Raw genomic sequence first — 52657 nt, forward strand, 5'->3', positions numbered from 1 at the left:
CCAGGACATCACTGTAACCGTAAACACATGACAGGACTATCTTAAAAACCTGTAAACTTTTTTTAGGACGAGACAGTTTTTTTTCAGACTTACGAAGTTTTTAAAACTTCGTAAGTCTTTCTTCGATTTGAGGACGAGCCATTTTAGGCGCTTTTAAAAAACTGTCATGCTGAGGTACGACGCATCTATTAGCAGACTTGCATAGCGAAGAAGATCCTTCATTTCATTCAGGATGACGGGTAAGGAAGGTTGAAAGACCTACCAATAATCTACCCAAACATTACCTTCCGTTCCGGGAAGCGGGTGGCATAGCTGGCTACGATGTTGCGTACATAATCGTTGCCCGGGTATGGGGTAAGGTGGGTTTTCAACTGCTGTACATCGTCGGCATTAAAATAGTGCGATATGTAGCCCATGCCGTAAAAACGGCCTTTTTCTATCAGAATACAGCTATGCTCATCATCGGTACGGCCTTCATCGCGAATAGCGAAGGTGGGCAGGGCGGTGTTCAGCTCATCAATGGCGGCATTTACACGCTGGTTATAACTATCGGCACTTTCGAGGCCTTCGCAGGCGCATTCACTGCTGTTGATGCCGGTACATGTTGCCGCGTTCTTTTGTATAAAGCACAGCTTAGGGCAAAGCTCAAACTTTTCTATCAGGTAATTAAGCAGGGTATAACCTTCTGTTAAGGTATTACAGGTATACAATGGCGACTGGTACTTGCGGTGCTTATCCATCGCCAGACGAACATAGCCACGTTGATCTATATAATCGTACAGGGCATAAGCATGTTCAAAGCGTTTTAACGAGCGGTTATATTTAGGCCACAGGCGTTTTATCTCCACGGCTTCCAGCACAAAAGCGATCAGTTCGGTACCGCATAGCTGGTAGGTAATGCTATGAATGTTGCGTAAAAACTCCTGCCTTTGCAGGCCGGGATTATTACCGGTAAAGTGACTGCATACCCGCTTTTTAAGGCTCTTGGCCTTGCCAACGTAAATAACCTTCCCCTTTTGATCGTGAAAATAGTACACACCGGGACTGTTAGGCAGTTGATCTATCTCCTTTTTATACAGATTAGGTGGTAATACCTGTTCTTTTGAACCTTGCTTAAGGGCTTTGCCAATGTGATTTTCCTCGTCTTTTTGCAGCAACATGGTAAATAGCTGCGCGGTGGCTTCGGCATCGCCGGCCGCACGGTGGCGGCTCTCGTTGGCTATGCCCAGCTGCGCGCAAAGCTTACCCAGGCTGTACGACATATAGCCCGGCAAAATTTTACGGCCCAAGCGTACGGTACACAATTTATTACACTGCAAATCGTACCCGGCTTGTGCCAAATGGAAACGAACGAAAGAATAATCGAAATTTACGTTGTGGGCTACAAAGATCTGCCCGTTAAGTAGTTGGAATATCTCGTGCGATACATCTTTAAATAATGGCGCTTTACGCACCATTTCGCCGGTTATACCGGTTAAGGCGCTTATGTAAATGGGGATCTCGCGCTGCGGATTAATGAGGGTTTGGTAGCGTTTTACTACCTTTTGACCATCGTGTATACAAATGGCAATTTCTGTAATGCCATTCGCATTGGCATGGCCCCCCGTAGTCTCAATATCCACAATCGCGTACATATCTCAAAATTAGCATTAATTACTAATAATTTTAGGAAATAAAAAGTAATTATCGAAATTTAATAAGCGGTGTAGTCAGTCTTACTATATAATCAAAAAGATGATGAGCAACATCGTCAATACTTGGAACATATATATACAAGCAGAAAATATTAACGCTGCTGTATGGCTTTTGATGGCAGGTTTAATCAAATACAATAAAAGGCATATAAATGCCGATATAAAAATGATTACTTCAATAAAACGCTTGGTTGGATTTTGCGAAAAAACATGGTTGAAAATAAAGAGCACAAAACACGCAGCCCAATATAGCCAAAAGCTAATATCATTAATGCTAACCATTCGGGCAGTAGGATGCGAGGACGTTTCTTCTTCCATACCCAAATTTATGATTTTTTACAGTGCCTCTGTACCTCTCGATACAGTATGAATATCCGGATTTTGGTAATCCTTCTCTATCAATCCATCGCGCATACGCACTATGCGGTGGGCATGCTGGGCAATATCTTCTTCGTGCGTTACCAGTATAATGGTGTTGCCTTTAGCGTGAATATCTTCCATCAAACCCATAATTTCTATAGAGGTTTTGGTATCGAGGTTACCGGTAGGCTCATCGGCCAGTATAATAGAGGGGTTGTTGATGAGGGCACGGGCTACGGCCACACGCTGGCGCTGGCCACCCGATAGTTCATTCGGTTTATGATCAACACGGTTACCTAAACCTACATTTTCCAACGCTTTACGGGCACGTGCCGATCTGTCGGTTTTGCTGATACCGGCATAAACCAGCGGCAGGGCCACATTATCTAACGATGTATTGCGGGGTAGCAGGTTGAATGTTTGAAAAACGAAACCAATTTCGGCATTGCGTACCTCTGCCAGCTCGTCATCGCTCATGTGGCTTACGTTAATGCCATTGAGAATGTACTCGCCTTTGGTGGGGGTATCCAAACAACCTAAAATATTCATCAGGGTCGATTTTCCCGAACCTGAAGGCCCCATCAAAGCCACAAATTCGCCCTTATTTATAGTTAAAGATACATCCTTAAGCGCGTGGATCACCTCGGCACCTATAACGTATTTACGGCCTACATTTTTAATGGAAATAAGCGCTTGCTCTTTATTGGTATTGATGGCGTGCATTCGTTTTTGTTGGTTTGACTGCAAGAGGTAGGGAAATGTTACAGTCTTAAATTCAAAAGTTAAAATTCAAAAGTCAAAAAACTGAACGGGGGCATAACACGCTTGATGTTTTGAATTTTAACTTTTGAATTTTGACTTACAATTACCCGATTACTTTCGCTACCAAAAAGTGGCTGCCATCGCTTTTTGGGGCGTTTAGCAGGCCTTCTTCGGTGGTTATTTCCTGGCGTACTACATCTTCGCGCAGTATGTTAGCATCGTTGGTCATGTATATTAATGGTTCAACGCCGGTTGTATTTACCTCGTTAAGTTTGGCCATAAAATCGAGGATACCGCTCATATCCTTTATCATTTCCTGCTTTTCATCTTCGGCCAGTTCCAAACGTGCCAGGTGGGCTATCTTATCAACGGTTTCTTTATCAATGGTCATGCTTGCTCCAGTTTTTGTTTGATAATGCTGTGTACCTCGTCGCGCAGGGCATCGGCATCATCAACGGTTAAATGCGCTGTTTCAACAGGCTTGTGTACAAATATATTACAAACACCCGGTTTGCTGCCAAATTTAGCGGCATCATCCCACAAAATTTTCCAGGTGTTTAACGAGGTTACGGGTATAATGGGTATTTTATGTTCAATAGCCAGGCGAAATGGCCCGTTTTTAAACGGGTATAATTCGGGCGGAAAGGTATCGGGAATTGTACCCTCGGGGAAGATCACCATGGTAACACCTTCCTGCAATCTTTCCGATGCTTTTTTGAATGCCCGGAACGCCGACATTTTACTGTCCCGGTTCACCGGAATGTCAATTGTACGAAAGAACAAGCCGGTAACCATGCCATCCAGCAGTTCATCTTTCCCCATAAAACAGATATTGTTTTTTATGGCTACGCTGATAGAGGATACATCCAGATTGGAGGTATGGTTGGGGCATATAATATAGGTACGTTTCCAGTCGATGGGTTGCTCATAATCAATATTATAGAAAATGCCTGCTACCGCCGAACTGATGAAACCCCACACACGCCTGAACTTGTTCATGGTGGGGTAACGCGATGGTTTGCGCGAAAAAAAATATAAAAACGGCCAGAAAATGAAATAAAAAAAGCCAACAGAATAACGGTAAAAGTTGGAATGGAGCTTTCGCAATATCATTTTCATCGGTACCAAAAATATAAAAAATACTTACTTTCGCCCCTATGGAAACTGTTGTTAGTGGAATCCGGTCGACCGGGAACCTGCATTTGGGAAATTACTACGGAGCTATACAGAACTTCGTAAAAATGCAGCATGAGTATAATTGCTATTTTTTTATTGCCGATTTGCATTCGCTTACCACGCATCCAACCCCTGCCAACCTGTACAACAGCGTAAAACAGGTGCTAATTGAATACCTGGCCGCCGGTATCGACCCGGAAAAGGCTACCATATATATACAGAGTGATGTTCCCGAAATATCGGAGCTGTACCTGTACCTCAACATGAACGCCTATTTGGGCGAACTGGAACGCAGTACCTCCTTTAAAGATAAAGTGCGCGCCAACCCCGATAACGTGAACGCGGGCCTGTTAACCTACCCGGTTTTAATGGCTGCCGATATCATCATTCATAAAGCCACAAAAGTACCCGTAGGTAAAGACCAGGAGCAACACCTGGAAATGGCCCGCACCTTTGGTAACCGCTTTAACCGTTTATATAATAACGATTACTTCCCCGAGCCTTACGCGTTTAGCTATGGCTCGAACCTGGTGAAAATACCGGGACTGGATGGTAAGGGTAAAATGGGCAAATCGGAAGGGGAAGCAAATGCCGTATACCTTGCTGACGCGCCCGAAGTGATACGCAAAAAAGTAATGCGCGCGGTAACCGATGGCGGCCCTACTGTTGAAAACCAGGAGAAACCTTCGGAGATCCAAAACCTGTTCGATTTGATGAAGGTAGTATCATCACAAGATACTTACGACCATTTTAACGGCTTATATAACAGCATGCAAATACGTTACGGCGATCTTAAAAAGCAGCTGGCCGAGGATATGGTGATAGCCACTGCGCCCATCCGTGAAAAAATAAATGATATAGCTAACGATGCCGATTATTTAGGCCGCGTATCGCGCCTGGGAGCCGAAAAAGCACGCGAAAGCGCCTCAAAAACTATTAGAGAAGTAAGGGAAATTATAGGTTTCCGGAGCTTTTAGTTAAGTATATAGTTTGATAGTTCATGGTGCTTAATGTATATTAGGCGTCAATAGATGGTGGTTATAGCTAATAGTTGTAATACTGAATGCCGAACAAATTTATTAGCCGCGGAACTCAAATTGTCTATTAAAAACGGATTGTCAACTGCAAACTAATTACTATGCACATTGCTATTGTAGGGAACATAGGCGCAGGTAAAACCACACTTACCGAGCTGCTTGCAAAAAATTATGGCTGGGAGCCGCTATACGAAGCGGTTGACAATAACCCTTACCTGGAAGATTTTTACAGCGACATGAAGCGCTGGAGCTTTAACCTTCAAATTTATTTCCTGAACAGCCGTTACAGGCAAATCATCGAGATACAACAAAGCGGGCGCAACATTATACAAGACCGTACCATATACGAGGATGCCTACATTTTTGCAGAGAACCTGCACGATATGGGCCTCATGACCACCCGCGATTACGAAAATTACAAGTCGATATTTGATAATATTACATCGTTCATCAAACCGCCCGATCTGCTGGTATATCTTAAGGCATCGGTACCAACATTGGTGAACAACATACAGCGCCGCGGCCGCGAATATGAAAGCGGTATCAGGCTCGATTACCTATCGAAACTGAACGAAAAATACCAGAAATGGATTGACGGCTACAAGCTGGGCAAACTGCTGATACTGGATAAGGACAACCTTGATTTCGCGGGCAATACCGAAGATTTGGGTACCATAGTGCAGTTGATAGAACGGGAACTTAACGGCTTGTTTTAATAGTAAATAATAAATAAACGATTGTCATTGCGAGTTTTAAAATATGGGCAATATGAGGTAAGATGACATGTGAAACTGAGATAAAGGTTGGCCTGTCACCCTGAGCTTGTCGAAGGGTGTGTGGGTGATGGCCTCTACGCACAATCCTTCGACAAGCTCAGGATGACCCATTATAAGTACTTTAAAAAATATCAAGGGTAAGTATCCCGTAATAAAACATTATTAATATAATTACCAGGTGATCAATTACACAGGCAGATACTTTTATACGTTCAATATGAACAGGTTATCAATTTTGCTGATGGCATTGCTGTTCGCAGGGTGTTCAAGTCATAAAACGTTAGATCTTAAAACCTTCAGCATGGAAATGCCCAAACAGTGGCATTATAAAAGCCTGCCCGGGTTTGATGATCTGTCGGGAATAATTGTGAAGGGAAAATCGCAGGATAGCGTAGTACTTACCTTCGATTACAGCGCCAAGGGCTATGCCAATAATTTAAAACACATAACCGATTCTAATGCAAAAGCTTATAACATACGTATAGATAGTACAGATAGATATGTTGTAAGAATCGTTTGGCCAAAAGTTGCCGGTAAAGGCACTACAGGCATACACTATAAAGGGCGTACCTCACGGTTTGCTTTTAGCGTTGCCGGATACAATCTCATAAAAAAAGACCAGGAACTGGCTTTGGCGGCATTTAAAACCATCGTTATTAAATAATGAAAACTTTAGGCATCATCCCGTCCCGCTACGCGTCGAGCCGTTTTCCCGGTAAACCATTGGTTGATATTGCCGGTAAAAGCATGATACAGCGGGTGTATGAGCAGGCTAAAAAGTGTGTAAGCCTGTCGGAAGTGATTGTCGCTACTGATGATGCCCGCATTTACGACCACGTAACCGCCTTTGGCGGCCTGGCGATGTACACGGCCGACTATCACCAAAGCGGTACCGACCGTTGCGCCGAAGTAGCCCTTAAATATCCCGAATACGATATTGTAATTAACATACAGGGTGATGAACCTTACATCGACCCGGAACAGATCACCAAACTGGTAACCTGCTTTACCGATGCCGATACGCAGATTGCCACCCTCGTAAAACGTGTAAAAACCACCGAAGAACTGTTCAATACCAACTCGCCCAAAGTAGTACTGAATAACAGGCTGGAGGCTATCTACTTTTCGCGCTCGCCATTGCCGCACATTCGTGGCGAACAGGGCGAACATTGGATAGACCATTACACCTATTTTAAGCACATAGGCATTTACGGTTACCGTGCCGATGTATTACATAGCGTAACAAAACTACCCGTTTCATCGTTAGAACAGGCTGAAAAGCTTGAACAGCTGCGCTGGATACAAAACGGGTACCGCATAAAAGTTGCCGAAACCGAACTGGAAACTTACGCCATAGATACCCCCGAAGATCTGCGCCTGCTGTTTTAATTATTGTTTGCAATTAACAGCCAATAATTAGGTAGCTTTAGTATTATAAACCGCTATTAATAACATCAATAAAATGAGAGTTAACCAGCTTCATTTTGCCAATAACCGTTGGACGGATTATGCCACACACCCTGCTTTTGATGCAGCGAAATGCCGCCTTGTGCTGGCCTTTGGTTCACCCGATCTGATAGCCGATCCGGAGGTTTATCCTTACCTGCGCTCGCTTTTTCCGGCAGCCGAGATCATCTTTTCATCCACCTCCGGCGAAATTATCGATGATAACGTTTTTGACGATACCATCGCCGTTACAGCCATTGAGTTTGAAAGATCAAATATTACATCGGCCAGTACGCATGTAAGCAAGCACGAAAACAGTTTTGAAGCCGGCGCGCACCTGATGCAGCAATTGGATAAGAATGGTTTGAAAGCCGTTTTCATTATATCTGATGGTACCTACATCAACGGCAGCGAACTGGTGGCTGGATTCAACTCCATCAATCCGTCGCAGGTACCGGTAACGGGTGGCCTGGCCGGTGACGCCGACAGGTTTAAAAGCACTTTTACAGGTATTAACAGCGTACCAACCGAAGGTAATGTTATAGCCATTGGTTTTTATGGCGATAGCCTAACCGTAGCCCATGGCTCGTGCGGCGGCTGGGACGAATTTGGCCCGGAACGCACCATTACCAAAGCCGATAAGAATGTATTGTACGAGATAGACGGTAAAAACGCGCTCGATCTGTACAAGCAATACCTTGGCGATTATGTGAACGAACTGCCGGGTTCGGCCCTGTTGTTCCCGCTATCGTTAAAAATAAATGGTTCGGAAGAAAATTTGGTGCGCACCATATTGACTATTGATGAGGACGAAAAGACCATGACCTTTGCCGGTAACCTGCCCGAAGGCAGTAAGGTAAGACTGATGAAAGCCAATTTTGATAAGTTGATCCGTGCATCGTCAGAAGCGGCCGCCGGTGCCGTAGCCGACTTTAGCGGGCAGGCCGAACTGGCTATTATGGTGAGCTGCGTAGGCCGTAAACTGGTATTGAACGATTTAACAGACGAAGAACTTACCGCGGCAAAAGAAATTTTAGGCGCTAACACCAGTATTACAGGCTTCTATTCGTATGGTGAATTGTCGCCGTTCAATCAGCATTCTAAATGCGAGCTGCACAACCAAACCATGACAATTACCACTTTTACCGAACAATAATTGCTGTAAAGCGTATAAACGTAATGCCATATCATAATTTATTAAACAAGCAGATCAGGAAATATCTTCCGCAACAATATATTGAGGATGAGGGTTTGCAGTTATTCTTAAACAGTATTAATAACTCGTTTAATAATTTTGAAAAGGCTATTAACCTCGCCGATCATGCCTTTAATGTAAGCGAAAACGAATACCAGCACGTAACGGCCGATCTGCGCCAGCAAAACGAAATAAAACAAACCTCGATATCGCAACTTAAACAAGCCATCAAATCGTTAGACCCCGAAGCAGAGCTGAATATTTCAGATACCGATTCGGATGATGACCTGATCCATATCATCGCCTTTTTGCAGGAACGCATAGCCAAAGCCAAGGAACTGGAAACGGAGCTGATCCTCTCTAAAGATATTGCGGTAAAAGCGGCCATGGCCAAATCGCAGTTCCTGTCAGTAATGAGCCATGAGATCCGCACGCCGATGAACGCGGTAATCGGCTTTACGCACTTGCTGCTGCACCAGGATCCTAAGCCCGAACAAATGGAGTTTTTAAACCTCCTGAAGTTCTCTGCCGAAAACCTGCTGGTGCTGATTAACGATATACTCGATTTTAATAAGATAGAGGCCGGTAAAATAGAGTTTGAAAGCGTTGATTTCAGCGTAAAGGAACTGATCTCGAACATCCGCTTGGCCCTGTTGCAAAAAGCCAACGAAAAGAATATCAGCATAAAACTGATGCTCGATCATGACCTGCCAAATGCCGTTATAGGCGACCCGGTCCGTTTAGGGCAGATACTGACCAACCTCATCAGCAACGCGGTTAAATTCACCACGGCGGGCAAGGTTACCGTTACGGCATCATTGGCCGGTCAGCAGGATGGTACTTCGTCTATCGACTTTGAGGTGTCTGACACAGGTATAGGTATCCCGGCCGAAAAGTTGGAATACATTTTTGAAAGCTTTAGCCAGGCCAGTTCTGATACCACGCGCAAATACGGCGGCAGCGGCTTAGGGCTTACCATTACCAAACGCCTGCTGCAATTACAGGGCAGCGATATTTATGTAGACAGTACACCGGGCAAGGGTTCTACCTTTTATTTTACGCTAACTTTTAAAGATAGCGATAAGGTAATATCCAGCCAGGCAGCCAGCGACGAATTTTATAAGCTGAAAAGCCTTAAAGGTACCAAGCTGCTTATAGCCGAAGATAACCAGATCAACATTACCCTCGCCAAACAGTTTATGGCCCAGTGGGATGTGGAATGCGATATTGCCGAAAACGGTAAAATTGCCCTGATGCTGGTACAAACCAACAATTACGATATGGTGCTGATGGACTTGCAAATGCCCGAAATGGACGGCTACCAAACCACCACCGCCATCCGCGAACTACCCGACGACAAGTACCGCAGGCTCCCCATCATCGCCCTCACCGCATCGGCCATGCTTGATATCCAGGACCGTGCCTTCACCGTAGGTATGGACGATTACCTGAGCAAACCCTTCAACCCTAACGATCTGCATAAAAAGATAGCTCATTACAGCCTTAAAAAAGAGAGAGTATAGTAGTGAGTTGTTAGTGGTGAGTAGTGAGGGAATCTGGCCGACCATAGGCCGTTATTGGTTTTTGGTAATTACCTTACGCTGTCATGCTGAGGAACGAAGCATCTATTCTCCGATTAGTATGACAAAGAAGATTCTTCACGATGTTCAGCATGCCAGGTCATGAAATACATCATGGTGAGCATGTCGAACCATGTGGGAAGGTCTCTGCGCACGCAGTCTTCGACATGTTTAACCTATAGGCTATCCTCAAAAATCGAAGGAAGACTTACGAAGTTTTAAAAACTTCGTAAGTCTGAACCGCCCCTCCTATCTAATTAAAAAATTTTCAATAAAGTTAAATTCAACCAACACAATATTAAAGGCCAATGGTTATTCTTATATCATTTACCTATTATAAATATTGTTATGGATAGCATTAATAAACAACAACCCGAAGATAATTTTGAGAATCTGGAGGGTAACAAAGCCTGGAAAAAGCTGAAAGAGCTGGCCGAAAAAGCCGAAAGCTGCTTTTTTTGCAGTAATATAAAAACCGGTTTGCCATTTTCAACACGACCTATGTCGCCGCAAAAAATTGATGATAACGGCGACCTGTGGTTCCTGAGCGCGAACGACAGCCATAAAAATGAGGAGCTGGCGGCAGATCCGTTTGTGCAGCTGCTGTTTCAGGGATCGAGCTATTCGGGCTTTTTAAACATTTATGGCGTAGCCGAAGTAAGTGAGGACAAAGCCAAAATTGAAGAGCTATGGGAACCTACGCTAAAAACCTGGTTCACCGAAGGTAAAGATGATCCGCGCATCAGCGTGATCAAAGTATCACCTACCCAAGGTTACTATTGGGACAACAAGCATGGTAACGCGGTAGCCTTTATCAAACAAATTGCAGGTTCAATCATCGGCAAAACACTCGATGATTCAATAGAAGGCAAACTGGAACCTGTGGAAGGAAACAGCGTAAGAAATTAAATAACAAGGCCTCCTGTCATTCTATTAAACAGAATGACAGGAGGCCTTTTATATAAGATGATATTTATGTTGTACTACACTGAACCCCAAACCTGAATCCAGAAGCCTCCTCTCCCCTACAACTCACAACACACAACTTGCAACACTAAATAACTCCCGCCTTCTCTAACTCCACCTGCATTTGCTGCTGTAATTTCAACGCTTCGGCACGGGCAGCATCGGCAAAGTCTTCGCCATTGCTTGCATATATAATACCGCGCGACGAATTAACGAGCAAACCGCAATCTTTAGTCATACCATATTGGCATACATCTTCAAGACTACCGCCCTGCGCGCCTACACCGGGAACTAATAAGAAATTATCGGGGGCGTGTTTGCGTATATTGGTAAACTCGGTGCTTTTGGTGGCACCTACTACAAACATCAGTTTATCGGCACCGGCCCATGTATTGGCTTTTTTGATAACGGTTTCGTACAGGTGGCCGTCTTCGGTTTCGAGGTATTGAAAATCTTTACTGCCTACCGATGAGGTTAAGGCCAGCAGTATGATCCACTTACCATCATATTTAAGGTATGGCGTTACGCTGTCATTACCCATATAAGGTGTAATAGTGATGGCATCAAAGCTCATTCCGGATGCTTCTTCGTCAAAAAAAGCTTTGGCATACATGTCAGATGTGTTACCAATATCACCCCTTTTGGCATCTATTATATTTAAGGTGTCCTTTGGTAAATACTGCCAGGTTGAAATAAGGCTTTGCAGGCCTTTTACACCACGGCTTTCGTAAAAAGCGGCATTGGGTTTATAGGATACGCAAAGATCTTGAGTGGCATCAATTATACGTTTATTAAACTCGAATATCGGGTCGGGGTAACTCTTTAAAAACTCGGGTATCCTGGTTATATCGGTATCTAAACCAACACATAAGAACGATTTTTTTTGTTTGATCTGGCCGATCAGCTGGCTGCGCGAAATCATTGCTAATATTAATTTAGTGTCAAAAAAACTAAAATTTACCTTAAGTGTTAGCCTAATTGAGATATTTATTTTTAATAATTTGTTTTTTAAATTTAATTGAGTAGAATTGCATCGTTTTCCTTTTTGAATTTTTCTTGCACTAAAGAAACGATTTAAAACTCCACGTTATATTTATTAAAATTTACATGGTTTTGGTTGCATAGCAAGTGCAGGAGAACATTCTGTCAAATAAAATAATTCTTTTTGAACTATAATCCATATCAATGTCTGATACCACTGAATTGAACGACAAGCTCGTATCTGAGTTGCGCGAGATTGCCAAGAGTTTAGGTATTGCCGAAGCCGATGAATTACGCAAAGCACCGCTTATCGGCCGTATTGTTGAGCAGCAGCAGTTAATTGAAGCTGCACGTGTACAACAAAGCATAACTGAACAAAACTACACCGAAAATAAAGCCGAAGCAGAAAGTGCCGAAGCTACCGACGATAAACCACGCAAACGCACCCGTACTATAAAACCCAAGATCACTACACCGGCTACACGCCAGGAAGTGCCGCTTGACGATACTAAACAATTCGATTTACAGGACGATGAACCAATTCAGGACGAACCTGAAGAAGTTACCGCGGCGCCTGTAGCAGAAGAAAAACCACAGGAAGAACAGCCTGCACCGGCACCACGTGCTGAAGCACCTGCCGCACCTGAGGCACGCCCTCAAAAGTTTGAACGCAGGGTTAATCAAAACCAGCAAAAGAACCAGGAAGCGGCTATAAATCTTGATTTTGATAACGTTATTATAAATGAAGGCGTACTGGAAATTATGCCCGATGGCTATGGTTTCCTTCGCTCGTCAGATTATAACTACCTTACCTCTCCCGATGATATTTACGTATCGCAATCGCAAATAAAACTGTTCGGCTTAAAAACCGGCGATACGGTACGTGGCAGCATCAGGCCGCCAAAAGAAGGTGAAAAATACTTCCCGCTGGTACGTGTTGAGGCCATCAATGGCCGCGGGCCTGCCGAAGTGCGCGACCGTGTTCCGTTTGATCACTTAACGCCGCTTTTCCCGTCAGAAAAACTGAGCTTGTTTACTGATGCCAACAATTACTCTACCCGTATCATGGATTTGTTCTCGCCTATTGGTAAAGGACAGCGCGGTTTAATTGTAGCCCAGCCAAAAACAGGTAAAACCATGTTGTTAAAGGATGTGGCCAACGCCATAGCTAAAAACCACCCGGAAGTTTACCTTATTATATTACTTATTGACGAGCGCCCTGAAGAGGTAACCGATATGGCCCGCAGCGTACGCGCCGAGGTAGTATCATCAACCTTTGATGAACCAGCCGAAAGACACGTAAAAATTGCCAACATTGTGCTTGAAAAAGCAAAACGTATGGTAGAGTGCGGTCATGATGTGGTGATATTGCTCGATTCAATTACCCGTTTGGCACGCGCCTATAATACAGTGGCGCCTGCATCTGGTAAAATATTATCGGGTGGTGTTGATGCCAACGCGTTACACAAACCAAAACGCTTTTTTGGCGCGGCCCGTAACATTGAGGATGGCGGTTCATTAACCATCATCGCTACGGCGTTAACCGAAACCGGCTCAAAAATGGATGAGGTGATCTTTGAAGAGTTTAAAGGTACCGGTAACATGGAGTTACAGTTAGATCGTAAACTATCTAACAAACGTATCTTCCCTGCTATCGATATCACTGCTTCAAGTACCCGCCGTGATGATCTGTTGCTTGACCGCGACACCTTGCAACGTATCTGGATACTGCGTAACCACCTGGCTGACATGAACTCACAAGAGTCAATGGAGTTTCTGCAAAGCCAGATCAGGGGAACAAAAACTAACGAAGAATTCCTGATCTCAATGAATTCATAATAAAATTAAGTTTGTAAAGTTATAAGTTAGCACAAAGTTAACTTGTAACTTTACCATACTTACTATACCTTCATGCCGAAATGAAGAAACGCGTTAGAAAACACCTTCCAAATTTTATCACTTGCGCCAACCTGTTTAGCGGCTGTATAGGTATCGTATTTACTTTTACCGATAACCTGATATTCGCTTCTTACGCTATTTTTTTGGCGGCCATATTTGATTTTTTTGACGGACTGGCCTCACGTGTACTTCAATCCTACTCAGGCATAGGTAAAGACCTCGATTCGCTGGCCGATATGGTGAGCTTCGGCGTACTGCCATCAGCCATATTATACGAACTATTTTTACAGGCGCCACAAATACACGGGATAAGCGAATACCTTAATTTTGTAGCTTTCCTGATACCGGTATTTTCGGCATTAAGGCTGGCCAAGTTTAATGTAGATACCCGCCAGGCCGAAAATTTTATAGGCTTGCCAACACCGGCAAACGCCATCCTGATCGCTTCTTTCCCACTGATGCTGCAACAGCACACCGCGTTTTCGCAATACATTCTGAACCCGTACGGTTTAACTGTATTTGTACTGATTATGTGTGCTTTACTGGTGGCAGAAATGCCGCTGATGTCGCTAAAGTTCAAAAACCGCGATTTTAACAAGAATATCTTCCGCTACCTGCTATTGCTGTTTTCGGCAATACTGATCCTCTTCTTCAAATTCGCGGCGGTACCGGTGGTTATCTTATTCTACATTACCCTCTCTATCATCCAGTTTAAGTTTACCGGCGAGAAGATTGCAGGGTAAATGAAACAAAGCGCCATCGTGAAAAAGCGTCGCAGACGCTAACCCAGTTTAAGCACTCGTTGAAAACCACTGTTGGGAAGATCATAAATGTCATGCTGAGGTACGAAGCATCTGCCTGCAATTAGTTCTTCGTTAGGAATGGTTCTGCTATAATTGAACGTTAGTGGATGTAACTTTCTTTTTTCTCTCAAAAAAGAAAGTCACCAAAGAAAAAAGTCGCGGCTGCGCAAGGAACTATGTTTGGGTTGTGCTTAGGCAGGGCTTGTGCTATCCGTTCCTTACGATGCCGCATTTTTGTGGGTATGTGAAGGTTGTGCTTTTGCATTGGCACCCCTTATCCCGCAGCCGCTTGGCTCCGGCCAAGTGGCAACTATTACGCGGCCTCCGGCCGCTGTACCATCGCTTCAATTAGTAAGCTGAAAGCTTACGCCATGCGTGCGTCACGAGTTACGCTATGCTAAACTCGCGACAGCAACCAGTCGTCAGCAAACAGCTTCAGGCGAAAGCGGGCAGAACTGTGGTGTGCCATGAGCGCAAAGGCGGGCATAGCGAACTTGTTGTATGAGGGTGGGGAAATGAGCGGTGGGGCAAAAGTTCCAGCCCCAAGTTCTGCACGGTTTGCAGGGAAGGCCTCGTGCGAAAGAAGCCTTTTGCTGGACAAGCCTTTTTGTTACCTTTTGTGGCTACAAAAGTAATAGCCCCTGCGGCAATGAGCAGACTAACGTTAATCCCAGCACAAACAAAACATAAGTAGAGATTACTTCGTTCCTATCCATGACGTGTTAAAAAAAACTGTCATTCTGAACGCAGTGAAGAATCTTCTTCGCTATGCTTATCTGCGATAGATGCTTCGTTCCTCAGCATGACAGTGGAAAGTGGGTGTGAGCCACCGTCATTTTACTTTCAAAGTCCAAGAGAATTAAAATTCTCAATGACGCGGTTTTTTATAAAGCTTCCAAGCTTATTATCTACAAACCCGCTTCTTTTTCTTGTTTAATTTGCTCCAGTGTAATGAGGTTTTCGGCGAGTAATTGCTGTACCTGTTCAAACTTTTCTACTACTTCCGCGGGGTTTTGCGCGCCGCCTTTACTTAGTATTTCCACATCCTGTAAAAGTGCCTGGCTGTTGGGCATCCCGAAAAATCCAAGGTTGGGTTTCAGTTTGTGCGCGGCGGCGGCGGTAGCCTGCCAGTCTTTAGCGTCAATAGCAGTACTTATTGATTCCAGTAATTCAGGTGTTTGTTGCAGGAACATGGCTATCGACTCCACTATAAACTCATCGCTGCCATCAGCAATTTCGTACAAAAAGGAAAGGTCCAGGTCCTGGTTAGGTGAAATACTTGACATATAAAAGGTTTCAAAACTCAAATCTATAATTTTTTTACTATCAATGTATCTTTCAAAGCATTTTTGATACTTAATACATTGTTATTCAGTACCGGATGAATTAACTCCGGCGCTATTTCGGCCAGTGGTTCCAGCGTAAACCGCCTTTCGTGCAAGCGGGGATGCGGTACCTGCAATTGCGGTTCGTTAATTACCTGGTCGCCATAAAATAGCACATCAATATCAATAACCCGTGCTCCCCACCGCTCTTTTCGTACCCTGCCCAGTATACTTTCAATATGCAATACCCGCGTTAGTAACGCCAAAGGCGGTAGTTCTGTTTGCAGTAAAATCACCTGGTTAAGATAATCCGGCTCATCTGTTTTACCCCACGATTGCGTTTCATATACCGACGACACCTTTATTACCGGCCCAACTTCCTGCACTATATGCTCAACAGCCTGCTGCAAATACATTTCGCGCTCACCTAAATTGGTACCCAACAGCAAAAAAACGTCTATCATGTTGTAACAAATATTATTACCGTGGCTCTTAACATTATACGGCATCGAATTACTAAGTTTGCATATATAACGATTTATAATATTTAATGAAACAATTCTTCAAATTTGTACTGGCTACCATTGTAGGGTTTATATTGATAGGTGTGCTGGGCGTTGTGTTAATCATCGCTATCGTATCATCGGCCGGCGATCAAAAACCACAGGTTGAAAATAATTCGATATTAACACTTGAATTTAAAAATCCCATCACCGAACGTACCCCCAACAATCCGCTTGCTGATTTGGGTATTTTGGGTTTCGATAAAGATAAACCCATCGGTCTTAACGATATCCTCACCAACATTAAAAAAGCTAAAACCGACAGTAATATAAAAGGTATTTACCTTAACGAAAGCTATATGCAATCGGGCCAGGCCACTACCGAAGAGATCCGCAACGCGCTGATCGACTTTAAAAAATCGGGTAAATTTATTATCGCTTACAGCGAAGTATACACACAGGGCTTTTACTACCTGGCATCGGTAGCTGATAAGGTTTATGTAAACCCTAACGGTTATTTTGAATTTGGCGGCTTTAGTTCTGAAGTTACCTTCTATAAAGGCGCGCTTGATAAACTGGGCATTGAGGCACAAATTATAAAAGTGGGCACCTTTAAAAGCGCTGTTGAGCCATTGGTACTTACCAAAATGAGCGATGCCAACCGTTTACAGGTAAGTTCATATTTGGGTTCGTTGTATGATCATTTCCTTGCCGGTGTAAGCAAATCGCGTAACGTAAGCAAAGATTCTTTGTTTAACTATGCCAACAGAATGAGCATACAATATCCGCAGGACGCGTTGAAATATAAACTGGTTGACGGCCTTAAATATAAAGACGAGGTATTAAACGACCTGAAAAAACGTACCGGGGTTGATTTGGATGACGATCTTAAAACTATAGAAATTTCGGAATACACCAACTCAACATCTGAAACCAAGGATGAAGAGAGCGGCAGTTCAAGTTCGCGCATTGCCATGATATACGCCTCGGGCGAAATTTCGGGCGGTGATGGCGACGATAACAGTATCGGCTCTGAAAAATTATCAAAAGCCCTGCGTACCGCGCGTTTAGATAAAAAGGTAAAAGCGATAGTATTGCGTGTAAATTCACCGGGGGGCAGTTCGCTGGCGTCTGATGTGATCTGGCGTGAGGTTGCCCTTACCAAAAAGGTGAAACCGGTGATAGTTTCTATGGGCGATGTAGCTGCGTCAGGCGGTTATTATATCTCATGTGCGGCCGATTCTATCTTTGCCGAACCAAATACTATTACAGGTTCTATAGGTATTTTCGCGGTATTGCCCAACATGCAGAAGTTTTTTAACGATAAGCTGGGCGTAACTTTCGATGGTGTAAAAACCGGTCAGTATGCCGATTTGGGTGATATCAGCCGCCCCCTTACCCCTGCCGAACGCGCCATATTACAAAACCAGGTGAACCACGGTTATGATGTATTTACCAAAGTAGTGGCCGATGGTCGCCATAAAACGCAGGATTATATTAACAGTATTGGCCAGGGCCGTGTATGGACAGGGTCGCAGGCGTTAAAGATTGGCTTGGTTGACCGCCTGGGCAATATCCACGACGCGGTTAAATCAGCAGCGAAAATGGCCAAGCTAAAAAACTATAAAATTGTAAACTATCCGGAGCAGGAAAGCAAGTTGAAACAATTAGGTTCGGGCTTTACCGCAGAGGTAAAAACCCGCATTTTACAATCAGAACTGGGCGATAATTACCAGTATTACGATCAAATTAAAAAGGTAACCAAAATGATGCGCATACCGCAGGCGCGTTTGCCATATAACATCAGCATAAAATAATTATACATTATTATATACCAAAAAGCCGCCCATTAAAGGCGGCTTTTTGTATTTATACACCACTTGTTATCACGAGCTTTCCCGGTATTTTACGCCCATTAACTTGTTCGGCTTTAGGTAGAGGTTATCATTTTTAAAATCGAAGATGACGTTAAAACGTTTCAAAAAGTCGTTGCCAAAATAGTTGATCTCGAAACCTACCGGGTTTTTATTGCTCAATACATAAGCAGGGACATTAGTCAAATTGAAACCACTAAAGCTTAACAGTGGTATCTCTACCAGTTTGATCTCGTATTTTACGCCCCGCGGATCGGTAAGCATGGATGATTTGATCACCTTCATATCAGCCGGGACACCCTGGCCTTTCATCCAGTTACCATCCAAAATCAGTGCCTGATCGGAACCGTTATCAAACAAAAACTTGCCCGCATACTGCTTATCCCCTACTTTTAAAGTTGCTGCCGCGCTTACAAACGACCGTATAAACTCCAGTTTCGATTTAACATAGCCCTTGGTTTCGGGCAATTTTGAGTGGATGATCATCAAGTTTTTGTCGTAATCGAGTTCTACCTGCTTACCTTCAAACAAATTCCAGCCAAAGCGGCCATCCATCTCATGAGCCGTGAAAGTAGTAGGCACAATTTCCTGATCGGTCCACACCATAGTGCCCATTTGCAGCTTGCCTACCTTTTTCAGGTTATTGTAATCGGGCTTTGCTTTACCGGCTGATACATCGGCCTGGTTAGTTAGCAAGTTTGTTTTTTTAAGGATAGCATCGCGCGTTAAGCGGAAATCAAAAGAACTTGCATCAAAATGGAAGTTTAAGGTATCGGTGTTGTTGAATACCGTTTTCACCTGTATGGTATTGTACGCGGTAAGCGTAAACGGAATAGTATCGTGCCGAACAATGCTTTTTTGCTGTTTATTTTCGGCAGGTATGGCGCTGGTAATTTGGGTGTAGCAGGAATCTTTCCCGTTTAACAATACTACAAAGTTGAACTTAGTGCCCGGTTTCACCTTAACCCTTATCGAATCAATATTGGTATAAAATGTAACCCATTTTGCTTTGCGTGTACGGTCGGCTGTATAAACATCGGGCCGTATCTTAGGCGAAAGCGACCACGCGTTTTTATCGAGGAAGCCGCCGTCATTTATGGCAACAGATTTGGAAGTCGCCTTTATAACAGGCAGTTTAGTTTGCGCCATGGCCGGTTGAACCAGTAGCAGCGCGGCAAAAAGATGCAGATATTTCATTGATATTTTTAGAGGGTAAATAATTACCTTTTGGTATTCCCTTTAAAATTACATGCAATTATTAAATATAAACAAGCCCGCCATAACTATTAACACATTTAATTGTTAACAAAAGCCGCCCATTACATGCGGCTTTTGTATTTTTGCACCCTTGATTCTATATGGAAAATAAACCTATATCCCGTACGCTGCGTTTACTTTCGCAACTGATGGAACTGCACGATGTTAACCAGTTTAAGATCCGCTCGATTGCCAACGCGGCTTTCAAGGTGGATAAACTGCCTTTTCAGGTTGCAGGCAAATCTTTTGAAGAGCTTGAAAAAGTTGATGGTATAGGTAAAAGCATAGCCGCCAAAATAATAGAGTTGCAGGAAACAGGCACCCTCGCCGAACTACAGGAGATACTGGCCGTTACGCCCGAAGGTGTGGTGGAAATGATGGGGATTAAAGGTATCGGCCCTAAAAAAGTAGCCATTATTTGGAAAGACCTCGGCATTGAAAATACCGGCGAACTATACTACGCCTGCAACGAAAACCGCCTTATTGAGGCCAAAGGTTTCGGCCTTAAAACCCAGGAAGAGATCCGCAAGGCAATAGAATTCAGGATGGCGAATAACGGCAAGTTCCTGTACGCGCAGGTTGAGCCCGAAGCCAAAGAATTAATGGATGAAATTAAAGCGACCTTCCCGGAGGCTTTAAAGCATTTTTCGGGTGAGTTTCGCCGTTACAGCGAGATTATTACCGAACTTAATATTGTGCTGGGTACTAATGATAAGCAACTGGCTATTACTACCCTGTTGCAATCGGAAATATTAAAGAACACTGCCGTGGTTGACCATCACGTTACCGGCGAATTAAGCAATGGTTTATTGGTTGATATTACCTGTATTGAAAAACAGGAGTATTACCTGCAATTGTTTTTAAGCACCGGTGATGATGAGCATGTGCAAGCCGTTTTAGACAGGATACCCGAAAAACTGGATCAGCCTGAAAGCGAGGAGATGATCTATAAAAAGGCAGGCCTTAGCTGGATTCCGCCGGAACTGCGCGAGGGAACTGCTTATATTGAGAAAGCCGCGAAAGATGAACTGCCCGATCTGATAGATTACGCCGATTTGAAAGGCACACTGCATAACCACAGTACCTGGAGCGACGGTGTAAACACGCTGGAAGAAATGGCCATCTATTGTCGCGATAGCCTGAAACTGGAATATTTAGGCATTTGCGATCACAGTAAAACCGCGGTATACGCCAAGGGCTTAAGTATAGAACGTGTATTGCAACAACACGAAGAAGTAGAGCATCTGAATAAAAAGCTTGATGGTTTCCGTATTTTTAAAGGGATTGAATCGGATATTTTGAGCGATGGATCATTGGATTACCCGGACGAGATCCTTAAAAAGTTTGATTTTATTGTGGCATCGGTACACTCCAACCTAAAAATGGACGACGAAAAAGCGACCATCCGCCTGATAAAAGCAATTGAAAATCCATATACTACCATATTGGGGCATCCTACCGGCAGGCTGTTATTGAGCCGCAAAGGTTACAGCTTTGATCATAAAAAGGTGATAGATGCCTGCGCCGCCAATAATGTGGTTATTGAAATAAACGCCAATCCGCTAAGGCTCGACCTCGACTGGCGCTGGCACAAATACGCTTTAGATAAGGGCGTTTGGCTATCCGTTAACCCCGATGCGCACCGTAACGAAGGCTTTTTAGATATGCATTATGGTATACATGTTGCCCGTAAAGGCGGCTTGTATAAAGAAAAGTGTTTAAATGCGTTATCATTGCAACAAATTACAGATTTTTTCGATCGTAAAAGGTCGGCTAATAGCTAATATAAATTAAGAATGCTTAAACAAAAAGCACAGGAAATACAATTAAAAGGCACGCAACCCAATATACTGGTAATTGGCGACCTGATGATAGATCACTATATTACAGGCAGTGCCAGCAGGCTGTCGCCGGAGGCGCCCGTACCTATAGTAAATGTAAAAAATGAAACTACCACCCTTGGCGGTGCCGGTAACGTAGTACAAAATCTGGTAGCGTTAGGTGCCAGTGTACAGGTAGCGGGTGTAGTTGGCAATGATATTTACGGCACCCGGTTAAAAGAAATTTTAGCAGAAGATGGTGTCTCAACAGATGCTGTTGTTGAAGATAATAGCAGACCCACTACCGTAAAAACACGTGTGCTGGTAGGCAGCCATCAAATGATAAGGGTTGACCGCGAGGTAACCAATAGCCTTGATGCTTCTTTAGAAGATGAACTGCTGGATAAACTTTCGCCATCTATCAGCGAGGCGGATATCATTATCCTGTCCGATTATAACAAAGGATTATTTAGTCCGCAGCTTACTCAGCGTATTATTAAAGCCGCAAACGCGCAGCAAAAAAAAGTAATTATCGACCCAAAAGGACTTGATTATTCAAAATATAAAGGCGCTTATTTGATAAAGCCTAATCGTAAAGAGCTTTCTGAAGCTGCAAAAACTGCAAATATCAATACCATTGATGACTTGCAACAAGCGGCAAAAGTGATATTTTCAGAAACCAATACCGAATACCTGGTGGTTACTTTATCTGAAGAGGGCATGGTAATATTGAGTGAGCTTACTTATAAATTACTTCCTGTTAAGGCTACATCGGTATTTGACGTAACCGGTGCCGGTGACACCGTTTTGGCCACTATCGCTTATTTTATGGCATCGGGTTTGGCTATTGATGAAGCCTGCGAACTGGCCAACCATGCGGCGGCTATTGTTATTAAACAAATAGGCAGCGCCACCACCACAATCAACGAAATTATTGACCATATAACCACACAACAATAAATTATGGTTATCCAGGAACTTATTGAACACCAAAAAACGATACAAAAGGTAATTGATTCGCTTACACCTGCAATTGAACAGGCCTGCGAAATGATGACATCTACTTTAAGTAAAGGCAACAAGGTGCTGATAGCCGGGAACGGCGGAAGCGCGTCTGACGCGCAACATATAGCGGCCGAGCTTACCGGGAGGTTCGTTAAAGAGCGAAAATCATTACCCGGTATAGCGTTAACTGTTGATACTTCGGCTATTACAGCTATTGCTAATGACTACGGTTACGACCGTGTTTTTGCCCGCCAGGTAGAGGGTTTTGCCCGACCCGGCGACCTTTTTATAGGTATATCAACCAGCGGCAACAGCCAGGGGATACTGAACGCATTTGATACCGCAAGGGAATACGGCTGCCAAACACTGGGGTTATCCGGTCGTGATGGTGGTAAAATGAACGGCTTGTGCGATCTTAATATCGTAGTGCCATCTGACGTTACCGCGCGCATACAGGAAATGCATATTTTAATAGGCCATATTATGTGTAAGGCTGTTGATGATTTATTTTAAGCGATGAGAACCGACCTTGAAAATACCCTGCTCACCAAAATACGCGATCAGGAAAGCGGAAAAGCCATCATAGATAACTGGAAAAACGAAGGCAAAAAGGTTGTTTTTACTAACGGCGTGTTCGATTTGCTGCACATCGGCCATATTACTTACCTGGCTAAAGCCGCCGAAGAAGGTGATAAACTGGTGATCGGGCTGAATGCAGATAGCTCGGTAAAACGTATAAAAGGCGAAAGCCGCCCGGTGAATGATCAAAGCAGTCGTGCGGCTATACTGGCCGCCCTATTTTTTGTGGACGCGGTGATCGTATTTGAGGAAGATACTCCTTTAAACCTGATTACCAACCTAATGCCCAATGTATTAATAAAGGGTGCTGATTATACCGTTGACAATATTGTTGGTGCCAAAGAAGTGATAGCAGCAGGCGGCGAAGTAAAAACCATTACTTTTGTAGAAGGATATTCGTCGACAAAGATCATCGAACGCATAAAAAAACAGATCTGATACTGAGGGTTATAAAATGAAGATATTGGTAATCCGCTTTAGCTCCATGGGCGACATCATTTATACAACCCCGGTTGTACGATGCCTCAAAAAGCAATTACCTAATGCCGAAGTCCATTTTTTAACCAAACCCGCCTTCAAATATATATACGATAACAATCCTTATGTTGATAAACTGCTGCTGTTGCAGGATACCTTATCGGCAACAATAGAGCAGATAAAGACAGAACGATACGACCTCATTATCGATCTTCATAATAATCTGCGTACGGCTATTATTAAATTTCGTACCGGTATCAGATCGTCTACCTATAAAAAGCAGACGATACGTAAATGGCTCAGTCTTAAGTTTCATGTAAAGCTGGTGCCCCCAACTCACCTGGTAGATCGTTACCTCGAAACCGTGAAATTTTTAGGCGTAAGTAATGATCTGGCACCTATTGATTATTATATTAAGGAAGAACACCAGTTGAAAGACCTCCTTCCCCCTGCTTTCGCCAAGGGTTATGTAGCCTTTGTGATAGGCGCAACGCACTTCACCAAGCGGTTACCAAACCAAAAGATCATCAATATTTGCCGCGAAATTGATGGCCCGGTGCTGTTATTAGGTGGTAATGATGTTAAAGAAAATGGGGATATTATAGCTACAGCCTTAGGTAAAAAGGTACACAATGCCTGCGGAATTACCAGTTTAGATCAATCTGTTTTCCTGGTTTCGAAAGCGAAAAGCGTGGTTGGTTTTGATACCGGCCTCACCCACATTGCCGAAGCATTTAACAAACCGATAGCCTCTATATGGGGTGGTACAGTACCCGAATTATTGGGTGTACAACCCTATATGGTACACGATGCCATGGTAGCCGGTGTTGATATTTCCTGCCGCCCATGCTCAAAATTTGGTTTGGCCCAATGCCCGCTTGGCCATTTTAAATGTATGAATGATATGCCCGAAGAGCCTATCGTGGGCTTTATCAATTCCGCAAAGTAAGCCCGTGTAAATAATCGCGCTATTTTCTTATTAAGCTTATGTTATAATTACTCAACAGCCTTTCTATAAAGCGTTGAATTAATTATCTTTAGGCACACAAAGCGTTATCACATACATGAAAAAAACTTTACTTACTATTTGCCTCGCGGCAGCTTCTTTTACAACGTTCGCTCAGGTTTATGAAGATGAAACACCTACTACCTTTGGCATAAAAGCCGGTTTAAACCAGGCGAGTATCAAAACAGATCTTAGTGGTTTTTCGGTTCCGGGCCAGGTATCAAGCTCAACTAAGTCCTTAACATCTTTCCATATCGGTTTTTTTGCCGATATAAAATTCACCAAAGAGTTATCCTTACAACCCGCCTTATTGTATACCGGTAAAGGTGGTTCTTTTGCTTACGCCGTTAATATTGAAGCAGAAGGTTTCAATTTAGCTACAGTTGCCACCGAAAAATTATCGCTATACTATCTGCAACTCCCTGTTAATTTGGTTTATACCATGCCTGTAGGCGATAACCACTTATTTTTTGGTGCAGGTCCTTACATCGCTGTTGGTCTTTCGGGCAGGCAAAAAGGCTCTGCTACAATTATCGCGGAAGGAATGTCTGAAACTACCAGTTTCGATCAAAAAGTAATATTTGGCAATAATCCAGAGGAAAGTACCGTACGATCAACCGATTACGGAGCGACTGCCTTAGTGGGCTTTAAATTCTGGACGGGCTTCTCTGTAAACGCGAGTTATGATCTCGGTTTATGCAATATTCAGCCTTATAACAGCAGCCAGGCTCAACAACCAGATGCCGATATAAATATCAGTCCTAAAACACGTACGCTGAGTTTATCGGTAGGTTATACTTTCTAAAATGATCAAAACAAAACAATATTATTAAAGTTAAATGGAGAGGAGCGATCTTCTCCTTTTTTTTGCCTCATCCCATGAAAAAATTATTACTAATACGCCATGCTAAAGCCACGCACGAGAGTGGTTTTGAGGATTATGAAAGACCATTAACGCATTCCGGTGTGCGTGATGCCGCTGTAATGGCAGCCCGTATTGACAGCCTCTCGCTTGTACCACAGGTAATTGTATCGAGCCCGGCGCTGCGAACCCTTTCAACAGCCAATATTTTTTCAGAACATTTATCACGACCGGAACCTATTACCGACAAAGCAATTTACGACGCTTCGGAAAAAACGCTGTTAAAAGTGATCAACGAACTGCCCGATCAGTATGAATTTGTCGCTTTAGTGGGTCATAATCCCGGTATCAGCCAGATACTATATTACCTGAGCGGCGAACCGAGAGAAATGGATACATGTGGTATAGCGCTGCTTGTTTTTCAGGATGATAGCTGGGCTACCATTACCGAAAACGTGGGCAAACTGGTACATTTTGATTCGCCAAAGCTTTAACCAATACGGTAAACCTTACCCGGTAACGAGGTAATATAACCCTGCATTTCCATATTTAGCAGGTTCATGGCCAGCAGGCTTACGGGCATATTTGTCTTCAGGGTAAGCTCGTCAATGGCTAAGGGGCCATTGTTTTGCTGTAAAATATCGAATATGCTGCGTTCATCCTTCGTCATATCTAAAGGCAGCGTCCATTGTTCTTTAGCCGGTTTGGCATTGGCATCCCTCTCCCAACCCAGGCTATAAGCCAAATCGGCCACACAGGTAAGCAGGGCGGCTTTATTATTACGGATCAGGAAGTTACAACCTTCCGAATACTCATCGCCCAACCTGCCGGGAAAAGCGTAAACATCACGGTTATATGAATTAGCGATTTCGGCCGTGATCAGCGCGCCGCCTTTCAGGCTGGCTTCAATCACCACAGTAGCATCGGCCATGCCTGCAACAATACGGTTCCGCGCCGGGAAATTCTCCCGATCAGGCTTTGTACCCGAAGTATATTCGCTGAGTAAACCACCATTCTCCAGCATCTTATCTGCTGTAGCACGGTTTTGGTGTGGGTATAACCTGTCTAACCCATGCCCAAGCACACCAACTGTGGGCATGTCAAATTTCAGTGCTTCGCGATGAGCGCAAACATCAATCCCTAAAGCTAAACCGCTTACTATTAAAACATTGTGCTGCTGCAACTCTTCAATTAGCTGGTGGCATAATTGTTTACCATAATCGGTAGCGTTGCGGGTACCCACAATACTGATCACACGGCGGCTGTTAAGGTCGGCATTGCCCCTGCTATATAACAATATCGGCGAATCGTTACAGTTTTTAAGACGGTTTGGGTAGCGAGCATCGTTATAAAATATCACGTCGATATTGTTCTTCTCCACGTACTTCAACTCCTCTTCGGCCTTGCGCAAGGCATCGTCGAGGCTTTGTCTTATCGCCCTTTTATCGATAAGTCCGGGTATGGACAGGAATTTTTCTTCGGGAGTTTGAAATATTTTTTGAGCATCGCCAAAGCGCACGAGCATCAATTTAGCCCTTGCCGGGCCTATATTTTTTACGAGTGATAAAGCTATTTGGTGTAGTAACGACATATTTTAATCAGTGCGACTAAAGTATACAAAATCCTAATATTATTAGCAATAAATAAAAAACTATAAAAATAGTTTGCAAACTATAAAAATAGTTGTACGTTTGTTTAACTATAAAAATAGTTTACTATGAATATCAAGGAACTTACCAAAGCCGAAGAGCAAATAATGCAGATACTGTGGCAGTTAAACGAAGCCATTGTAAAAGAGATATTAGAAAGAATGCCCGATCCGCGCCCTGCTTATAATACCGTATCAACCGTGGTGCGGGTGCTGGAAGGAAAAGGATTTATAGATCATAAAGCTTACGGTAACTCGCACGTATATTTTCCGCTCATCAGCGAAGAAGAATATAAGAAGTTCACTTTCAACAAAATGATGAGCAATTACTTTGATAACTCCTACAAAAGCCTGGTATCTTTTATTGCCGATAACCGCAAAATAGGCATCAATGAACTGGATGAATTATCGGCCCTGATTGAAAAACTTAAAAACGAAAAGAAATGAGCTGGCTGCACTACCTGTTAGAAGCAAACCTGTACCTGAGCGTATTTTACCTTGGTTACTTATTGTTTTTGAGTAAAGATACGCACTACAGTCTTAACCGCGCTTATCTTTTAGGCGCTTGCGTACTGGCTTTTATTATCCCTTTTTTACAGGTAGGCTATCTGAAACCGGTAGTATTAATGAATAATATCAGCCCGGTTATGCAGGGTACTTATACCACTATAGCATTAACTCCTGTTACCGCACAAGCAGCAAACGCCGACAGTTTTTTCACCTGGCAAAACAGCGTTATCATCATCTATATGGCGGGACTCACTACTTCCCTCCTGCTATTTAGCATCAAACTAATAAAAATACGCAAGCTGATATTACAGCAAAAACCTGTTAAAAAGACTGATCATCAACTTGTATATATAGGCGACACCAACACCGCTTTTTCGTTTTTCAATTACCTTTTCATTAATAAAAATGATGCAGAAACAGCCGCTATTATAAGGCACGAACTGGTGCACATCAGGCAAAAACACTCGATAGATATTGTTATTTCAGAAATAATAAAGGCTATAAACTGGTTTAACCCTTTGATCTATTTGCTGCAAAACAGCCTGAAATCCCAGCACGAATACATTGCCGATGAGCAAACTATTGCCGCCGAAACCGATACTATTTCGTATTCATCTTTCCTGCTGAATAACGCTTACGGCATCAGCGGCAACTCGTTAACGCACTCCATATTTAATTATAAACTGTTAAAAAAGAGGATCACTATGCTACATCAAGAGCGTTCGGGAAAGCTGGCTAAGCTAAAATATTTGTTGGTTTTGCCTTTGTGTGCAGGCATGCTTTGCTCATCAACCATGGCTTTCAGTAAAAATTACGGCTACGTCAATTTGATGGCGCAGGATACCATCCGGCTGCAAAACAGTAAACTTAAGGACGTTTCGCCCACCCGGGTTGTAAAATACATTAGCCCTTCTACAGCAACTAATCAACCCAATAAAAGAAACCCTGTACTTAAAAACAAGAAACGGAATACCGCCGTTGCACCTGTAAAAATCACTGCTAACAAGCCTGTTGCTATAGAAAATGAGCCAAAACCCCTTCCGAATAACGTGGCACCAAAGCCGAAATATGGCTCAACGTCTGTATCGCCAGCGCTATTTTCCGAATCAATTACACCCACTTCTGTGTCTGCAAAAAGATCGATATCCAATGTTTCATCGGTGGCGGCTTATTCAAATAACAGTGCAGATGACGGTTTTAATGAACTATATAAGCAAGTTTCATCTGCCGTAAAATACACGCCCGAGGCACTTGGCAACAAAACAACCGGATATGTAACGGTAAAAATAAGCCTGAATAGCAATAACCAAATCGCTCAAGTATCGTTAGTTAAGGGACTTGGCTATGGGCTTGACGAAGAAGTAATTAAAGCAGTAAAACAATATAAATGGCAATTACCTAAGGCAGATCATTACCTGCTGCCGGTGCTATTTAATATTAATGGTGTAAAAGATATATCGGTATTGGATAGCGAAATCAAAAACGATCCGGCCTGTATCAAACCATTATTTATAGCAAGATACTTGTAAATACCTAAACCCTATCACCCGCTTTTTACAAACCAATTAAACAAATAAACCTATGAATTGGCTGCATTATCTGTTAGAAGCTAACCTTTACCTGAGCATATTTTATGTGGGCTACTTCCTGTTTTTAAGTAAGGATACTCATTATAACCTTAACCGGGCCTACCTGCTCACCACCTGCATACTCGCTTTTGTTATCCCATTTTTACAACTGGGATACCTGAAACCGGTAGAAACGGTAGAGCAAATAGTGCTGATCATTCCCTCGGGCAACACCCCAAAAGTAGCTATCAAGGCCAGTGCCTTCACCTGGCAGCAGGCACTTTTTTACCTGTATATAGCAGGCGCGGCGGTGTGTTTTTGCCTGTTCAGCTTTAAAGTTTACAAGCTTTTCAGGCTGATAAAAAGCAAAACTTATACAGTTGAGGGCAACTATAAAGTGGTTTATGTGGATGATGATAACACGGCTTTTTCGTTTTTCAGCTACCTTTTTATAGGCAAAAACACGCCCGAAATTGATACCATTATCCGGCACGAACTGGCGCATATCGGTCAAAAACACTCCTGGGATATCCTGTTTGTGGAGATATTGAAGGCTTTAAACTGGTTCAACCCATTGCTGTATGTACTGCAAAACAGCCTGAAATCGGTACACGAATACATTGCCGATGAGAAAGCGGCCGCGTATAATGGCGATGCCCTCGCCTACTCGTCCTTCCTGCTCAATAATGCTTACGGACTGAGCGGCTCATCGGTAACACATTCATTTTTCAATTATAACTTACTAAAAAAGAGGATCATTATGTTAAACCAAAAACGTTCGGGAAAATTAGCCAGGCTAAAGTTCCTGATAGCTGTGCCGCTTGGTGCAGGCATGCTGTGCGCATCAACACTGGCGTTCAGCAAAACCTACGGATGGGTTGATGTGTTGCCTGCAAAAGCAGCGCCCTCGGTATCACAAGCGCGCATGCCGGCCGATACTGTACCGTTGGCACCTAAAGTAGTGGATATCAAAATCAAACCTACCCCGCCGCCACCTGTAGTGAAGGTGGTAAAGTTTCCGCCGCCTATTGTAAAAGCCGATGATAAAAAAGGTACACCGCCAAAAGTACAGGTGGTGAAATTTCCACCGCCAATTGTAAAGGCCGACGCTAAAACCGGTACGCCGCAGCAAGTAAAAGTGGTAAAATTTCCTCCGCCTAAAGTATTGAACATCAAGCTTGATCCGGTGAAAGCTAACGCAAAATCAGCAAAAGCACTTAAGAATGTTGAGATCAGGATAGATGAGCCAATAGTATCAGACAAGGCCGTATCGCAACAAAAAATGATCGCGCAAAATGCTTCAGTCGCTCAAAAAGGCACTTTTCAGGCTATAAGAATATCTGATACTGTGCAAGTTGTAAAATCACCAATACAACAGTTTTACAGCTATATAGGCAAAAATGTACGTTATCCGGCAGAAGCCCGCAATAAAGATATAGCCGGCAGGGTTATAGTAAGTATTACTGTAAATAACGATAACCAAATAAGCGGCGTAAGCCTTGTAAAAGGTGCAAGCGGCGGCTTGGGTAATGAGGTGGTTAGGTGTGTAAAAGCCTATACAGACAAGTTCCCTAATGGGCCGGGCACTTATCAATTACCTGTATCATTCGCATTATCATACGCTGATGGAAAATACAAACAAGACGGTCCGCTGGAAAATAAATCGGCCTATCTGGATGAAGTAGTGATAGTTGCCTATGCAAAATAAGCTTAAGCTTTTACATAGATAACCTGCTTGGTGTCAAAAAACTCCTCATCAAAAAATTGATTGAGGTGGTATTGCTGAACGGCTAAACCCGATTCGGCAATTTCCTGTTCAAGATCTCCCCCCTTTAAATATAGTATCCCGTTAGCTAAAGCATTGTTTGATTGCTTGCTGAATTTGCCCTTTACCCACGGATAAAACTCCTTTAAACGGGTAACTGCGCGCGATACTACAAAGTCGAATTTATCGTCAACTTCTTCGGCACGCGAGTGCGATGCCTTCAGGTTTTGGAGGCCAATTGCCTTGGCTACTTCAGTTACTACCTTGATTTTTTTACCGATAGAATCAACCAGATGAAACTGTGTTTCGGGGAATAATATGGCCAAAGGGATGCCCGGGAAGCCGCCGCCGGTGCCTACATCCAGCACTTTTTCGCCGGGTTTAAAGGCCATAACTTTGGCTATACCTAACGAATGGAGTACATGCCGCTCGTATAATTGATCAATATCTTTGCGCGAAATTACGTTGATCTGGCTGTTCCAGTGTGTATAAAGTGCGGGCAATTGCTCAAATTGTTGCAGTTGCTTCGCTGTCAGATCCGGAAAATACTTAGTTATAATATCAGATGTCATCCCTGTTAAAACGGTTAATGATGTTACCAAGAAGGTACCTCGCCCTAAACAATTGCGCCTTCACTGTCCCCAAAGGCAGGTCGAGCTGGGTGGCTATTTCTTCGTATGATAACTCATCAAAATAACGCAGCGTAATGAGGTTGCGGTAGCGTAAAGGCAGGCCTTCTATCAGTGTTTTTAACTCTTTTGTTTGTTGTTTTTTGATAGATGTTTCTTCCGGGTTAAGTACATCTGCCTTAATTTGCAGCGGAATTTCGTCGCCGTCCTCATCCGTCATACCATGGATTGACATGGTATTTAGCTTCTTTTTGCGGATAAAATCGATACAATTATTGGTAGCTACCCTGAATAACCAGGTGCTAAACGCATAATCGGGCTGGTATTTATCCAGCTTTTCAAAAGCTTTGGCAAAGGTTTCAACCATTAAATCCATGGCATCTTCCTTGTTATTCACCATTTTCAGGATCATAAAATAGATAGAATCCTTGTACCTTACCATCAGGTCAGCATACGCTTTTTGGTCGCCTTGCCTTGCTTTAACCACAAGGTGGAAGTCGTTCTTCGCGTTTTCGGTAAAATTAGTATTTACTTCCATTGGGTTGTTTTAATAAAGGTTCCAACCAATCCAAAAACATTCAGATAAACATAATATATCACATCAAACACCGGCAAATAGAATAACAAATCTTTTGCGTTAAGAGTTTTAAAAATTTTACTATAGATTAAAATTTGCGTCATAAGTCTAAACAAATACAAACCTAATGCCAGTAATGGTTCAAACTTAAACACAAAACACAATATTAATAAGGTATAAAAAAGAAAGCCGCTTACCGCATCCCAGCTTAGCATACGGCGGTGCTTACTTTTATACAGCTTACCTACGCCCATGTGGCGTTTCTTTTGCCTGAACCAGCCGCCTAAACTCGTTTTGGCATCGGTAAACACAAAAGCATCAGGATGTATTTCAATAGTGGTGTTATCAGGGGTCGCGTTTTCGTTAACAAACAGGTCATCATCTCCGGGCAATACATGCATGTGCGAGGCAAAGCCTTTATTGCTGAAAAACAATGTTTTAGTGTAAGCCAAATTACGACCAACACCCATATACGGGTCAGCTTTCAACGCTGATGACAAGTAGCTTATGGCTGTCTTCACCGTTTCAAACCTTATAAACGGATTTAAAAAGTTTCCGGTTTTATTATATGGCGAAAATCCTAAAATAATTTGTGTGCTGCCGGTAAAGTTAGCCATCATGCGGGCTATCCAATTGTCGGTAGCGGGGGTGCAATCAGCATCGGTAAATATTAAATGTTCGTTTTTTGCCGCTTTTATCCCCAATGTAAGGGCAAATTTTTTCCCGGTTTTATAGCGCTGATGCTCGGTAATGGTTACCACTTTAAGGTTAGGATAGGTGGCCTGCATCTCTAAAAGCAGCATATCGGAGCCATCGGTAGAGCAATCGTTCACTACTACTACCTCAAAATCAGGATAATTTTGCGTTAATATTTGTACCAGATTGTACCGCAAATTGGCCACTTCATTGCGGGCTGCAATAATTACCGATACGGGGATGTTTACGGGTAAAAGATCGGGTAGCGGTTTGTAGCTTGCCAGCTTGCTGTGAATGCCAACCAGGTAATAAAGCTGACTTATAAAACATACCTGAAAAAGAAGAAATAGAGCCTGTTGTATATATGTTTCCAAACAAAAATAATATAGCTGCAAAATTGTTAAAAATCAGCGATAATTATACTTAATGTACCTTAAAAATAAACAAATAATTAGTATGTAGTTATTTGTTAATTTTGCCCACTTATAATGAAATTCAATTTAACAGCACAGGATAAATTATCCAAGGCACGTGCGGGTGAAATTACCACCGACCACGGCACCATACAAACCCCTATTTTTATGCCTGTAGGCACTGCCGGCACAGTAAAAGCAGTTCATCAGCATGAATTAAAGGACGATATTAAGGCAGAAATTATATTAGGTAATACCTACCATTTATACCTGCGCCCGGGCTTAAACACCATTGAGCAGGCAGGTGGTTTGCATAAATTTAACGGTTGGGAAGGCCCTATATTGACCGATAGCGGCGGCTACCAGGTGTATTCGCTTACCGAAGTGCGTAAAATAAAGGAGGAAGGCGTTACTTTTCGGTCGCATATTGATGGCTCAAAACACCTGTTTACGCCCGAAAATGTGATGGATATTCAGCGCGTTATTGGCGCCGATATTATTATGGCCTTTGATGAGTGCACGCCCTACCCCTGCGATTATCGTTACGCGAAAAATTCTATCGAGATGACGCACCGCTGGTTGAAGCGCTGCTGCGACAGATTTGACACCACCGAGCCTAAATATGGCTACAGCCAAACCCTTTTCCCGATAGTACAGGGCTCTGTATATAAAGATTTGCGGGTGCGGTCGGCAGAGGTAATCGCTTCTTTTGAGCGTGAGGGTAACGCTATTGGCGGTCTTTCGGTAGGTGAACCGGCCGAAGAAATGTATGCCATGACAGAAATTGTGTGTAATATATTACCGGAGCAAAAACCACGTTATTTAATGGGTGTAGGCACACCGGTTAACATATTGGAAAATATAGCTTTAGGCATTGATATGTTTGATTGCGTAATGCCTACACGTAACGCGCGCAACGGTATGCTTTTTACAAAAGATGGTATTATCAACATCAAAAACGAAAAATGGAAGAACGATTTTTCGCCGATTGAGGCCGATAGTGACCTGTTTGCCGATAAAGTGTATACAAAAGCCTATTTACGCCACCTCATCCATTCGGGTGAGATATTGGGGGCGCAGATAGCTACGCTGCATAACCTGCATTTCTATTTATGGCTGGTAAAACAGGCCCGTGAAAAGATAATTGCAGGCGATTTTTACGACTGGAAGAACACCATGGTTAAGCGCCTTGGGCAAAAAATATAAATGAAAAAACTATATCACAGTTACTTTAAGGTAATTGACCGCTATATAATGGGTAAATACCTGGGCACCTTTGTGTTCACGCTCATGATATTTGTGGTGATTACCGTTGTGTTCGATATATCCGAGCACATTGATAACTTCCTGCAATCGGGCCGGTCGGTAAGTGAAATAGCGGTAGAATATTATGGCGGATTTATCCCCTTTTATATGAATATGCTATCGCCGCTGATCAACTTTTTGGCGGTAATTTTCTTCACCGCCAAGATGGCTAACCAAACCGAGATAGTACCTATACTGAGTAGCAAGGCCAGTTTTAACCGCTTTTTAAGGCCTTATTTTATATCGGCCACGCTGATATTTATGGTTTCGTTATACGCCAACGTGTACCTTATACCGTATACAAACAGGATAAAAATCACCTTTGAAAACGAAAACGGCTTCAACGGAAACGACGATCCGACCAAAAGCGAGGTGCACATGCAGATAGATAAACACACTTTTGTGTACCTCCAAAACTACGATAAGGTGGTAAAAACGGGCTATAAATTCATCCTCGAAAAATACGACGGCGATGTGCTGAGGGAGAAATTAACGGCCGACCAGATCGTGTTTGATACCGTAAAAAAGGTATGGTCTATCATGTATCCGAAGATAAAATATGTGGACGGATTGAAGGAAAAATGGGTGGAAAGAAACTCCAAAATGGACACAGTTTTAGACATGCACCCGTCGGATTTTGTGAAGATAGATAACGAATATACGGCCATGCCGCTCTCCGAAATTAACCAAAATATTGAGAAAGAAAAGCTGCGCCGCCCCGAAGTTTTAACCGAAATTTTATTCGAAAAATACCGCCGTTTTATCTATCCGTTATCCACCTACGTACTCACTTTAATGGGCGTTTCCATCTCCTCCAGGAAGGTACGCGGGGGTATAGGATTGCCGCTGGGGATAGGAATTTTCTTGTGTTTTACATACATCGTAGTAGATAAATTTGCCTGGGTTTTTGCCGTAAAAGGGGGCATGTCGCCGCTCATTGCGGTGTCAATACCTAACGTTACTTTCGGTATTGTGGGCTATTATTTACTACTAAAAGCGCCTAAATAAATGGCTGAAAAAAGCACCGAAGCAACGCTGAATAAGAACCTGCTGATACTGCATTTTACCGTGTTCATCTGGGGCTTTACAGGCATCCTTGGGGCGTTAATTTCCATATCGGCTATACCGCTTGTTTGGTACCGTGTACTCATCGCTGCGGCCTCGTTATTCCTGTATTTCAAGTTTAACAAAACGGCTTTCAGGGTTGATAAAAAGACGCTGTTAACGCTGCTTTTTACGGGTGCTTTAGTGGGCGGACACTGGATATTATTCTTTGCTTCCATCAAGTTTTCTACCGTTTCTATCACGCTGGTTTGCCTTTCATCCATCACTTTATTTACCGCGATACTGGAGCCCATTATCAATAAAAAGGCCATCTCAAAACTGGAGATAGTAGCCGGCTTGCTCATCATTACCGGGATACTACTGATATTTAAATTTGAAAGTCATTACACTAAGGGTATCATCACCGGGCTTGTGAGCGCGCTTTTTGCCAGCCTTTTTTCTATTATCAACTCGCGCCAGGTGCAAAAGAATACGCCTCCCGTTATCGCTTTTTATGAGCTTTCGGGAGCCTTTGTATGGATCAGTATCTACATGCTTTGTACATCAGGCTTCAATAAAAGCATGTACCTAAACACCGCCGACATGGGCTATTTGTTCATCCTTGGCACCATCTGCACATCGCTCGCGTACGTTGCCGGCGTATCTGTTATGCGCGAACTTTCGGCATTCAAGGTAGCACTCATCACCAACCTTGAGCCGGTTTACGGCATCGTTATGGCCTTTGTTTTTTTCGGCGATATGAAGAAAATGACGCCAGGTTTTTGGGCCGGAGCCATCCTAATACTGTCTACCATCTTCCTGTTTCCGCTCGTACAGAAGGAAATTTCACGCCGTAAAGCTGCGCGTTAATTCGTTATTTTTCTTACCGGTTTCCTGATAATATCCATACAGTATTCATGCTCATCCCCGGATAGGGGATGAGATTTCCCCTTCTCGTTTAAGGCCATTTTAAGCCCTTTTAAGCCACCCTTGTTTTCAGGCATACTTTATACCGTTTCGCGCACCTCCGTCGCAACCAGCGAATTTTCATAAAATTACTTAGTGTACTATAGCAAACAAACATAGCCACACCTCAATTACCTGTTATTTAAGAATAAAACAGAAAATAAAAATAAAATATCAATTTATATGATGTAAATATATTTTTAAAAATCAGACACTTATAAAATTTACGTAAATAAAGAATTTAACAAATTGAATTTATCTAAAACATCAAAATGCTAATAATATTAGCATTGTATATTTTTAACTTAAAATAAACAATTTATAAAACTTAATATGAAAACTTTATGAAGATTAAATGCAGTAAAAATACACACAATATAAATCTGTTACCATGGAAGTAATAGTGTAATGAAGTATTACTTCAGGAATTTTCAAAAATTGAACCAGTGCCGCTGTCTGTATACAGCTACACGAAATTTTTGAATTTTCGCACCGTTACGGGCGCAGGATTTTTGATCAGTGGCAGCAAAATCTCAGGCATTAAAAACGACTTGCTTCTATCCTTGAAACTTCTGAACAGGACCAGAACATCAAATCAACATACCCAAATATTGAACCTTAAAAACAGCGGCAAAAAATCCGGGTGGCAGCATTGAAATTTTGGCGGGACATTTTTCAGGTCGACAAATTGCGGGGAGATATGAGGAGACACAAATAACCCCTGTCGCCAATCGCATTTTTTATAAACACATAAATTGCGGATATTGGTTACTTACATAAACTAAACACATCATGAGTTTTAAAACCATCGTCGCTATCGTGATCACCGTGCTGCTTACCGTGGTGATCATGCAAAACAATAATGAGGTTCCGTTCACCATTCTTTTCACCACCACCTACATTTCAAAACTGGTTGTGCTGAGCGGCGTGGCCGTGGTGGCCTTTATATTAGGAGTAATAGTTGGCAGGCCTAAAAAAGCCAAGTACGATATTGAGGCCTATCACGACAACGCACTCAACAAAGACAAATCCGATACACTAAGTGACGAAGACAGAGACTACATCAATTAATATTTATGGAAAATAAAATTGGCTTTATTGGCCTTGGCAACATGGGCCTACCCATGGCCAAAAATTTAATAGAGGCAGGCTACCACCTGCAAGTGTATAACCGTACGGCCGACAAAGCCTCCGCCCTTGATCAATCAAAAATCACCGTTTGCAAAACCCCTGCCGAGGCAGCCGCCGATGTTGATTTTGTGGTAACCATGCTACCCGAAGACGACATCCTGATTGAGGCAGTGGCCGGCGCTGACGGCATCCTGAAAACGCTGCCGAAAAACGCGCTGCACATCTCCATGAGCACCATCTCACCGGATGCCGCCGAGGCGCTGAAAAAGCTGCACGACAAGGCCGGTAACCACTACCTCGCCTCCCCTGTTTTTGGGCGACCGGAAGCAGCTGCCGCGAAGAAATTATGGATCTGTGTTTCGGGCAACGCGGCACTAAAAGAAAGGGCTAAACCGGTGCTCGAAAATTTGGGGCAGGGCGTGGTTGATTTTGGTGAGGGTGTGGGCAGCGCCAACGTGGTAAAGATAACCGGCAACTTCATGATCATGGCATCAATGGAGATGATGGCAGAGGCCTTTACATTGGCCGAAAAGAACGGGCTCGACCGTACCCAGGTGGCGGACTTTTTTGGCTCAACTATTTTCAATTCGCCGATATTTAACAACTACGGAAAACTGATTGCCAACAAGCAATACCAGCCCGTAGGTTTTAAAACAAAACTTGGATTTAAAGATGCCCGCCTGGCCTTTGCGTTATCGCAAAAAAGCAACGCGCCGATGCCCCTGGCAACACTGGTGCACAACCGTCTTTTAACGGCCGTTGCAAAAGGCAAGGGCGATACCGACTGGGCCGAAGGCGTGGGTGGTGGCGTGGATGACGACGCCGGAATTTAAACGTTATAAAACACCCGGTTTGTTTTTTCTAAAACCGACAGATCGGGTGTTTCATTGAAGATGCCAAAAACCGAAGCCCCGCTCCCGCTCATGCTTGCATACAAAGCACCCGCCTCGTACAGCGCCGCCTTCACCCCTCTTATCACCGGGTGGTTCCTGAACACCGAATTTTCAAAATCATTTTTAATGTTGTGCCTCCACTCACTGATGGGCTCCAAAATTTGCTCGCGGAGCACACCTTGCGCTGGAGCCGCTTTTACGCCCCTGTAAGCCTCTCCGGTAGACACATGAGCTTCCGGCATTACCAATACTATTTTATGCCGCGAGAGGTCAAGATTTAAAGCCAAAAATTCATCCCCTTTTCCAAAAGCATACACTGGTTTGCTCTCAATGAAGAAAGCACAGTCGGCACCGAGCTGCCGGGCATAGTCCGTCATTTGCTCAATAGTTAAATCGAGCGCAAAAGTCTGATTGAGTAATTTGATGAAAAATGCCGCGTCGGCTGAGCCCCCTCCAAGCCCCGCGCCTATCGGGATGTTTTTGTGGAGGTGAATTTTTACGGGCGGCAAATCGTAGTCCCGTTTGATGAGGTGGTAGCCCTTGATGCAAAGATTGTCTTCCATGCGGCCGGGGATATCGATACCCGAAGATTGAAAGCTCAATTTATCGGCCGGCAAAATTTCGAGCGCGTCTTTTATGTTGATGGGGTAAAAAACTGTTTCGAGGTTGTGGTAGCCATCGGCACGGCGCTGGATAATATTGAGGCCGATGTTTATTTTTGCATTAGGAAATGTGACCATAGAAATGATTAACAACCGTTGTATTTTTGCACATCGGTTAGGATACCAAAAATAGATTATTTTTCTTTGTGGCTGAAAAATATGGTTTAGTGAATTGTTAGCTGGGCGAATGGGTGGGTAATTTTTGAAACACGCTATTACCATCTGCTCATTCGGCAACAAACTTGTTCGCTACATCGCCCCAAATTTCTAATTCAACAAAATGAAACAATATTTAGACCTGATGCGCCATGTGATGGAAAACGGAGCCCAAAAGCACGACCGCACCGGCACGGGTACCATCAGCGTATTTGGCTACCAGATGCGTTTTAACCTGAAGGAGGGCTTCCCGATGGTGACCACCAAAAAATTGCACCTGAAATCGATCATCCATGAGCTGATATGGTTTTTAACCGGCGATACCAATATTCAGTATCTTAAAGATAACGGCGTGCGTATATGGGACGAATGGGCCGATGCCGACGGCAACCTCGGCCCGGTGTACGGTTACCAATGGCGCTCGTGGCCAAAACCCGATGGCGGCCATATCGACCAGATCAGCCAGATCATCCACCAGCTCAAAACCAATCCGGATTCGCGCCGCATTATAGTTTCGGCATGGAACGTGGCCGATGTTAACCAGATGGCCCTGCCCCCTTGTCACAGCCTCTTCCAGTTTTACGTGGAGCCTGCCGATACAAGCAAAGGCGAAACCAAGGGCAAGCTCTCGTGCCAGTTGTATCAGCGCAGTGCCGATATATTTTTGGGCGTACCTTTCAACATTGCCTCGTACGCGCTGCTCACAATGATGGTGGCACAGGTATGCGACCTCCATCTCGGCGATTTCGTCCACACCTTTGGCGACGCGCACATTTACAACAACCACCTGGAGCAGGCCAACCTGCAACTCACCCGCGAGCCAAAGCCGCTGCCCACCATGCGCATCAATCCGGAGGTGAAAGACATTTTCAGTTTCAGGTACGAAGATTTCACTTTAGAGAACTATGAGGCCTGGCCGCACATTAAGGGCGCGGTGGCGGTTTAGGTATTTTGTCATTGAGTCATTTTTAATTGGGGCATTGGGTCATTTTTGTCATTGGGTTATTTTCAATTCTCCGCATCAAGTCATTTTGGCATTAGGGTCATTTTATGATAAGCGAGTTGGTAACTTTTAAGATTATTATTTTGCATGGCTAACCGGTTGGAGGAATTGGAGGTTTACAATTTGGCTGAAACTTTCTCTAATGATATTTGGCAAATAGTTATTCAATGGGATTATTTCGCAAAGGACACTATCGGAAAACAACTCACCCGGTCTGCCGACTCTATTGGTGCCAACATTGCAGAAGGCTTCGGAAGGTATCACTTTAAAGAGAACGAGAACTTTTGCTATTTCAGTCGCGGTTCTACCCTTGAAACCAAAAGCTGGTTAAATAAAGCAAAAACAAGAAACCTGATAACCGAAGAGATATTTTCCGCATTCATCCATCAATTAGAAACAATTCACATAAAGCTTAACATCTACATCAAACGCATCGGCGCCATCTCCCAACAATAAGCGTCTGATAAAACAAAACTATTGCCTAATGACAATTGACCAGTGACTATAAAGGAAAGACTTGTATCTTGCCATCATCAATAAGATTTCAATAATTACACAAAGCATAAACAGCAGAATAAAAAACATTGGCATTTTCAGCATCCTGGCCACACCGGAATAAACGGCAATGACCAATGACTTAAATGACCAATGACTACAATGACCCACCAAATGACCATAAGCATAATAGTTGCCATAGCGCAAAACCACGCCATCGGCAAAAACAACCAGTTACTGTGGCACATGCCGCACGATCTGAAACACTTTAAAGAAGTTACTACCGGGCATACGGTTATAATGGGCCGCAAAACTTTTGATTCCGTAGGTAAGCCATTGCCTAAACGCCGTAATATTGTGGTAACACGGCAGCAAATTGAAATACCGGGATGCGAGGTGGTGGATTCTATTGATGCCGCCATTGCCCTTTGCGCGGGCGAGGATGAAGTGTTTATTGTGGGCGGGGCCGAAATTTACAGGCAGGCCATGGCCAAAACAGATGTGATCTACCTCACCATTATCCACAAGGATTTTGATGCCGATACGTTTTTCCCGGAGATTAACCCGGAGGAGTGGAAGGAAACCGGGCGGGAAGATTTTGATGCCGACGAGAAAAACCCAATACCATACTCGTTCATCACACTAAAACGCGGCTAACATTTTGTGTCATCAATTTGTTTTAATTTAAAATTTTCCGCTTACAAAATTTTATTAGATTTGCCGGTCTTATTTAAAAAGGTTATAGACAATTTTATATACATAGTTTTACTTCACGATGCAAGGTAAAGGGATCATTAAATTTTTTGCACTACTGCTAACCCTGGTTAGTATTTACTATCTTTCTTTCACATGGGTAGCCCAAAAGGTTGAGCAAGATGCGCGGGATTACGCGAAAGGCAATTCACAAAAATATACAGCTTATCTCGATTCAGTAGCAGATCTTCCTGCTTACCCTGTGTTGGGTCACACTTACCAGTACTGCAAAGGTAAAGAGCTCGCTTTAGGCTTGGACCTTAAAGGCGGTATGAACGTTACCATGCAGGTATCATTACGTGAGTTGGTACAATCGTTATCAAACAACAATCCTGAGCCTGCCTTTAATCAGGCACTGCAAAACGCCGATGTTGCTACACGCACCAGCCAGAAAGACTACATCACCCTGTTTATTGAGGAATACGAAAAGCTTAACCCTAACGGTAAGCTGGCCGCTATCTTCTCCACTAAAGATAACCAGGCTAACCTGAAGTTCAATGCTTCAAACGGTGAAGTTAAAGCCTACCTGCAAGATCAGGCAAGCGCGGCGGTTAAGCAAGCTTACACGGTATTAGATACCCGTATCAACCAGTTTGGTGTGGTACAGCCTAACATTCAGTTACAGCAAGGCACCAACCGCATATTGATTGAGCTGCCGGGCGTTAAAGACCCTGAGCGTGTACGTAAACTATTACAAGGTTCGGCTAAGCTGGAGTTTTACAAAACTTATGATAACCGCGAGGTTTACCAGTTACTGGCTAACGTTGATAAATTATTAGCTGATAAAGCAAAAGCGACTACTACTGATACTGCTAAAAAAGCAGATACCAAAACAGCCGCTGTTGCTGATACAAGCAAAAAAGAAAATTCATTATTAAGCAAGGTTGAAAAAAATGCTGCCAAAGATACTTCACTGGCCAGCAAATCAAGCCAACTGAGCAAAAGCAACCCATTGTTCTCTATCCTGTCGCCAAATGTTGGCCGCGATGAGAACAACCAACCTGCATTAGGTTCTGGTCCGGTTGTGGGTTTTGCTTCACAAGCCGATACTGCTAAAGTAAATGCTTACCTGAACAGCCCTGAAGTAAAAGCGACCATTCCGCAAAACATGAAATTGCTGTGGGATGTTAAAGCACGCGAAAAAACTAAAATATACAGCCTGTACGCCATTAAACTGGCAGGCGCGCAAAATGGCCCGGTATTAACCGGTGATGCCATTACCGATGCCCGCAGCAGTACTGACGAACGCGGTAACCCTGATGTTACCATGTCAATGAACTCTGACGGTGCACGTGCATGGGCTGATATCACTAAAGAAGCTTCATCTGGCGCGTACAAACAGGCTATCGCCATTGTGTTGGATAACAACGTATACTCTGCCCCTACTGTACAAAACGAAATCAATGGTGGTTCATCATCAATATCAGGTAACTTCACTATTGAAGACACCAAGGATTTGGCCAACGTATTAAAAGCTGGTCGTTTAAAAGCCCCTGCCCGTATCGTTAACGATACCGAGGTTGGTCCGTCATTAGGTCAGGAAGCTATCAATGCCGGTTTATTATCATGCGTACTTGGTTTCGTGGTAGTACTGGTGTTCATGGTGGTTTATTACAACCGTGCAGGTACAGTAGCCGTAATCGCGGTATTGTTCAACGTATTCTTCCTGATGGGTGTACTGGTAAGCTTAGGCGCTGTATTAACCCTTCCGGGTATCGCAGGTATCGTGTTAACACTCGGTATAGCGGTTGATGCCAACGTACTGGTATATGAGCGTGTACGTGAGGAAATGGCCTTAGGCAAAACGGTTAAACAATCTGTTACCGATGGTTTCAAACACGCCTTATCATCAATTTTAGATGCTAACGTAAGTACCTTCCTTACCGCTTTAATATTACTGGTATTCGGTTCGGGTCCAATCAAAGGTTTCGCAAGTACTTTAATGATCGGTATCATTACCTCATTATTCTGCTCATTGCTTATCTCAAGGTTGATTTTCGAATACATGCTTGATAAAGGCTGGGATGTTAAATTCTCACACCCTTGGAGCTCACATACCTTTAAAAACGCTAACTACGCGTTTGTTAAAAACCGTTTCAAATTCTACGCTTTCTCGGGTATATTCATCGTAGCAGGCTTAATCTCTATCTTCACCCGTGGCTTTAACTACGGTGTGGATTTTCAGGGTGGCCGTAACTATACTGTACAGGCAAAAGGCCAGGCAGTTAATGCTGATGATGCACGTGAAGCATTGGTTAAATACTTAGGTGTTGGTAAAGCTGAGGTTAAAACTTTTGGCAGCGATAAATTAAGTATCACTACCAACTACCTGCTTGAAGACAAAGCTGACGATGCTGATGCGAAAGTAGAAGCAGCCGTTAAGAAAGGCTTGAGCGAACTGCCAACCAAATACGAGATCATGGGCCGTCAAAAAATTGACCCTACCATCTCTAACGATTTGAAAACATCATCGGGCTTAACCGTAATATTCGCCATCCTGGTGATCTCGGCTTACATCCTGATCAGGTTCCGCAAATGGCAATATAGCCTTGGTGCCATGGTTGCTACCGCGCACGATTCATTGCTGGTATTATCATTCTTCTCATTATTTAAAGATGTGCTTCCGTTCTCGCTTGATATCGACCAGGCATTTATCGCCGCTTTGTTAACCGTTATCGGTTACTCAATTAACGATACCGTGGTAGTGTTTGACCGTATCCGCGAGTACCTGAAATTGCCAAGCTCTAAAAATGAGGATACTACAACAGTTATCAATACTGCAATTAACAGCACATTAAGCCGTACAATAATTACTTCGTTAACTGTACTGTTTGTTTTAATTGTATTGTTTATCTTTGGGGGCGACGTGATCAGAGGATTCTCTTTCGCCCTGCTTATCGGTATCATATTTGGTACATACTCGTCCATCTGTGTGGCAACGCCGGTAATCATTGACTTTGGGAAAAAAGGTCTTAAATAGATAAAACTTATTTATAATATTTAAGAGGCCCCAAAGAACATTTGGGGCCTTTTTGTTTTATGTTTTACAGCACACAACTTTATTTGAAATAACCCCCATTATTATATATATGGATCTCGCAAACAAATCAAATTTCCCTTTAGTAGTAATTATCGGCGGCGGCTTTGGCGGGCTGCAGGTTGCCGAAAATTTAAAAGACAAACCTGTAAATGTTTTAATGCTTGATAAAAACAATTATCACGGCTTTTGGCCTTTACTTTACCAGGTAGCCATGGGCAGTTTGGAGTGCGAATCAATAGCATTTTCGCTGCGTAAAAAGTTCGACGGGCAAAAAAACTTCAGGTTTCGCGTGGCCGAAGTTTCAGGTATCAATACTGAAAGCAAACACGTAGAAACCAATATAGGCGATATCGCTTATGATTATTTGGTAGTAGCAACAGGCTCCACCACCAATTTCTTCGGTAACAAAGAGATTGAGCGCTTTGCAATGCCAATGAAGACCATACCTGAGGCTTTAAACATACGCTACCTTATTCTGCAAAACTTAGAGGCCGCCGTACTGCAAGCCTCAAAAGAAGACCGCGAGCCTTACCTGAACTTTGTACTGGTAGGTGCCGGCCCAACTGGTGTTGAACTGGCCGGTTCACTGGCCGAGATCAAGAACCACATCCTTACCAAAGATTACCCCGAACTGCGCAAAGAAGAAATGAAGGTTTACCTTGTAGACTTTTTGCCAAGGGTTTTAGGCCCGATGTCTGACGATTCATCAAAATCGGCAGAGAAGTTTTTGAGAGGCATGGGCGTTGAGCTATTGCTGGGCACTAAGGTAGAAAGCTACGATGGCGAAGTAATAGTGTTTGAAGGCGGTAAAAGCATCCGTACCAAGAGCGTAATATGGTCGGCCGGTGTAATGGGCCAGGTACCCGAAGGTTTGGGCAAAGATGCCGTAATACGTGGTAACCGCATCAAAACAAATGCTATTTGCCAGGTAGATGGCCATACCGATGTATTCGCCATCGGCGACGTTGCAGCCAGCATTACCGAAGGTACCCCTAACGGACACCCTGGTGTGGCACAGGTAGCCATGCAACAAGGTAAAAGCGTAGCTAAAAACATTTTGAACATACTGGAAGGCAAACCAACCGTACCGTTCAGCTATTTTGATAAAGGATCAATGGCTACCATTGGCCGTAACAAAGCCGTAGTTGATATCAGCAAAACCATCAAGTTCCAGGGCTTTTTCGCCTGGTTAACCTGGATGTTTATCCACCTGATATCATTAATGGGCGGCCGTAACCGTTGGGTAGTTTTCATTAACTGGGTAGCCAGCTATGTAAGTTACAACGGCGGTAACCGTATCATCATCCGCAAGTTCGTAAAAGAAACATCAGACGCGCAAAAGAACGCCGTAACTAAATACGATCAATAAGCAAAGATTTTACTGAAAAATAAGAAAGGCAATGTGATAATCATATTGCCTTTCTTGTTTTGAAACGAAATTGTATATCAAGCAGCCGCCTTGCAGGTGTTTTGAAAATCTTTAATTCCCTCACTTGAAGCATAGCCGTCAATTTAAATTGATCAATATTGACTCACCCCGACATCGCTTCGCTCGTCACCCCTCTCTCCGCGAGCGGAAAGAGGGGTATTCATTTTTATTTTTTTCAGCCCTCTTTACGGCAAAGCCGAAGAGAGGGAGGTCCAGCGAAGCGTAGACCGGGTGAGTTAGCTATACCGTTTGCTTTAACCTTTAAATTGATGGCTATAATAGCAGGGAGGGGCTTATACAGCAAAATCATAAACCATTTGATGAAACCCCTCCCTACACCCTCCCAGGGGAGGGAATCGCACATTGGCCCGCGCTTTTACCTTTCCGATGGCTGTGATGACAGCTCCCTTTGTCCCTATTTTTGAATTTTGACTTCACTTCAAAACCATCTTATAATGCCTTATACCGGCTTCTTCAAACTCCGGCCCTTCTTGTACAAAGCCATTCTTTTCATACAAGCCTACGGCCTGTATTTGGGCGTGCAGGTAAACATAGCTTGCATCGGCAGGTAAACTATCAATTATGGCTTTTAACATCGCCTGGGCTACTCCTTTGCCTCTGTATTGCTTCAGTACGGCAAAGCGTTCCAATTTGTAGCCCTTATCAGTTTTGCGCCAGCGCGCGGCTCCGGCGGGTATGCCATCAGCTGTAGCTAAAAAGCGCGTTGCTTCTTCATCGTGCTCTATCTCCAGTTCGTGCGGGCAGCCCTGCTCCTCCACAAATACCTCGTATCTGATGGCCTGCATGGCGGCCTCCTGTTCCTTATTGCTTACTGTGCTTATTTTTATGTCGTAACTGCTGGGCATTGGTATAATGTTCTTTCGATTTAAAACTGTTCAACTTAGTGGTATGGTTTTCGGTAGCGGCATCAATAGAGTGCGTACAAAGTATATCGTCTTCCTCCTCGGCCAGGTCAGATAACTGCTCGTAAAATTTGTGCAGGCTGTTCAGCTCCTCTTCGTTAAGGTCTTCAATATCAACCATGCGGTTACTGGCTCCCTGGTGCGAAGCGATGAGCTCGTTCAGCTTCAAATGTATCGCCTTTGAGTCTTTATTTTGTGATTTTTGGATCAAAAAAACCATCAAAAAGGTAACAATGGTAGTGCCGGTATTAATAATAAGCTGCCAGGTATCGGAGTATTTAAATATCGGCCCCGTTATCCCCCAAACAATAATTACCGACATAGCGGTAATAAACGCGGCAGAACTGCCCGTAGCGCTGGTTGCCCAGTTGGCAAAACGCTCAAAAAAACTCTTTTTACTGGCCATTGGTTGTTTATGTGTTGATGTATTAAACGAAAAAAGAGCGCCAATGTTTAATTGGCACTCTTTTAATATAGCTTTAAAGAATATTACAGCTTGCTGTTAACGTCGATGCAGTTAAGATCGCTGAAAGCTTCGGTTAATCTTTTTACAAAGTTCTCTTCGCCTTTACGCAACCAAACACGTGGATCGTAATATTTTTTGTTCGGAGAATCAGCACCTTCAGGGTTACCAATCTGATCTTGCAGGTACGCTTCTTTTGATTGGTAGTAGTTTTTTATACCTTCCCAGTAAGCCCATTGCATATCGGTATCGATGTTCATTTTGATAGCACCGTAAGAGATAGCCTCGCGGATCTCTTCCTGGCTTGAACCAGAACCACCGTGGAACACGAAGTTGATCGGTTTCTCAGCAGTAATGTTATGTTTCTTTTTCAGGAACTCCTGTGAATTGTGTAAAATTATCGGTTGTAATTTTACGTTACCCGGTTTGTATACGCCGTGTACGTTACCAAATGCAGCAGCAACGGTAAAACGGTGACTAACTGCCGATAAGTGCTCATAAGAGTAAGCAACATCCTCGGGCTGGGTATATAATTTTGAGCTGTCAACATCGCTGTTATCAACACCATCTTCTTCGCCGCCGGTTACACCAAGCTCAATTTCGATGGTCATGCCCATTTTAGCCATACGCTCAAGGTATTTGGCAGATATTTCGATATTCTCTTCCAAAGGCTCTTCTGATAAGTCGAGCATGTGTGATGAGAACAATGGTTTTCCTGTTTCAGCAAAGAATTTCTCGCCGTGATCAAGCAAACCATCTATCCATGGTAATAATTTTTTAGCAGCGTGGTCGGTATGTAAAATAACCGCGACACCATAGTGCTCTGCCAGCAAATGCACGTGTTTAGCGGCAGATACGCCACCTAAAATGCAAGCCTGCAGTTTTGAATTATCTAATGATTTACCTGCGTAAAATTGCGCGCCACCGTTTGATAGCTGAATAATAACAGGAGATTTAACAGCTGCCGCCGTTTCTAACACAGCGTTTACAGTGTTTGTACCTATAACATTTACTGCCGGTAAAGCAAACTGATGCTTTTTAGCTGCCTCAAATAGTTCCTGCACCTGATCGCCGTGCAAAACACCTTTGTAATCTTTTAAACTCATTAATTAAAAAATTTGATTTTTGGAGCCCGAAGATATAAATTTCATCCGGTTTTATGTATATAATCTACTAAATCACTGTGCTTTTTTATCAACATGGTGTATTTTCTACACTATTGTATAAATAGCCCCTGTTTTTATGCCATTTTAGTATTAAATAATGTAAACAAGCGTGTTAAATTAGATGCAAGAGTTGAGAATCAGGAATCAAGATAAATTGCCTTTCACCCAATGGTGCGTGGTCAGGGCCTCTACGCACAATCCTTCGACAAGCTCAGGATGACCCCATTTCCAAAACATCTCATTATAGGCACAACACATCATCCAAATAAATTCTCTGTGTCACTCCGTGCAAACCTCTGTGTTCTTTGTGGTAAAAAAACACCCGCACTTATCGGTTGAATAAAAACCCTGCATATCGGAGAAGATCCTTCATTGCATTCAGGATGACAGGAAGAAAGGTAAACCTCCCCACTCTCAGCGAAAACCTCAGCTTACTCAGCGGTTAAAAACTTAACAGACCTGCCTCGCATTACTCATGTCAAACACACAATGTAAACTCATAAATGATAATAAAGGAAAAATTCGTTTCTTTGCATCATATTGAAAGACTTCGAAAAAGATATGGCGTGGTTTAAACGAGAGATCAAGGGGATAATTACGACTACTCAGGAAAAGAAAGAAGCACCTGATGGTATCTGGAATAAATGCCCAGAATGTAAAAAACCTTTACACTATTCAGAGCAAGTTGAGAACCAATATGTTTGCCACTATTGCGGCTACCATTTACGTATTGGCTCAAAAGAATACTTTTCTGTACTGTTTGATAATAACGAGTTTACAGAACTATTTACCGACCTCAGATCGGGTGATCCCCTGCATTTTGAGGATACCAAAAAATACACCGACAGGATAAAGGAAACTACCAAAAAAACAGGCCTTACCGATGCAATACGCGCCGGTCATGGTAAAATTGAAGGTCAGGATCTGGTAATTGCCTGTATGGATTTCAACTTTATTGGTGGTTCAATGGGTTCGGTTGTGGGCGAAAAGATTGCCCGTTCTATCGATTACAGCATCAAAAACAGGATACCTTTCCTGATGATATCCAAATCGGGTGGTGCACGTATGATGGAGGCCGCGTTCTCGCTAATGCAAATGGCTAAAACTTCGGCTAAATTAGCCCTGTTAAGCCAGGCTAAGATACCATACATCTCTTTACTTACCGACCCTACAACAGGTGGTGTAACAGCCTCTTACGCTATGCTTGGCGACATCAATATCGCCGAACCGGGCGCATTGATCGGCTTTGCCGGACCAAGGGTGATTAAAGAAACCATCAAGAAAGATTTGCCAAAAGGTTTCCAAACCGCGGAATTTGTACAAGAGCACGGCTTCCTCGACTTTATAGTTGACCGCCGCGAAATGAAAGAACGACTGGCTTCGTTTATAAAAATGCTTCAGTAGAGAGGCAAGAAATAAGATTCAGGAAACAAGATTTGAAAGTCAGGTTCCAGGAAAGACATAAAACAGAAAAGTCCCCAATGGGGACTTTTCTGTTTTAAAAACTATTTCTCCTGTTTCCTGAATCTTACTTCTTGACTCAAATAGGATCTTGTCTCCTGAATCTTATCTCTCGGCTCTAAAGCTATATTCCCTCCGTGCCCGGCTCGTGGCCTAACATACGGCCGGTTGTGCGGCCATGCGGACGGCTGCTGAAATCAGCTTTTGCGGGGCCTTCTGACGGAAACTCATGTGGGTTTGGTGGAGTAACGTCGGTTTGCTCGCTGTACGAGGCATCGTTACCTTCCTGCGGACGACTGTATTCGCGGGTTGAAGGGAAACTTGTGCTTTCCTCGCTTGCCTCACGCTCCTCCGGTGTTTCATTCGGATCAGGATCTACCGATTGCGGTGCCAGGTGGGCCTCGAAATCCTTGTCTTCATCTACATCGCTTTCTTCGTCGTCAATATCGTAGTTCAAATCATCGTCGGTGAGGGTGTTATCATAACCGTCATCATCGATATTATCTTCTTCTATTTCGTCGCGGTCAACGCCGTATTCATCATCTTCGTCGCCGAAATCAGATGCCCTGCCGCTATTGGTTAAACCATTTTTGTTGTCGTTATCATCGAACAAATCTTCCCGATCGTTCAGATTATTTTCCGTTATCGCTATCATAGGTTTTGTTTTAATTGTTAATTAATAAACCCATAGCAATAGCTTATTGTTTTTATTATTACAAAAAACAAGGCGTATTAAAGCCGCTATACGGCGAATCGGAAAGATGAGAAAAATGATGCTTTTAGGCGTTCAACAGGCAAACTTCGCGTACTTTGTTCACCGTATAATCAATCTCTTCTTTAGTATTATACTTAGAAAAAGAGAACCGAACCGACGGCCTTGTAGGGTTAGCGCCTATAGCGTTAAGTACGTGCGAACCAATATCGGTACCCGAACTGCAAGCACTACCGCCCGATGCCGAAATACCCGCGATATCCAGGTTGAACAATAGCATATCGGCCATATCCATTTCAGGGAATGATACGTTAAGCACGGTGTACAAGCTCTTTTCGGGCGCTATTTCGCCATTAAAGCCAATGCCCGGTATTTCGTGCTTCAGCTTATCTATCATGTAGGTTTTAAGGCCTTGAATATGTTGCTGGTGTTGTTCCATTTCGGTATAGGCCAGTTCGAGCGCTTTGGCCAAACCAACTATACCATATACGTTTTCGGTACCACCGCGCATGTTACGCTCCTGCGATCCGCCGTAAATCATCGGACTGATCTTTAACTTGTGATTCACATGTAAGAAACCGACACCTTTAGGGCCATGCAGCTTGTGTGCCGCGCAAACTAAAAAGTTAACCTTAAGCTTACTCAAATCATGCGCGTAATGCCCCATGGTTTGTACCGTATCGCAATGGAAGATGGCGTTATATTGTTCGCAAAGGTTACCTACCTGCTCAATATCGGTAAGAGTACCAATTTCATTGTTAGCATGCATTAACGATACAAACGTACGCTCGTTTTGCTGCAACAGGGTTTCGAGGTGCTGGTAATCGATATTACCTTTATCATCGGTTTTAACAAAGCTTAGTTTGATAACGCCCGCTTTTTGCATGGCTTCAAGCGTATGGATCACCGCGTGGTGCTCCAGTTTGCTGGTGATGGCATGTTTAATACCATGATCGGCAATACCGCACCTAATGGCTGTATTATCTGCCTCGGTGCCGCCACTGGTAAAAAATATTTCGGCAGGCGAAGTATGCAATAAATTGGCTACTGTTTTGCGTGATCTTTCGATAAGCGTACGAACCTCGCGCCCGTGAGCATGAATAGATGATGGATTACCATAGTGGTTTTCCATTACTTTGTACATTTCCTTTAATACCTCAGGATCAAGCGGCGTGGTAGCTGCATTATCAAAATAAACACGCATTTTCTATTATTTATTGAATTTATGAGTGAGTGAATGAGTGATCACTGCTTTTTGTTATCCGATGCCGTTTTACGGGCAGCGGAAACAACCTTCAGTATTTCATTCGCCTCTGTCAGTAATATATCTATTTCAGTCCGTTTAACTATATCAGCCCCGATCAATATTTCCATCCAAAACACGCTTTCGTCGGCCTCTTCAACTACTATGGAGAGTTTTGAATGAAATTCGGCCTGTGACCGGGCCCGGCATACCGCTCTGTAATTAGCCCCTACAGAAGAGGCCGATCTTAGTAACTGTTTACCGATTATCCTTGCTTCATCTGTTTTCGGCAAGGATCTGTATAGCTTTATATTATTTATAACAAACGTTTTAGTACGTTCCCTAAAACGCTCCGCAAAGTCAATTTTATCAATCTTTTCCATCAATGAATAAATTATCACTCATTCACTAATGTACTCAATCGCTAATTAAGTAAGTTGTAAAATTTCCTTTATATCGCTAATGATCTTGTTGGCCAAGTTATTGGCAACCGTTTCTGAATTACCTTCCGAATAAATGCGGATGATAGGTTCAGTGTTCGATCTGCGCAAATGTACCCATTCTTTGTCAAATTCTATTTTCAATCCGTCAATTGTGGTATGCGGCTGACTTTTGTATTTCTC

At 43.3% G+C, this 52657-nt stretch carries 51 protein-coding genes and 1 pseudogene; 32 read left to right on the forward strand and 20 right to left on the reverse strand.

The genetic code is table 11. The features are described 5' to 3' along the window. Positions 1-269: 269 nt before the first annotated feature. Positions 270-1634: an exonuclease domain-containing protein gene (locus AC07NA_RS25750; RefSeq protein ID WP_494900902.1), complete on the reverse strand. Its 1365-nt coding sequence runs from the start codon at positions 1632-1634 to the stop codon at positions 270-272. 100 nt (positions 1635-1734) lie between these two features. Between AC07NA_RS25750 and AC07NA_RS25755 the strand changes: the two genes are divergently transcribed. Then, entirely contained in the window at positions 1735-2064 is a 330-nt protein-coding gene (locus AC07NA_RS25755) for a hypothetical protein (protein ID WP_494900904.1), read from the forward strand. On the opposite strand, the gene AC07NA_RS25760 is transcribed toward AC07NA_RS25755, so the two are convergent. The 3 genes from AC07NA_RS25760 to AC07NA_RS25770 all read right to left on the reverse strand — a co-directional run bounded on the left by AC07NA_RS25760 (position 2031) and on the right by AC07NA_RS25770 (position 3815). After that, positions 2031-2777, reverse strand: a complete 747-nt coding sequence (locus AC07NA_RS25760) for an ABC transporter ATP-binding protein (protein ID WP_494900906.1) — start codon at positions 2775-2777, stop codon at positions 2031-2033. The genes AC07NA_RS25755 and AC07NA_RS25760 overlap by 34 nt on opposite strands. Before the next feature lie 142 nt (positions 2778-2919). After that, complete coding sequence (gene gatC, locus AC07NA_RS25765; protein WP_345214268.1) at positions 2920-3207, reverse strand: Asp-tRNA(Asn)/Glu-tRNA(Gln) amidotransferase subunit GatC; 288 nt, start codon at positions 3205-3207, stop codon at positions 2920-2922. Next, a complete protein-coding gene (locus AC07NA_RS25770; protein ID WP_494900909.1) occupies positions 3204-3815 on the reverse strand; it encodes a lysophospholipid acyltransferase family protein in 612 nt (203 codons plus the stop codon). Before AC07NA_RS25770 ends, gatC begins: the two co-directional genes overlap by 4 nt. Before the next feature lie 158 nt (positions 3816-3973). On the opposite strand from AC07NA_RS25770, the gene trpS reads away from it, so the two are divergent. The 7 genes from trpS to AC07NA_RS25805 all read left to right on the forward strand — a co-directional run bounded on the left by trpS (position 3974) and on the right by AC07NA_RS25805 (position 10935). Next, on the forward strand, positions 3974-4969 hold the full coding sequence (trpS, locus tag AC07NA_RS25775; RefSeq protein ID WP_494900911.1) for a tryptophan--tRNA ligase: 996 nt from the start codon (positions 3974-3976) through the stop codon (positions 4967-4969). A 161-nt stretch (positions 4970-5130) separates the two neighbouring features. Next, positions 5131-5745 (forward strand): deoxynucleoside kinase, encoded by a 615-nt coding sequence (locus tag AC07NA_RS25780; protein ID WP_345214265.1) that lies wholly within the window; start codon positions 5131-5133, stop codon positions 5743-5745. 277 nt (positions 5746-6022) lie between these two features. Next, positions 6023-6469: a hypothetical protein gene (locus tag AC07NA_RS25785; protein ID WP_494900913.1), complete on the forward strand. Its 447-nt coding sequence runs from the start codon at positions 6023-6025 to the stop codon at positions 6467-6469. After that, a complete protein-coding gene (gene kdsB, locus AC07NA_RS25790) occupies positions 6469-7194 on the forward strand; it encodes a 3-deoxy-manno-octulosonate cytidylyltransferase (protein WP_345214263.1) in 726 nt (241 codons plus the stop codon). The genes AC07NA_RS25785 and kdsB overlap by 1 nt, the downstream gene beginning before the upstream one ends. A gap of 73 nt (positions 7195-7267) precedes the next feature. After that, complete coding sequence (locus tag AC07NA_RS25795; protein WP_494900915.1) at positions 7268-8407, forward strand: FIST signal transduction protein; 1140 nt, start codon at positions 7268-7270, stop codon at positions 8405-8407. Between the two features lie 23 nt (positions 8408-8430). Further along, on the forward strand, positions 8431-9969 hold the full coding sequence (locus AC07NA_RS25800) for an ATP-binding protein (RefSeq protein WP_494900917.1): 1539 nt from the start codon (positions 8431-8433) through the stop codon (positions 9967-9969). 405 nt (positions 9970-10374) lie between these two features. Beyond that, complete coding sequence (locus AC07NA_RS25805) at positions 10375-10935, forward strand: pyridoxamine 5'-phosphate oxidase family protein (protein WP_494900919.1); 561 nt, start codon at positions 10375-10377, stop codon at positions 10933-10935. Between the two features lie 145 nt (positions 10936-11080). Here the strand turns inward: AC07NA_RS25805 and pyrF are convergent, their stop codons facing one another. Further along, positions 11081-11911, reverse strand: coding sequence for an orotidine-5'-phosphate decarboxylase (gene pyrF / locus AC07NA_RS25810; protein WP_494900979.1), 831 nt, complete (start codon positions 11909-11911; stop codon positions 11081-11083). A 266-nt stretch (positions 11912-12177) separates the two neighbouring features. On the opposite strand from pyrF, the gene rho reads away from it, so the two are divergent. Together rho and pssA are read left to right on the forward strand one after the other, a co-directional pair. Continuing rightward, a complete protein-coding gene (gene rho, locus AC07NA_RS25815) occupies positions 12178-13812 on the forward strand; it encodes a transcription termination factor Rho (RefSeq protein WP_345214273.1) in 1635 nt (544 codons plus the stop codon). Positions 13813-13892: 80 nt separating this feature from the next. Next, complete coding sequence (pssA, locus tag AC07NA_RS25820) at positions 13893-14615, forward strand: CDP-diacylglycerol--serine O-phosphatidyltransferase (RefSeq protein WP_345214274.1); 723 nt, start codon at positions 13893-13895, stop codon at positions 14613-14615. A 968-nt stretch (positions 14616-15583) separates the two neighbouring features. Here the strand turns inward: pssA and AC07NA_RS25825 are convergent. Both AC07NA_RS25825 and folK read right to left on the reverse strand, forming a co-directional pair. After that, the gene (locus AC07NA_RS25825; RefSeq protein WP_494900922.1) at positions 15584-15961 is read right to left on the reverse strand and encodes an Hpt domain-containing protein; all 378 of its coding nucleotides are present in this window, start codon (positions 15959-15961) and stop codon (positions 15584-15586) included. 23 nt (positions 15962-15984) lie between these two features. Continuing rightward, positions 15985-16464 carry a 2-amino-4-hydroxy-6-hydroxymethyldihydropteridine diphosphokinase gene (gene folK, locus AC07NA_RS25830; RefSeq protein ID WP_494900924.1) on the reverse strand — a complete coding sequence of 160 codons (480 nt, stop codon included), beginning with the start codon at positions 16462-16464 and terminating at the stop codon, positions 15985-15987. Positions 16465-16550: 86 nt separating this feature from the next. On the opposite strand from folK, the gene sppA reads away from it, so the two are divergent. Beyond that, positions 16551-18320 (forward strand): signal peptide peptidase SppA, encoded by a 1770-nt coding sequence (sppA, locus tag AC07NA_RS25835; RefSeq protein ID WP_494900926.1) that lies wholly within the window; start codon positions 16551-16553, stop codon positions 18318-18320. A gap of 69 nt (positions 18321-18389) precedes the next feature. Here sppA and AC07NA_RS25840 read toward each other — a convergent pair whose 3' ends face one another. Further along, complete coding sequence (locus AC07NA_RS25840) at positions 18390-19574, reverse strand: hypothetical protein (protein WP_494900928.1); 1185 nt, start codon at positions 19572-19574, stop codon at positions 18390-18392. Positions 19575-19735: 161 nt separating this feature from the next. On the opposite strand from AC07NA_RS25840, the gene AC07NA_RS25845 reads away from it, so the two are divergent. The 7 genes from AC07NA_RS25845 (at position 19736) to AC07NA_RS25875 (ending at position 25877) form a co-directional block, all read left to right on the forward strand. Beyond that, positions 19736-21418: a helix-hairpin-helix domain-containing protein gene (locus AC07NA_RS25845; protein WP_494900930.1), complete on the forward strand. Its 1683-nt coding sequence runs from the start codon at positions 19736-19738 to the stop codon at positions 21416-21418. A gap of 12 nt (positions 21419-21430) precedes the next feature. Continuing rightward, positions 21431-22414, forward strand: a complete 984-nt coding sequence (gene rfaE1, locus AC07NA_RS25850) for a D-glycero-beta-D-manno-heptose-7-phosphate kinase (protein WP_494900932.1) — start codon at positions 21431-21433, stop codon at positions 22412-22414. Positions 22415-22417: 3 nt separating this feature from the next. Beyond that, positions 22418-22972: a D-sedoheptulose 7-phosphate isomerase gene (locus AC07NA_RS25855; RefSeq protein ID WP_494900934.1), complete on the forward strand. Its 555-nt coding sequence runs from the start codon at positions 22418-22420 to the stop codon at positions 22970-22972. 3 nt (positions 22973-22975) lie between these two features. Then, positions 22976-23476: a D-glycero-beta-D-manno-heptose 1-phosphate adenylyltransferase gene (rfaE2, locus tag AC07NA_RS25860; RefSeq protein WP_494900935.1), complete on the forward strand. Its 501-nt coding sequence runs from the start codon at positions 22976-22978 to the stop codon at positions 23474-23476. Between the two features lie 16 nt (positions 23477-23492). Continuing rightward, positions 23493-24464 (forward strand): glycosyltransferase family 9 protein, encoded by a 972-nt coding sequence (locus AC07NA_RS25865; RefSeq protein WP_494900936.1) that lies wholly within the window; start codon positions 23493-23495, stop codon positions 24462-24464. Between the two features lie 115 nt (positions 24465-24579). Next, the gene (locus AC07NA_RS25870; protein ID WP_494900938.1) at positions 24580-25326 is read left to right on the forward strand and encodes a porin family protein; all 747 of its coding nucleotides are present in this window, start codon (positions 24580-24582) and stop codon (positions 25324-25326) included. Between the two features lie 74 nt (positions 25327-25400). Then, positions 25401-25877, forward strand: a complete 477-nt coding sequence (locus AC07NA_RS25875; RefSeq protein WP_494900939.1) for a SixA phosphatase family protein — start codon at positions 25401-25403, stop codon at positions 25875-25877. Here AC07NA_RS25875 and dprA read toward each other — a convergent pair. Beyond that, positions 25874-26974, reverse strand: a complete 1101-nt coding sequence (dprA, locus tag AC07NA_RS25880) for a DNA-processing protein DprA (protein WP_345214136.1) — start codon at positions 26972-26974, stop codon at positions 25874-25876. The two genes, AC07NA_RS25875 and dprA, sit on opposite strands and share 4 nt — an antisense overlap. Before the next feature lie 126 nt (positions 26975-27100). Here dprA and AC07NA_RS25885 point away from each other — a divergent pair, with 126 nt between their 5' ends. From AC07NA_RS25885 to AC07NA_RS25895, 3 genes are read left to right on the forward strand one after another with little or no spacing between them, the layout of a single operon-like run. Then, the gene (locus AC07NA_RS25885; protein ID WP_345214135.1) at positions 27101-27478 is read left to right on the forward strand and encodes a BlaI/MecI/CopY family transcriptional regulator; all 378 of its coding nucleotides are present in this window, start codon (positions 27101-27103) and stop codon (positions 27476-27478) included. Further along, on the forward strand, positions 27475-29070 hold the full coding sequence (locus AC07NA_RS25890) for a M56 family metallopeptidase (RefSeq protein ID WP_494900940.1): 1596 nt from the start codon (positions 27475-27477) through the stop codon (positions 29068-29070). The genes AC07NA_RS25885 and AC07NA_RS25890 overlap by 4 nt, the downstream gene beginning before the upstream one ends. A 52-nt stretch (positions 29071-29122) precedes the next feature. Beyond that, positions 29123-30817 carry a TonB family protein gene (locus tag AC07NA_RS25895; protein ID WP_494900942.1) on the forward strand — a complete coding sequence of 565 codons (1695 nt, stop codon included), beginning with the start codon at positions 29123-29125 and terminating at the stop codon, positions 30815-30817. A 2-nt stretch (positions 30818-30819) separates the two neighbouring features. On the opposite strand, the gene rsmG is transcribed toward AC07NA_RS25895, so the two are convergent. From rsmG to AC07NA_RS25910, 3 genes are read right to left on the reverse strand one after another with little or no spacing between them, the layout of a single operon-like run. Beyond that, positions 30820-31446, reverse strand: coding sequence for a 16S rRNA (guanine(527)-N(7))-methyltransferase RsmG (gene rsmG, locus AC07NA_RS25900; RefSeq protein ID WP_494900944.1), 627 nt, complete (start codon positions 31444-31446; stop codon positions 30820-30822). Further along, positions 31436-32041, reverse strand: coding sequence for an RNA polymerase sigma factor (locus AC07NA_RS25905; RefSeq protein WP_345214132.1), 606 nt, complete (start codon positions 32039-32041; stop codon positions 31436-31438). Before AC07NA_RS25905 ends, rsmG begins: the two co-directional genes overlap by 11 nt. Further along, complete coding sequence (locus AC07NA_RS25910) at positions 32032-33150, reverse strand: glycosyltransferase (protein WP_494900947.1); 1119 nt, start codon at positions 33148-33150, stop codon at positions 32032-32034. Before AC07NA_RS25910 ends, AC07NA_RS25905 begins: the two co-directional genes overlap by 10 nt. Before the next feature lie 114 nt (positions 33151-33264). Between AC07NA_RS25910 and tgt the strand changes: the two genes are divergently transcribed. The 5 genes from tgt (at position 33265) to AC07NA_RS25935 (ending at position 38468) form a co-directional block, all read left to right on the forward strand. Continuing rightward, entirely contained in the window at positions 33265-34395 is a 1131-nt protein-coding gene (tgt, locus tag AC07NA_RS25915; protein ID WP_494900949.1) for a tRNA guanosine(34) transglycosylase Tgt, read from the forward strand. Next, complete coding sequence (locus tag AC07NA_RS25920; RefSeq protein ID WP_345214129.1) at positions 34396-35502, forward strand: LptF/LptG family permease; 1107 nt, start codon at positions 34396-34398, stop codon at positions 35500-35502. It begins immediately after the preceding gene. Beyond that, positions 35503-36408 carry a DMT family transporter gene (locus tag AC07NA_RS25925; protein WP_494900951.1) on the forward strand — a complete coding sequence of 302 codons (906 nt, stop codon included), beginning with the start codon at positions 35503-35505 and terminating at the stop codon, positions 36406-36408. Between the two features lie 888 nt (positions 36409-37296). Next, a complete protein-coding gene (locus AC07NA_RS25930; RefSeq protein ID WP_494900953.1) occupies positions 37297-37575 on the forward strand; it encodes a hypothetical protein in 279 nt (92 codons plus the stop codon). Positions 37576-37580: 5 nt separating this feature from the next. Beyond that, complete coding sequence (locus AC07NA_RS25935) at positions 37581-38468, forward strand: NAD(P)-dependent oxidoreductase (RefSeq protein ID WP_494900955.1); 888 nt, start codon at positions 37581-37583, stop codon at positions 38466-38468. Here the strand turns inward: AC07NA_RS25935 and ispE are convergent. After that, complete coding sequence (ispE, locus tag AC07NA_RS25940) at positions 38465-39268, reverse strand: 4-(cytidine 5'-diphospho)-2-C-methyl-D-erythritol kinase (protein ID WP_494900957.1); 804 nt, start codon at positions 39266-39268, stop codon at positions 38465-38467. The genes AC07NA_RS25935 and ispE overlap by 4 nt on opposite strands. Positions 39269-39470: 202 nt before the next feature. Here ispE and AC07NA_RS25945 point away from each other — a divergent pair, with 202 nt between their 5' ends. From AC07NA_RS25945 to AC07NA_RS25965, 5 genes are all read left to right on the forward strand, one after another. Further along, positions 39471-40292, forward strand: a complete 822-nt coding sequence (locus AC07NA_RS25945; RefSeq protein ID WP_494900959.1) for a thymidylate synthase — start codon at positions 39471-39473, stop codon at positions 40290-40292. Positions 40293-40436: 144 nt separating this feature from the next. Continuing rightward, positions 40437-40805, forward strand: a complete 369-nt coding sequence (locus AC07NA_RS25950; RefSeq protein ID WP_494900961.1) for a four helix bundle protein — start codon at positions 40437-40439, stop codon at positions 40803-40805. Positions 40806-41018: 213 nt separating this feature from the next. Then, complete coding sequence (locus AC07NA_RS25955) at positions 41019-41501, forward strand: dihydrofolate reductase (RefSeq protein ID WP_494900963.1); 483 nt, start codon at positions 41019-41021, stop codon at positions 41499-41501. A 118-nt stretch (positions 41502-41619) separates the two neighbouring features. After that, positions 41620-44577 carry a protein translocase subunit SecDF gene (gene secDF, locus AC07NA_RS25960; protein ID WP_345214121.1) on the forward strand — a complete coding sequence of 986 codons (2958 nt, stop codon included), beginning with the start codon at positions 41620-41622 and terminating at the stop codon, positions 44575-44577. 109 nt (positions 44578-44686) lie between these two features. Next, positions 44687-46006 (forward strand): NAD(P)/FAD-dependent oxidoreductase, encoded by a 1320-nt coding sequence (locus AC07NA_RS25965; protein WP_494900966.1) that lies wholly within the window; start codon positions 44687-44689, stop codon positions 46004-46006. A gap of 494 nt (positions 46007-46500) precedes the next feature. Here AC07NA_RS25965 and AC07NA_RS25970 read toward each other — a convergent pair whose 3' ends face one another. The 3 genes from AC07NA_RS25970 to fbaA all read right to left on the reverse strand — a co-directional run bounded on the left by AC07NA_RS25970 (position 46501) and on the right by fbaA (position 48558). Then, on the reverse strand, positions 46501-46932 hold the full coding sequence (locus AC07NA_RS25970; protein WP_494900968.1) for a GNAT family N-acetyltransferase: 432 nt from the start codon (positions 46930-46932) through the stop codon (positions 46501-46503). Beyond that, complete coding sequence (locus tag AC07NA_RS25975) at positions 46889-47395, reverse strand: low affinity iron permease family protein (RefSeq protein WP_494900970.1); 507 nt, start codon at positions 47393-47395, stop codon at positions 46889-46891. The genes AC07NA_RS25970 and AC07NA_RS25975 overlap by 44 nt, the downstream gene beginning before the upstream one ends. A gap of 83 nt (positions 47396-47478) precedes the next feature. Continuing rightward, on the reverse strand, positions 47479-48558 hold the full coding sequence (gene fbaA, locus AC07NA_RS25980) for a class II fructose-bisphosphate aldolase (RefSeq protein WP_494900972.1): 1080 nt from the start codon (positions 48556-48558) through the stop codon (positions 47479-47481). Between the two features lie 621 nt (positions 48559-49179). Between fbaA and accD the strand changes: the two genes are divergently transcribed. Beyond that, positions 49180-50022, forward strand: coding sequence for an acetyl-CoA carboxylase, carboxyltransferase subunit beta (accD, locus tag AC07NA_RS25985; protein ID WP_494900980.1), 843 nt, complete (start codon positions 49180-49182; stop codon positions 50020-50022). A 181-nt stretch (positions 50023-50203) separates the two neighbouring features. Here the strand turns inward: accD and AC07NA_RS25990 are convergent, their stop codons facing one another. From AC07NA_RS25990 to AC07NA_RS26005, 4 genes and pseudogenes are all read right to left on the reverse strand, one after another. Further along, positions 50204-50734, reverse strand: coding sequence for a hypothetical protein (locus AC07NA_RS25990; RefSeq protein ID WP_494900974.1), 531 nt, complete (start codon positions 50732-50734; stop codon positions 50204-50206). 124 nt (positions 50735-50858) lie between these two features. Further along, positions 50859-51995, reverse strand: a complete 1137-nt coding sequence (locus AC07NA_RS25995) for a cysteine desulfurase family protein (protein ID WP_494900976.1) — start codon at positions 51993-51995, stop codon at positions 50859-50861. Positions 51996-52036: 41 nt separating this feature from the next. Beyond that, on the reverse strand, positions 52037-52417 hold the full coding sequence (locus AC07NA_RS26000) for a four helix bundle protein (protein ID WP_494900978.1): 381 nt from the start codon (positions 52415-52417) through the stop codon (positions 52037-52039). A gap of 45 nt (positions 52418-52462) precedes the next feature. Beyond that, a pseudogene (locus AC07NA_RS26005) lies at positions 52463-52657 on the reverse strand (phosphoglucosamine mutase); the annotation flags it as partial.

It is taken from the genome of Mucilaginibacter sp. GW821-FHT07G05 (assembly GCF_059418565.1).

What these genes read in the sequence shown, in the direction of transcription:
- AC07NA_RS25750 (WP_494900902.1), bottom strand. Translation starts at nt 1,634, where the DNA reads ATGTACGCGATTGTGGATATTGAGACTACGGGGGGCCATGCCAATGCG.
- AC07NA_RS25755 (WP_494900904.1), top strand. Translation starts at nt 1,735, where the DNA reads ATGATGAGCAACATCGTCAATACTTGGAACATATATATACAAGCAGAA.
- AC07NA_RS25760 (WP_494900906.1), bottom strand. Translation starts at nt 2,777, where the DNA reads ATGCACGCCATCAATACCAATAAAGAGCAAGCGCTTATTTCCATTAAA.
- gatC (WP_345214268.1), bottom strand. Translation starts at nt 3,207, where the DNA reads ATGACCATTGATAAAGAAACCGTTGATAAGATAGCCCACCTGGCACGT.
- AC07NA_RS25770 (WP_494900909.1), bottom strand. Translation starts at nt 3,815, where the DNA reads ATGAACAAGTTCAGGCGTGTGTGGGGTTTCATCAGTTCGGCGGTAGCA.
- trpS (WP_494900911.1), top strand. Translation starts at nt 3,974, where the DNA reads ATGGAAACTGTTGTTAGTGGAATCCGGTCGACCGGGAACCTGCATTTG.
- AC07NA_RS25780 (WP_345214265.1), top strand. Translation starts at nt 5,131, where the DNA reads ATGCACATTGCTATTGTAGGGAACATAGGCGCAGGTAAAACCACACTT.
- AC07NA_RS25785 (WP_494900913.1), top strand. Translation starts at nt 6,023, where the DNA reads ATGAACAGGTTATCAATTTTGCTGATGGCATTGCTGTTCGCAGGGTGT.
- kdsB (WP_345214263.1), top strand. Translation starts at nt 6,469, where the DNA reads ATGAAAACTTTAGGCATCATCCCGTCCCGCTACGCGTCGAGCCGTTTT.
- AC07NA_RS25795 (WP_494900915.1), top strand. Translation starts at nt 7,268, where the DNA reads ATGAGAGTTAACCAGCTTCATTTTGCCAATAACCGTTGGACGGATTAT.
- AC07NA_RS25800 (WP_494900917.1), top strand. Translation starts at nt 8,431, where the DNA reads ATGCCATATCATAATTTATTAAACAAGCAGATCAGGAAATATCTTCCG.
- AC07NA_RS25805 (WP_494900919.1), top strand. Translation starts at nt 10,375, where the DNA reads ATGGATAGCATTAATAAACAACAACCCGAAGATAATTTTGAGAATCTG.
- rho (WP_345214273.1), top strand. Translation starts at nt 12,178, where the DNA reads ATGTCTGATACCACTGAATTGAACGACAAGCTCGTATCTGAGTTGCGC.
- pssA (WP_345214274.1), top strand. Translation starts at nt 13,893, where the DNA reads ATGAAGAAACGCGTTAGAAAACACCTTCCAAATTTTATCACTTGCGCC.
- AC07NA_RS25825 (WP_494900922.1), bottom strand. Translation starts at nt 15,961, where the DNA reads ATGTCAAGTATTTCACCTAACCAGGACCTGGACCTTTCCTTTTTGTAC.
- folK (WP_494900924.1), bottom strand. Translation starts at nt 16,464, where the DNA reads ATGATAGACGTTTTTTTGCTGTTGGGTACCAATTTAGGTGAGCGCGAA.
- sppA (WP_494900926.1), top strand. Translation starts at nt 16,551, where the DNA reads ATGAAACAATTCTTCAAATTTGTACTGGCTACCATTGTAGGGTTTATA.
- AC07NA_RS25840 (WP_494900928.1), bottom strand. Translation starts at nt 19,574, where the DNA reads ATGAAATATCTGCATCTTTTTGCCGCGCTGCTACTGGTTCAACCGGCC.
- AC07NA_RS25845 (WP_494900930.1), top strand. Translation starts at nt 19,736, where the DNA reads ATGGAAAATAAACCTATATCCCGTACGCTGCGTTTACTTTCGCAACTG.
- rfaE1 (WP_494900932.1), top strand. Translation starts at nt 21,431, where the DNA reads ATGCTTAAACAAAAAGCACAGGAAATACAATTAAAAGGCACGCAACCC.
- AC07NA_RS25855 (WP_494900934.1), top strand. Translation starts at nt 22,418, where the DNA reads ATGGTTATCCAGGAACTTATTGAACACCAAAAAACGATACAAAAGGTA.
- rfaE2 (WP_494900935.1), top strand. Translation starts at nt 22,976, where the DNA reads ATGAGAACCGACCTTGAAAATACCCTGCTCACCAAAATACGCGATCAG.
- AC07NA_RS25865 (WP_494900936.1), top strand. Translation starts at nt 23,493, where the DNA reads ATGAAGATATTGGTAATCCGCTTTAGCTCCATGGGCGACATCATTTAT.
- AC07NA_RS25870 (WP_494900938.1), top strand. Translation starts at nt 24,580, where the DNA reads ATGAAAAAAACTTTACTTACTATTTGCCTCGCGGCAGCTTCTTTTACA.
- AC07NA_RS25875 (WP_494900939.1), top strand. Translation starts at nt 25,401, where the DNA reads ATGAAAAAATTATTACTAATACGCCATGCTAAAGCCACGCACGAGAGT.
- dprA (WP_345214136.1), bottom strand. Translation starts at nt 26,974, where the DNA reads ATGTCGTTACTACACCAAATAGCTTTATCACTCGTAAAAAATATAGGC.
- AC07NA_RS25885 (WP_345214135.1), top strand. Translation starts at nt 27,101, where the DNA reads ATGAATATCAAGGAACTTACCAAAGCCGAAGAGCAAATAATGCAGATA.
- AC07NA_RS25890 (WP_494900940.1), top strand. Translation starts at nt 27,475, where the DNA reads ATGAGCTGGCTGCACTACCTGTTAGAAGCAAACCTGTACCTGAGCGTA.
- AC07NA_RS25895 (WP_494900942.1), top strand. Translation starts at nt 29,123, where the DNA reads ATGAATTGGCTGCATTATCTGTTAGAAGCTAACCTTTACCTGAGCATA.
- rsmG (WP_494900944.1), bottom strand. Translation starts at nt 31,446, where the DNA reads ATGACATCTGATATTATAACTAAGTATTTTCCGGATCTGACAGCGAAG.
- AC07NA_RS25905 (WP_345214132.1), bottom strand. Translation starts at nt 32,041, where the DNA reads ATGGAAGTAAATACTAATTTTACCGAAAACGCGAAGAACGACTTCCAC.
- tgt (WP_494900949.1), top strand. Translation starts at nt 33,265, where the DNA reads ATGAAATTCAATTTAACAGCACAGGATAAATTATCCAAGGCACGTGCG.
- AC07NA_RS25920 (WP_345214129.1), top strand. Translation starts at nt 34,396, where the DNA reads ATGAAAAAACTATATCACAGTTACTTTAAGGTAATTGACCGCTATATA.
- AC07NA_RS25925 (WP_494900951.1), top strand. Translation starts at nt 35,503, where the DNA reads ATGGCTGAAAAAAGCACCGAAGCAACGCTGAATAAGAACCTGCTGATA.
- AC07NA_RS25930 (WP_494900953.1), top strand. Translation starts at nt 37,297, where the DNA reads ATGAGTTTTAAAACCATCGTCGCTATCGTGATCACCGTGCTGCTTACC.
- AC07NA_RS25935 (WP_494900955.1), top strand. Translation starts at nt 37,581, where the DNA reads ATGGAAAATAAAATTGGCTTTATTGGCCTTGGCAACATGGGCCTACCC.
- ispE (WP_494900957.1), bottom strand. Translation starts at nt 39,268, where the DNA reads ATGGTCACATTTCCTAATGCAAAAATAAACATCGGCCTCAATATTATC.
- AC07NA_RS25945 (WP_494900959.1), top strand. Translation starts at nt 39,471, where the DNA reads ATGAAACAATATTTAGACCTGATGCGCCATGTGATGGAAAACGGAGCC.
- AC07NA_RS25950 (WP_494900961.1), top strand. Translation starts at nt 40,437, where the DNA reads ATGGCTAACCGGTTGGAGGAATTGGAGGTTTACAATTTGGCTGAAACT.
- AC07NA_RS25955 (WP_494900963.1), top strand. Translation starts at nt 41,019, where the DNA reads ATGACCATAAGCATAATAGTTGCCATAGCGCAAAACCACGCCATCGGC.
- secDF (WP_345214121.1), top strand. Translation starts at nt 41,620, where the DNA reads ATGCAAGGTAAAGGGATCATTAAATTTTTTGCACTACTGCTAACCCTG.
- AC07NA_RS25965 (WP_494900966.1), top strand. Translation starts at nt 44,687, where the DNA reads ATGGATCTCGCAAACAAATCAAATTTCCCTTTAGTAGTAATTATCGGC.
- AC07NA_RS25970 (WP_494900968.1), bottom strand. Translation starts at nt 46,932, where the DNA reads ATGCCCAGCAGTTACGACATAAAAATAAGCACAGTAAGCAATAAGGAA.
- AC07NA_RS25975 (WP_494900970.1), bottom strand. Translation starts at nt 47,395, where the DNA reads ATGGCCAGTAAAAAGAGTTTTTTTGAGCGTTTTGCCAACTGGGCAACC.
- fbaA (WP_494900972.1), bottom strand. Translation starts at nt 48,558, where the DNA reads ATGAGTTTAAAAGATTACAAAGGTGTTTTGCACGGCGATCAGGTGCAG.
- accD (WP_494900980.1), top strand. Translation starts at nt 49,180, where the DNA reads ATGGCGTGGTTTAAACGAGAGATCAAGGGGATAATTACGACTACTCAG.
- AC07NA_RS25990 (WP_494900974.1), bottom strand. Translation starts at nt 50,734, where the DNA reads ATGATAGCGATAACGGAAAATAATCTGAACGATCGGGAAGATTTGTTC.
- AC07NA_RS25995 (WP_494900976.1), bottom strand. Translation starts at nt 51,995, where the DNA reads ATGCGTGTTTATTTTGATAATGCAGCTACCACGCCGCTTGATCCTGAG.
- AC07NA_RS26000 (WP_494900978.1), bottom strand. Translation starts at nt 52,417, where the DNA reads ATGGAAAAGATTGATAAAATTGACTTTGCGGAGCGTTTTAGGGAACGT.